A 56629-nucleotide genomic window follows, 5' to 3' on the forward strand; every position below is an offset into this window, starting at 1 on the left:
ACCGCTCACACTTTTATCACGCACATCATACAGGTTGGTGATCTCCAACACCTCTTGAATCATTTTCTTCCGATCACTTTTCCCCGTGATGCCTTTTAGCTGTGCAAAATAGTTCAACAGCTCTTCGGCCGATATATTGGGATACACGCCAAACTCCTGCGGCAGATAGCCCAGCACTTTGCGCAAACTCATTTTATCTTTCAGCACATCGATATCGCGAAAACGGATGGCACCGGCATCCGGCTGTTGCAAGGTCGCAATCGTCCGCATCAGCGACGACTTCCCGGCTCCATTCGGGCCCAATAGACCAAACATGCCCTTCCCTATCTCAAGGTTGATATTATCGAGCGCCTTCACGCCATTCTTATACGTTTTCGTTAATTCGGTTATCTGTAAACTCATCGGCTATAGTTTTATTATTTTCTACATTAGTAGCCCCATCGGCGATTTTGTTACAGGGTTTTCCATATTTTTTCACCGACGTTCTTCGGGCTTTCGCCTAATTTTTACCTCCACTTACCTAAAATAGCTATCAGAAATACCTTACAGCAAGTTACTTTGCAAAAAACAAGCAATAACGATGGGATGGTTTTCAAAATTTAATAAAAAGGAATTACCGGCAGCGCCGGTAGAGCCCATAGCACTGACGCCCGAGAGTACATCGGTACCTAAAGTGGAACACAGCCAACTGAACGGCGCCTCGGTGCACGATAATCAAGGTATATTTTTGATCTATGCCTACCTGCAGCAAGATTTCGAGGGTCGCGGCTTTAACGATGCCTTGATCAGCCCCGACGAAGGCTACAAAAACGATAACCTCCGCCTGATAAAATATGACTTGGAAATCCTGATCCATCAAGTAAAGACCTACCATGAGTCCTTGATGAAAGACATTGAATTTCATATACATTCCCGCGGACGCGCCGGACTGGTAGATCTGGTAGACGAGCTCAAGATCAAGCAGACCGACCTGCAGGCGCATATTGCCAAGGTTGCCGCCTTTGAAAATTCATTGGAAACGGATGCCGGACTATGCGAACGTGCCGTACTGGCTTACAAACGTGGTTTTATGAAAGGGATGGCCTCCATCACGCAAGCCTATCTATTAAACAAAAAATTCTAGCACATGAAAGACTGGTGGTTAAAATTCGGCTGCTTCCTAACGGGATTTAATTACAATCTCGTTAAAAATTCCAGTGAGCAGTCCTCAAAAAACGTCAAAAAATACACCTCGGCCATGCTGCTAATCACTTTGGTCTGGTTTTTCATCGGCTATAGCTTCGCCACGCGCTATCTACACTTCGGCATGATAGGCGGACTCGCTGGTGCCCTGTTGATGTGTTTTGTCATTATACAGATCGAGCGCATCATTATCCTATCGACCAAGGTAAGTGCTTGGTCCAGTGGTTTCCGTATCCTGCTGGCCGTGGTGATGTCTATCCTAGGTGCTTTTATTATGGATCAAATAACCTTTAAGGACGACATCGAACTCCGCAAGGCACAGGTGATGGATCAACGGGTAAAACTGGCCGTGAAGCAATCCGAGGACGATCTGCAAAAACAGATAGCCGGCCTCGACAGCATGATCGCATCGGCTACAAAGAAGTACGACGCCGTAAGTCTGGACCTCAAAAAGAACCCAGTCATTGTGACCACCTACACCAATAAAAGTGTAACGAAGGACAACACCGGGAAGGAACTCAACAGCACGCAGTCTACCAATCGTTCGGTGATGGAGAACCCCAAGAAAATAGAAATGGAGCAGCTCCACAAGCAGATCGAAACGCTACAGACCAAGAAATTTGAGCTAGCAGCCTCCATTACCACCATTAAAGAACGTAAGGAAAAAGAACTGAAGGCCGCCACCGGATTTCTCGACGAACTTACCCTCTTGCACGACGTGGTAACGTCCTCAAAAATTGGTATATTCGTTTATCTGCTGTTTATGTTGTTCTTCTTGGCCATCGAACTGTTCGTATTGGTAATGAAGCTAACGGATCGCGAGTCAGACTACGATAAGCTGCTGCAGCACCAAACAACTATCCGGATGCAGATGTTGGAAAAGCTACAGCTTCCGGAAACAAGGTAACCATCTAATTGTTATATTATTAAACGTATTAAAATAGAATCACTATGTCAATTAAAGAAACATTTTTCGTCAATGGCGAGAACCTCCTAAAAAAGATCAAAGAAATTATTGCCGAAGGGAATGTGACCAAGATCAGCATATCCGACAAATCAGGCAAAGAGTTAATGAGCTTCCCGGTTACCATCGGCGTGGTAGGCGTGGTATTTGCGCCCATCTTCGCGGCCATCGGTGCCTTGGCAGCTTTACTAACCGAGTGCAAGATCACCGTAGAAAAGCAAAAGGATGATACTCCTCCACCTGCCGACAAGCAAGAAGGAACCATCATCGAAGTAAAATAACCCCTAAAGAAACAAGGCCGGAGGAGCTGGACAAGCTCCTCCGGCCTTCTATTGCGCCAACCCATTTAAAACCTTCCTGCCCCTATCGTTGTTCCCTTTGAAAATAAGAAAGGAAAAAATCATGGCAGAAAAAAAAATAGGCATACTTGTCGGATCGTTACGAAAAGAATCATTCAGTAAAAAAACAGCACATTTCCTCATAAAAAATGCACCTGCTGGCTATCAACTCGAGCTTATCGAGATCGGTCAACTGCCGATCTACAACCAAGATTTTGATGAGGAAGGCAGCCCTGCGGAATACAAACCCTTCCGCGATAAAATTAAAACCTTGGATGCCGTCATCTTCATCACCCCAGAGTACAATAGATCGGTACCCGGCGTGCTGAAAAATGCGCTTGATGTCGCTTCGCGCCCTTACGGCGAAAGCAGCTGGGATGGCAAGCCCGCGCTGGTCGTCTCGACTTCCATCAGCAATATCAGCGGCTTTGGCGCAAACCATCATCTTCGCCAATCGCTGGTGTTTCTCAACATGCCCACGCTACAACAGCCTGAGGTTTACATCGCCAATATCCAAAACCTATTTGACGACAACGGTAAGCTGACGAATGCCGAATCTGCCAAATTCTTAAACGATGTACTCGCCGCATTCCTTGCCTTTGCCGATAAATTTTAAGCGGCAACTTTTCTAAGGGCGGTGGCCTTAAATTATAGTGGCGAGGCCTGCAAAAGTCAAGCAGTGCCTCGCCTTTTCCATCCGCCTATTCAAAACTATTTATCGTTTCTCACGTTATCATTACAAACAATAAAACCTTATTGTATGCCGACACTATTGGAATATAATGTACGTAAAGCAGACAACGCCTATTGGGCTTTCGCCATCCATGATGGACATCATATCAGCCCGGCCTTGGAAGGCTACTACCAGCTCAACGAGGAGCAGCGTCTGCGCGAAGAGGATCCCCATACGGGATGTATGGTCGAGCTTCCCTGCAATCAGTTTATTGTCCATACCTCCCGCTTTCAGCTGGATATCAACCGAAAGCTAGAGGAAGCCATTTACCGCAGCCCGGACATGGCTTGGGGGTTGCAGGTCTACAAGGAGCTGCCGCCAGCATCACTACTCCAACAGCTTTCCGATGATTACCATTCGATTTACACACAAATTGATCAATGGATCGAGGAAACCATCGCACAACACGGATATTTTATCGCTTTTGATGTGCATAGCTACAATGCCAAGCGACAAGCTCCCGATGAAATCGTCGACGAAGTAAGCAACCCGCAGATCAACTTGGGTACGCTCTATAACGATGAAAAATGGCGCCCCGTGATTGATCAGTTTATGGCGAGCATAACGGCCAATCAGGTGCTCGACCAAAACATCGACATCCGGGAAAATGTGAAATTCAAAGGCGGACAGCTGGCACAGCACCTGCTGCAAAAATATGGAGATAAGGGTTGCGTGCTATCCGTAGAATTCAGGAAAGATTTTATGGATGAATGGACTGGTGTGCCCTTTATGCCTGTGGTGCAAGCCTACAAGCAATTGCTGATGCATGCGCTCAAGGACCTACAAAACATGCTGCCCTATGGAAGCACCAGATAAAATACTGCCGCAGATATTACGAGCGATCAAAGACAACATCCCTATTCATAAACAAATACCGAATACGGGGAAAATAGTCTTTAACAAGATCGTCCCCTATATCTTCATCTATAGAATGCCTTTCGAGGGTAAAGATCGTCTGTTGGCCGAATTGGCAAAGTCCGAGCTGGCCAGTGTCATCTTTATTCCTGAGAAATCCACCTACGACGTTAGCGGATGGATTCGCAAGGTGGCTAAAGCACTGGCCGACGAGTTTGGCACATGCCTACTGGTGGAGGTGTGGAATGCCGAAGATGAAGAGCAGACCAGTGATGTGGCGGTTCACCTCGCGCAAAAGAATGTGCTCGACCTTGCCGAATACTTGGCCAAGAATATACGCACGGAGGCACCTGAGCTGCTCGTCGATCTAAAGAAGGGCAACAGGCTACCCAGCCCGCCGGATCGGCCGGCCTTGGTTGATGCGCAAGATGCCAAAGATAATTTGGTACTTTCCTTAGGCCTCTCCATCCGAAAGCGCTACGAAGATACGGACGGTAAGCACCTGCCGCTAATGCTGCGCAATATGCGCGAAGGATTGGCAAAAAGCCTATCGCGGTTATTCTTTGAGTTCGTGCGGGTACATACCAATGTGCGCGCAGCGCATTTCAAAATGAAGGTGCACGAGCGCCTCAACGAACAGATCTACGAGATCGATGCCGTATTGGCCAAGGAAAGCCAGAAGTTCGATTTTCTGCTGTTGACCACGCCCATCAATGCTAATGATGCTTGGCTGCAGTTCAAAAAGGAAAAATTTCGGAAGACACCGAAATTCCATTATCGACCCATGCCCATCGATCCAGATATTGTAAAGCGCAGCTTGTACAACCTACGTATCGAAGATATCTACGACCCAACCATTGCCTACCTATTTCGGGATAAACGTCGCGAACTGGATGATATGATGACCATGTTGGCCTCGCGCGGCACGCCCGATTTCAAATATGGCAGCCTGATGGTCTTTGGAAACGTCAGCGATAGCCTCTATGAGCTGGCCAAAGCATTGCTTATTGCCATAGACAGTATCCCGCAAACGGAAAGGTATGATGAAGACGAGCTAGACGCCCGACAATTTGCGCAACTGGCCAAAGAGGAAATATCTTTCCTGCAGCAGCAGGCACCGAGCTTCAGCACCAGTGTGCGGATTAGGGACGACATTTCCGGCGTGATGGTCAACCACGGTGTGCTCAATATCAGCAAGCAATACAGGATCAGCCGTAAACGTGCGCAGGCACTGATCCAACATGAGGTGGGTACACACATCATTACCTACTTCAATGGAAAAGAGCAGACATTCAGCTTATTTCGTCAAGGCGTGCCGGGCTATGAGCAGCTGCAGGAGGGCTTGGCCGTACTGGCCGAATATATGGTAGATGGACTCACCAACGAGCGCCTGCGTATCCTCGCAGGCCGTGTCCTAGCTGTGCGCTATATGTTGATGGGACATACCTTTGTAGAAACTTTCGATATGTTGCACGAAGAGTTTCGATTTGATCAAGAAACGGCCTTTACCATGACTATGCGCGTTTACCGCTCGGGCGGATTGACGAAAGACGCGCTATACCTACAAGGCTTTATGGAGCTGATCGAATACATTCAGGAAGGCAAAGATCTGGATATCCTTACCATCGGCAAGATACGCGAGGACTACCTGCCCATTATTGCCGACCTGATGCAGCGCGGCATCCTGAAACAACCTTTGCTAAAACCCCGTTACTTGCAAGAGCCCTACGTGAACAAGCTAAAGGACGTAAAGCATTTTGCAAGCATCTTTAAAATGATAAATTACTAGCATGTATATATGAACATCGCATTCTTAATCAACCAAACCCATAAAGAGGAGGCCAGCTTCACGACCACCCTATTGGCATTTAAGGCCCACAAACGCGGCCACAAGATTTTTTACATAGGCTTGGCCGACTTCTCCTACCATGGGGAGCATAGCGTTGGTGCGCACTGCCGAATTTTAGAACCCAGTGAGGAGGTCGCCAATGAAGAAGAATTGATGGCCAACCTGCGCGACAAAAAGAAGGAGTTTGTCGATGCCAAGCAAATGGATGTCCTTTGGATACGCTATGATCCCGTGCTCGACATGATCAGCAGACCTTGGGCATCGGCCACGGCTCTGCAGTTTGCCCAGCTGATCAAGCGCCAAGGTACTTGGGTGATCAACGACCCCGATAAGCTGGTGGAAGCCACCAATAAGCTTTATTTGGAGTATTTTCCGAAAAGCATCCGCCCAAAGACGGTCATCACCCGCAGCTACGACGATGTGGTGCAATTCCTAGACCAGCAGGAAGACCAAATTATTCTGAAACCGCTGAAAGGTTCAGGGGGCAAAAATGTGTTTCTCCTGAAAAAAGATGAACGCCATAACCTCAAGCAGACGGTCGAAGTAATTGCCCGAGATGGATATCTCTTGGCGCAAGAATACCTGCCCGCAGCAACAAATGGTGATATCCGCTTTTTCTTGGTCGACGGCAAACCGCTAGTCGTGGATGGCAAGTATGCCAGCGTAAACCGCGTGCAGCAGAAAGGCGATATCCGCAGCAATATCCACCAAGGCGGCAAAGCTCAAGCGGCAGCGATTGACGACAGCATCCTGCACACCGTTAGTCAGGTATCCGACAAATTGAAAGAAGACGGTATGTACTTCGTCGGACTGGATATCGTAGGCGACAAAATTATGGAGATCAATGTGTTTAGCCCCGGTGCGCTACTGCACGCCGGACAGCTCAATGGCGTGGACTATGCCACGGCCCTGCTAGAAGATATCGAGCGAAATTATAAACAACGAAGTCAAAAGTAATATCCATGAAAAAAGGCATCTCAACGGATGCCTTTTTTCCTATATAAAACTTTAATTTCTAATCACTAATCAGCGCTAACTTCCTTTCCTACCGTTGATGGTGGCACCACCTTAACTTCGCGCTCCGTTTCTTTTAATTCGACATGCACAGCAAATTCGGAAGGCTCAATAGGCACCCCTTTGTAGGCCGCATATTCCCGGGTGTAGGTGGCGCCTAAGTACAAGATCGCCGCCGTGTAGTATACCCACAACAAGATAAGCACAATGGAACTGGCGGCACCATAAGTAGATTCTGTGCTGGAGTTTTCGATATACAAGCCAATGCCAAAGCGACCAATAACAAAAAGCAAAGCCGTAAACAAAGCCCCCGATCGCACGGTGCGCCATTGAATATTGACATCCGGCAATACCTTAAAGATAACGCCAAACAAGACGAATATCACGCCAAAGGAGATCAAAAAGTTAATGGAGCTGAACAAAAAGACCGTAATCTCAGGGAAGAAACGCTGCAGCCGATCCGTGAAGGCAAGGATAACACCATTGACAATCAGCGTAACGACCAACAAGAAGCCAAGGCCAATAACCAAGGAAGAGGAAAGCAAGCGATCTTTAATCAACTTGACCCAGCCCTTTTTTACTTTGGGACGAACCTGCCAAATTTTGTTGATAGAGTTCTGTATATCGCCAAATACGGTGGTGGCCCCAAGCAGCAAGGTTACCGCGCTGATGATTAACGCCATGGTCGATTTACCCGACAGCGAAAGGTTAGCAATCACTTCCTGCACCTGCTGCGCGGCACGCGCGCCAACGAAACCACGCAGCTCCTCATACACCTTACCCTGCGTAGCATCTTGTCCGAGAAACACGCCCGCCAAGGAGATGATCAAGACCAACATCGGCCCTAACGAAAACACCGTGTAATAGGCCAGCGATGCACTGAATTTCAAGCCATCCTCGCCCATAAACCCTGTTACGGAATTTTTCAAGATGGTAAAATGCGATTTTACTGTTTCCAATTTTCCCTTTGCCATAAGCTACTTTATTCATTTTGTTCAGCTAAAGAACCCCATTGCGCATAGAAAAGTTTAGAAAAAATCCGTCGCTTAGGATAAAGCCTGTACTTTTGTGTCTTAAATAGCATGATGTACAACTTTAAAAATGACTACGCCGAAGGCGCACATCCCCTTATATTAGACAAACTAGCTAGCAGCAATTTTGAGCAGGAGCTGGGCTATGGGGACGATCGTTTTTCCGAAAAAGCAAAACAAGCCATCCGCGCCAAGATTGGGCAGCCCGATGCCCCCCTATATTTTGTATCGGGCGGCACGCAGGCCAACCTTTTGGTTATTTCGCATCTCTTGCGCCCACATGAGGCCGTGATTAGCGCTAAAACCGGACATATATACGCCAATGAAACCGGAGCCATTGAAGCCACCGGGCACCGCGTGATCACCGTTGAACCGGAAAATGGAAAAGTAACAGCCACAGCCGTAGCAGCGGTCATCGCCGCACATCAGCTGCGCCCACACGTGGTGAAGCCTAAAATGTTGTACATCTCCAATTCTACCGAACTGGGCACAATATATCGTAAGGATGAACTGATCGCGCTGCATGCGGCATGCAGGCAACATGGTCTGCTGCTGTTCATGGATGGCGCCCGCTTGGGACATGCCTTGACCGCAACCGCCAACGACCTCTCCCTAGCCGAAATCGCCTTGCACACCGACGTGTTTTATATAGGCGGAACAAAAAATGGTGCTCTACTTGGGGAAGCCATTGTTTTCCCTACAGCACAACTTGCCACTGACTTTGACTACAGCCTGAAGCAAAAGGGTGCCCTACTGGCCAAAGGCCGCATATTAGGCATACAGTTCCTTGCCCTATTTGAAGACAACCTCTACTTTGACCTAGCAAAGCACGCCAATGATCGCGCCCAACAGATTGCGGACAGCATCAGCGCATGCGGCTTTTCCTTCTTAACGCCCCCACAAACCAATCAGCTATTTCCCATTTTGCCCAAAAAGCTGATTGAGCAACTTCTTGCTAATTATGCCTTTTACGTGTGGACGGAAATCGATCAAGCATATGCCGCTGTGCGTATTATTACTTCATGGGCAACCGATGCCACGCAGGTAGATAATTTCTGTGCGGACATAAAGGAGCTATCAAAAACATTAGCGTAGGAAAATATGGATGCTTCTACCCTATTGATCTTCCATTCCTACTACCGTTGGGTAGTGCTACTCGCGATGTTGTTTCAGTTGGCTTGGCTTTGGTGGAACAGTAAGAGCCAAACGGTCTTTCTCCAGAAACACTTTTATATGGTACTTGGTTTAACCATACTTTACGACATACAGCTGCTTATAGGTTTCTTGCTCTACTTTCACTCTCCGCTGGTCGATGCTTTCCTACAAAATGTGGGGCTAGGCATTAAAAACAGACAACTTCGCTTTTTCGGTTTAGAGCATGCAAGTGTCATGAGCCTAGCGTTGCTGCTTAGTAATATCGTAGCTTTCCGTTGTGTGAAAAAAGTAGGGCAACAGCATGTTTTCAGGTATGTATTACGGTGGTATATCGCTATTTTTCTGCTTATCCTGAGCTCCGTTCCCTGGTCCTTTTCGCCATTAACGAGCCGCCCAAGTTTCCGCTAGGGCTTCAAAAGTATAATGTCCTTAAATTTTTACAATTCGCATCCCCCTATCCCTCGCACTTTTCGCTACTTTAGCGAAAAAAAACATCACTAACACCAATATGCGAAAACTCTGCACCGTTCTACTGGCCAGCATCTACTTTGTTGCGCCAGCCCAAGAGCAAAAAAAGCAGCACGACAAGGCAAATTATGGCCTCGCTGCAAAATTCTCGCCCACAAAACTCCAAAATCTTATTTTTTCTACGGACGTACGCCCCAACTGGATCAACCATTCCGACAGGTTTTGGTACGAATACCGCACATCTACCGGCAAAAAGTGGTATGTGGTGGATCCGCAGGCAAAATCACGTCAAGTTCTTTTTGATAATGCCGACCTCGCCGCTCAGGTGACCAAGATTGTCAAAAACCCCTTCGACGCACAGCATTTGGCCTTGGAAAACCTAGAGTTTACAGATGATGAAAAGCGCATTCGCTTTGAAGTGAAAAGCAGCAAGGATACCGTAAAGAATAAAGAAGAAATTGCCAAACTGAAGAATAAGTCGGATACCCTCAAAAAGAAAGTATTCTACTTGGAATATGATCTGGCGACCAAACAGGTAAAAGAGCTGGACGAAAGCAGCAAAGAGAAAGCCAAACCTTACTGGGCAAGCCTTTCTCCAGACACTAGCCGTGTGTTCTTTGCCAAGAACTACAACCTGTATTGGATGGATAAAGAAAATTTTGCGAAAGCGATCAAGGATGATAAAGATTCGACCATCGTGGAGCATCAGTTTACCACCGACGGGGTGCAGCACTATGCTTGGGGGGGCGATCAATATAGCACCACCACAGGCGGCGATAAGGAGGATGATGAGACGAAGAAAAGACAACCCGTGCGTTTACTTTGGTCGCCAAACGGACAACATTTTGTGTTGACGCGCAAAGACAACAGACACCTCAGTCCGCTATGGGTGATCAACAATGTGGGGCAGCAACGCCCAACCTTGGAAACCTATAAATACTTGATGCCTGGCGAAACCGACTCGACAGAAGTCGATATGTACCTGTTCAACGCACAGGACCTCAGCTCCAAAAAGATCGCTGTCAATGCTTTCAAAAACCAAACGGTAGGCATTTACAACAAAGATGCCGATAAGTCAAGCTACAAAGGCAAATATTACATCAGCTACTGGCTGGGCGATAACGAAGAATTCTACATCAACCGTTCCAGTCGCGATCTAAAACGTATTGACATTGTTTCGGTCAACATCAATGGCCAAACCCGCAGCCTAGTCGAAGAGCGATCGAATGTCTATCTCGACATCAAGAAACCTTACTTCATTAAAAATGGCAGCCAATTTATCCACTGGTCGCAACGCGATGGCTGGGGGCATTTCTACCTGTACAACAAAGATGGTAAGCTTGTGAAGCAACTGACAAAAGGCGAGTTTAACTGCAATGACGTTACCGGTTTTGATGCGGCTACACAGCAATTCACCTTTACCGCCAATGGCAAAGAACGTAATGAAGACCCTTACTACCTGCATCACTATGCTTTGCCGATTGCTGGTGGCGAGCCGAAGCTGTTGAACAAAGGCGATTTTGACAACCAAGTGGAGGTGAGCGAAAGCGGGAAATACTTTATCAACAACTCTTCCCGCGTAAACTCCGTTCCGCAATCCAACTTGTACAGCTCAAGCGGTCAACTGATTATGAAACTGGAAGAAGCTGATCTAGATTTACTATTCGCAGCAGGATACAAATTTCCGGAGCCTTTCAAAGTAAAAGCTGGCGACGGTATTACCGATCTTTATGGTGTAATGTACAAGCCCTTCGATTTTGACTCTACGCAGGTATATCCTATCGTAGAATATGTATACCCAGGGCCGCAGACGGAAGCCGTGAACAAAGCCTTCGGTCGCAGCATGGACCGTATAGATCGCCTTGCGCAGATGGGCTTTATCGTCATCACGGTAGGGAACCGCGGTGGACACCCCGACCGCTCAAAATGGTACCATACCTATGGCTATGGCAACCTGCGCGACTACGGTTTGGAAGATAAGAAAGTTGCTGCCGAGCAACTGGCCAACCGTTACGATTTCATCGATATCAATCGGGTAGGCATCACCGGACATTCCGGCGGCGGATTTATGTCTACCGCAGCGATGTTGGTGTATCCAGACTTTTTCAAAGTTGCCGTATCGGGAGCTGGAAACCATGAGAACAACATCTACAATCGCTGGTGGAGCGAGCGCCACCACGGTGTGGCCGAGAAAGTAAGCGCCAAAGGCGATACCACCTTCTCCTATCAGATCGAAAAGAATACCGAACTGGCTAAAAACCTAAAAGGAAAGCTTCTTATAGCCACAGGCGATATCGATAACAATGTGCACCCAGCAAACTCCATCCGTATGGCCGAGGCGCTAATCAAAGCCAACAAACGTTTTGATTTTGTGCTGCTGCCCGGACAACGCCACGGCTTCGGCAACATGACGGAATATTTCTTCTGGAAAATGGCCGACTACTTCGCCGAGCACCTGCTGGGCGACTCCAACCGTGATCAAGTCGACATCACAGAAATAAACAAAGAGCAACCGCTCCGTAGATAATAGAAAAGGTTAGCAGCAAAACAAGCTGCTAACCTTTTTACTTTTTATCAACGGCTATCTTTCCCTAAGACAAGAAATTAAAGCGCCTATTGGAAATACAATTTTCTGCGCTACATTTGTTATTATCAACAATGTAAACTTAATCGTCATGAAAATTGTCAAATTTATCTTCAGCTTACTTTTCGGTTTGATGTTTATCAACGCCGGGCTCAGCAAGTTTTTCAACTATATGCCTATGCCCGAGCTTACGCCCGAGCAAATGGAAATATTCGCTGCTATGGAAAAACTAAAGTGGATTACACCTTTGGCGGGACTGGTAGAAATTATCGGCGGACTGTTGTTTATTTTCCCACGTACACGTGCGCTAGGTGCTATCGTCATCCTGCCGGTGATGGTGGGTATCGTGGTGCACAACTACACCTTCGAGCCGAGCGGCCTCGCCATCGCCCTTCCGCTATTACTGATAAACATATGGATGATTATCGATAACCGTGCAAAATTTCAGCACCTGCTCGACAAGAACTAGTTATAAAAAATGCCTCGTTTCAGGATTAATCCAAAACGAGGCATTTTTTACAGCTATATCTTAAATCGCTACTGCCATACGCACATAACCCAAGCCATTTCGTTCAAAGGGGATTCCCACTTGTCGCATACCTACGCGCTCGTAATAAGATACCGCCGATAGGCGCGCATGGCACCAAATCGATGCGATTTTCCATTCCTTGGCATACGCAAATACCCTGCGCAACAGCGCAGTTCCCACCCCTTTGCCTTGGTAGTCCGCCCGAACAGCAAACTTCCTAAACTGCAAACCGTCGCCCGCAGCGAATAGCGAAATCACACCAATCAGCTTATTATCGTGGTAGGCACCAAAATGAGTTGCCTCAAAATCCCCATCAATCATCACATCGGCAAGGGTGCCAGCCGGATACAGCACCACTTGGCGCAAACGCCAGGTGACGGCAGCAGTGACCTGCTCAATAACCAAATCTTCCATTACTTCCAATAGCTGCAATTATCGCTTGTAGCTATTAAAAAAGGCCAATACCTTCGACTGGTCGTAGCTTTCCCCGGCCTCCAAGGAACCACTATCGCGCACGGCAAGCACCTCGCCCTGCCCATTGAGCACAATAAAGAATGGATAGCCCAACGAGCCACCTTGCGGCGCGTAGCGTTTAAATACCGCTTCGTTTTTATTCTCTTTAGAATAGTTGAGGTGGTAATACAAAAAGTCGCTTTCCAAAAGGGCGCTGATCTTCGCATCGCTATGGATGTAGTTGTTAAAACGAAGGCACCAAATGCACCAATTACCACCAGCCTGAATGATCAACGTTTTGCCATCTTTCTTGGCAATCTGCAGTAAGCTATCAATATCTGCTTGCGCATTAGCCTCTGGGTGGTAAGGCTTCGCCAACTCCTGCGACTTGGCTACTGCCGCGGTTTGTGCCTCGGCCGCGCTCCATGCACAGGCAAAGAAAAGTATAAACAGACCTGTAATAAGCTTTTTCATATCCTATTTTTTTTAAACTAAGGTAGTAAAATTATCGATTCCTAAGACCTTCCTAGCTATCGCCAAAAGAGGGCATTAATTCTTTCTTGCCTTTTCTAGCTCTTTTACAAAGTCCTTTCCCCAGTAATGTATGTCGTAGTATTTCACTTGGTCGTACAGCCTTTTAATGCGTGCGGCGCGTTCATCCTCCGGCATCAGCAAGGCCTTCAGCAGACTCTCTTTCATACTCTTGGTATCATAAGGATTGGTCAAGATAGCGTAAGGCAGCTCCACGGAAGCTCCGGCAAATTCGGAGAGCACCAAAGCTCCATCGCCGCCGATAATACCTTGTGCCGCTACATATTCCTTGGCTACGAGGTTAAGTCCGTCGCGTAAGGGCGTAATCCAAGCGATGTCGCTACTGGCATACAGGCTTACCACCTCCTCAAAAGGCAAGGCACGATAGAAATACTGTATAGGCACCCAGTCCATCGTCGCAAAGCGGCCGTTAATCTCGCCTACCGCGCGGTTCACTTCATCCCGTATATCGTCGTAGATCTTCATGCCCTGCGAAGGCGGCGTACAGATATTGACCAGTTCCACTTTTCCGCGATACTCTGGATACTCTTCCAGAAACTCGCCAAACGCCTGTATTTTTTCCAACGGGCCTTTCACATAATCCAAGCGTTCTACCGAGAGAATGGTGCTCATTTCCTGCCCCGATTTTTTCACCAAAGCACGCTCTATCTTCTTGCGGATATCGCTCTTCTTCAAGATGCTCTCCACTTTCTCCATATTCACGCCCACGGGCTGCGCCCCCAGTCGTATCTGCCGCCCATCAATCTCGATGATCTTTGTCATCTGATCGACCCCTAGGGCACAGCTATAGGTCAGAAACTGCTTCGCCGCGTTAATTTTCTTGATCACCTTAAACGGTGTGTGGCTACGTAGCACATCGATAAAGTTTTCGACATAGCGCGGAATATGGAAACTGATAAAATCGCAGAGCAGCAAGCTGCCTATAATCTCTTTACGCCAAGGAATAATATTAAAGATATCCGCTGCCGGAAAAGAAGTATGGTGAAAGAAACCGATGCGCAAATCTGGGCGCAAGGCTTTTAGGTAAGCCGGTACCATCCATAGGTTGTATTCGTGTATCCATACCAAGGCATCCTGATCCGCCTCTTTGGCGATACGCTCCGCAAAAATACGGTTGATCTTCAGGTAATGCTCCCAATCGTCATGGTTGAATTTCGCCTTGTCGACAAAGGAAAAAATAGTTGGCCAAAAAGCCTCCTTGGAAAATACCCGGTAAAACTTGTCGATATCTTCTTTGGGAAGACTGATGGTCGAGGCCACCAAGTTGGGATACTTATCCTCATCGATCAACTCGTTAGGCACCTCGGGACGATCTTTATGTTGCACTTCCTCTCCAATCCATATACCCGATCGTCCCTTCTCGAAAAGACCAAGTAGCGAGGGAATAATACCATTCGGACTCTTTGGCGACACCCGAATCGACTTGCCGTTGACCAGCTCCTGCTCGAAGGGCAATCGATGGTAGACTACTACCAATTGGTTGGATCCTTTTTTTTGTTGTAGCATCTTGCGCTTGCGCATTTCCTCCGCATATTTTGTGAACGATGGAAAATGAGCGAAAGACTCCATAATGCCGCCAGCACCGGCTTCCGTCGCCTGATAGACCAATGCGTCGTTGGCCGTCTGCTCGATCAGGCCGGCCTCTGCTTGTCCCACAACCACGCCTTTATAGCCCGTGCGGTAAAGCGAAAGGTCATTTAAGGTATCTCCTGCTACCAGCACATCATCGGCATCCACATGCAAATGCTCCACCAAGGCCTTTAAGGTACTGCCCTTGTTGACGCCCCGTGGCAACAGGTCCAAGTACTTGTCTACCGAGGTAATCACATCACAGTCGAAGCTTTCCGCCACCTTATAAATGGCATCCAAATTGGCCTCTGCATCATAAAAAAAAGAGCAACGTCTTTGCTGGGGTACCTCTTGAAAGGTAACCGAAGCCACTTCCAGCACTTTCTCGCGAATGGCATAGGTGGATGGCCAGCGCGCTTCGATATCCGTTTGTATAGCGGCAACCGGCTCCAGCGTCAACCCATTGACCACCGTGGCGCCCACATCGGCAATAATATAATTGGGACGGGGGATAAGCGGATCGTTCAACAGGGGAATCACCGACTCTACCCCTCTTCCGGTCACAAACACCAGTTGTATATTGGTATGCTGCTTAATGAGTCTATATAAACGAAGCCGATTTTCCATACTTCCACCCAAAAATGTTCCATCTAAATCTGTCGCTAATAGCATCATATCATATTCCTTTCTAGTAATTTAAATTCTGAAGTCACGGCCATATGGTTGTAAAGAACCCGATAAGCCGTATTAATAATGGGCATATTAAGCCCTAAATTTTTCGCTGTTTCATAAAGTCCCTGCGTGGCCGCATAGCCCTCGGCAACCATAGACATCGCATTCTGCGTCTGTTCTACGCTGTAGCCTCGCCCAATGAGCTCCCCGAAGCTTCGGTTTCTGCTGTGTGGCGAGTAAGCGGTTACCAATAGATCGCCCAAATAGCTGGAGCAGGCAATACGCTGATCGTCCACGTGCAGGCCTTTGAGTAAAAGCTCTAGCTCATAAATAGCGTTGGCCACCAAAACAGCCATGAAATTATCACCATACTGAAGACCTTTGGCCATGCCGCACACCAGTCCCACCACATTCTTATAGATGGCCGCATACTCAATACCGGCAATATCATCGTGTAGGTTGATCGCGAGGTAGCGGCTACGGAAACAGGGCTTCAACTGCTCAAGAAATGCATCGTTCGCGGAGCATATCGTCATATACGTTTTCTTGCCCATACCGATTTCTTCGGCATGACATGGACCAGCCAACACCGCTTGGCGTGAGGCGGGAATACCGAAATAATTCGACACAAAGGCCGACGGCAAAACATTGTCCTTGCCTACCGTCCCTTTTATGGAAGTAATAACCTGCTTATCCTGCATTATAGCCGGATCAATCGATGAACAAAGAGCTGGAAAATGGGCGCTGGGAACAACAAATAGTATAGTTGGGGATTGTTGCAAAACATGGTCTAAATCTGCGGATGCCGTTAGATATTGGGTATCTAGTTTTACGAAGCTCAGATAATCGGGATTCATACCCTGATCGTTGATGGCCTCTACCTGTACCTGTCGCCGTAAGTACCAGTGTACATGCACTTTATTTTCTGTCAAAATTTTCACTAAAGCAGTGGCCCAGCTGCCGCCGCCTATCACACTTATTTCTGTCAAATCATTGCTTTTTATTTGGGAGCTTCATAGGTTCTTCGCTCACCTGTTATCTAATACGATACAAATATAGTAAAAATAAACTAATAAGCAAAATAAAATCCAAATTAAAGCGCTTTTAGCTTTCCCACTATGCATGAAAAAACTATATTTGCGCTAAGATATCATGCGCTGAGGCGCCTCGCTTTCTTGATCAGAACATATGCAAAAAGCCCCATCTCCTACATCTGGAAAGTTCGTTATTTTGGGATTCTTCCTCTTGCTTATTTTGTTGCTTCTTGGCCGTGAGTTTCTGGTTGCACAAAACCCAGAACTACCAACACAGCCCCCTGCGCATTTTCCTAGTTATGTGGATACGACGGTAGGCAGCGTGCAAGGCGCCACACTGGGCAGGATGCTCTTTAACGATCCGCTACTATCCCGGCACCAACAAATTTCCTGCGCGTCCTGTCACCAGCAATCATCATCCTACGCCGACGCCAGCAAACAGTTTAGCGAGGGTGATCTGCACCGTAAGACCCTTAGAAATGCACCCGCACTGATCAACCTTCGCTGGAAGCAGTATTTCTTCGCCGACGGCCGGGCCAATAGTTTAGCCGCTACCATACATAATGCCGTGCTGGATACAAACGAACTGAACAGTAACTGGCCACTTATTGTAGAACGCATGGCAGCACATCCGGTGTATACGACCAAATTCCAAAGACTATATGCCGACGGGCAAATAAACGAGGAAAGGATTGTTCAGGTATTAACCCAATATCTTCAAACCCTGAACTCTTGGCGCAGCACCTATGACGAGGTGATGCTGGGAAGGCAACAGTTTAACGCGGCGGAAAAGCTAGGTTGGAACTTGTTTCAGCAGGAATGCCAATCTTGCCATGTGCCTCCACTGTTTCATGGCGCAGCACCAATCACCAGGGTGGAATCAGCGGATCAATCAACGCCTACTCCGTGGCGTAGCGTTCCTACGCTACGAAATATACGCTATACAGCGCCCTACTATTACGATGGATCGGTACAAACACTCGAAGAACTTCTGCAAACGCATGTCTTAAAAACGGGCCATGGGCAAGGCCAACAAAGAAGTGGGCAAGATGTTGCGGCACTTAAAGCTTTCTTACATAGTCTTTCCGATGCTGCTTTCATCAACAGCAACAGCTATTAATCGAACTTTACTTTTTAATCACCAGGCGAACACGATATTTCTCGCTATCCGATTTGGGTTTGTCTTTAATGGGATATGGCGATAAGCTCACTAAACGATAGGTGTATCCATTAAAAACGGCGGACTTCGCATAGTTTTTGTCGATTATATTTTCGGTGGACAGCAGCAGCGCCTGCGGACGCGTATAGGTGCCCATGGCGGTCAGCTCCACAGCCCCCACTCCTGCCCAAAAGCACTGCACGCCCTTCGGGCAACGGCTATCTTCCAATACGCGGACAAAAGATAGATTTACCTGTTCCTTCTCCAGAAACAGGTTTTGCCCTTCCTCCAAAACCAGCTCGGTACTATCTTGATTGCTCGAGATCACAGAAGATTTAAAACGCTGCGACCGACAAGCGGACAGTCCGGCAACGATGATGATAATGACGATGAGTTTGCGCATAACCAATACTACGAAAATAACAGACAACTTGCTACAATACCGTGGTAATAAGAAGATGAAGGCCACAATCGACCGTCGAGCAACATAGGTTCATCAGCATATAGCTATCCTAAAAAATCAAAAAAATTTTTATTACCAATATATATCCCTATACTTGTTGCATATACTTTAGGGGTGTCTGTCATAACAGGCTGAGATTTTACCCTTGGAACCTGATCTAGTTCATACTAGCGTAGGGAAAAGTAGGTGCACTTCTTTTAGGCTCTTCTATGGGTCGCTGTGGGCATACCTAAAGTATTTTTTTATAGAAAATACGTAGGATATGCAGATAAAAATCAACAATCAACATCATCAATTGCAGGAGCCGTTTCCCGCTTCGCTACAAGAAGCGCTAGACCTGCTCGTACCCGATCTAAAACCCAAGGGCATTGCCGTGGCCTTGAACCAACAGGTTATTCCACGCGCATCCTGGGCGCTTACCGCCCTCCCCGATCAAGCAGAATTATTGATAATCACCGCCACACAAGGCGGCTAACCTTTCTATAACCATGGATCAGCAAACACAACAACTTTCCACGGCCCCTTTTCCCAAATCACGCAAAGTGTACGTACAGGGCCAGCAATTTCCCATTCGCGTCGCCATGCGCGAGATCAGTCTCGATAAAACACGATTGAGCAATGGGCAGCTGGAAGAGAACAGCCCCGTGACGGTGTATGACACCTCAGGACCATACAGTGACCCCAGTGTCGAAATCGATATCCGCAAGGGACTGCCGCGCATCCGCGAGCAGTGGATCCTTGATCGCAGCGATGTCGATCAACTCAAAGCCGTAAGCTCTACCTATGGCCACGAACGACTGCATAACAAAAGCCTTGATCACCTGCGTTTCGACTATCAGCATAGCCCCAAACGGGCAAAATCAGGACATAATGTTAGTCAGCTTTACTATGCCAAGCAAGGTATTGTTACTGCAGAAATGGAATATGTGGCGATACGCGAAAATCAACGTATCCAAGAGAGCAGCTTAGCCGAAGATCCGCTGGCGGTGCAGCATCCGGGCCATAGCTTCGGCGCCAACACGCCTAAAAATTATATTACCGCAGAATTTGTACGGCAAGAGATTGCCGCAGGGCGAGCCATCATTCCCAACAACATCAATCACCCGGAAAGCGAGCCCATGATTATCGGTCGCAATTTCCTAGTCAAGATCAATGCCAACATCGGCAATAGCGCCGTTACTTCGAGCATCGAGGAAGAAGTAGAAAAAGCCGTGTGGGCCTGCCGCTGGGGAGCCGATACCATTATGGATCTATCCACTGGAAAGAACATCCATGAAACGCGGGAATGGATACTGCGCAACTCGCCGGTTCCTATCGGCACAGTGCCCATCTACCAGGCGCTGGAAAAAGTCAACGGCATTGCCGAAAACCTTACTTGGGAAATCTTCCGCGATACCCTTATTGAGCAAGCCGAGCAGGGCGTCTCCTACTTCACGATCCATGCCGGCGTACTGCTGCGCTACATACACCTCACCGCCAAACGCGTGACAGGTATTGTGTCGCGCGGAGGATCCATCATGGCCAAATGGTGTCTTTTTCACCACCAAGAAAATTTCCTATACACCCATTTCGAAGAGATATGCGCGATCATGAAACAATATGACGTCGCCTTTTCTTTGGGCGACGGGCTGCGTCCCGGCGCAATAGCCGACGCCAACGATGCGGCACAGTTTGCCGAGCTGGAAACCTTGGGCGAGCTAACCAAGATCGCCTGGAAGCACGATGTGCAGGTGATGATCGAAGGCCCCGGACATGTGCCCATGCACCTCATCAAAGAAAATATGGAGAAGCAGCTGGAAACCTGCGATGAAGCTCCTTTCTACACGCTGGGTCCACTAACCACGGATATCGCCCCCGGCTACGACCACATCACCTCGGCCATTGGCGCTGCCATGATCGGCTGGTATGGCTGTGCCATGCTCTGCTATGTAACGCCAAAAGAGCATTTGGGACTTCCCAATAAGAAAGACGTGAAGGACGGCGTTATTACCTATAAAATAGCGGCCCATGCTGCCGATCTGGCCAAAGGCCATCCCGGCGCACAATACCGCGACAATGCCCTCAGTAAAGCACGATTCGAATTTCGATGGGAAGATCAATTCAACCTATCGTTGGATCCGGACACGGCACGCGAGTTTCACGATGAGACACTACCTGCAGAAGGCGCGAAAATTGCCCACTTCTGCTCCATGTGCGGACCAAAATTCTGCTCGATGAAAATTACCCAAGAGATCCGCGACAGCGTCGCGGAGGGATTGCAAGAAAAATCGGCTGAATTTATCCAAAGCGGCAAAGAAATATACCTGTAGCTATGCACATCATCACGCTGGGAAATACCACAAAGGAAGAAATAGCCCTGTTGAAAAAGTTGATCGCTTGGCCGGGTGTGTATGTGCATGTCCGCAAGCCCGATCTAAGCGAAGCACAGTATGCACAGTATCTAACTGCTTTTTCAATAGACGAACGGCAATCACTCGTTGCCCATCAATACCCCACACTGTCTATGGACCATGGGCTGCCGCGCCTGCATCTTTCTGCTACACGCAGAAACAGCCTATCGGCGCAGGAGCTACGTTTGTATGCAAGCAGCTCGACGCATAGTTGGGGGGAATTCAATGAGCTTCCCTCCTCCTTTGAAATGGCCTTCATCAGCCCGGTATTTCCCAGTATCTCCAAAAAGGGATATGGGATCGAACAGCAGGTATCTCCTTCGGGACGACAAAACCGGATAAGCAAAGCCATTGCCCTCGGCGGACTAAATGCAGCGCGAATAGCCCATATGAGGCAACATGATTTTGACGACTTTGCGCTCTGTGGCGCCCTTTGGGAAGCTGCAGATCCGCTTCTGGAAGCCAAGCTATGCTATCAGCAATGGACAAACAATCACCTTACTTTTTAATATGCATTACAGCCGTTTACAATATATATCATCCGGTAAAACAACCGAAGAACAGCAACAGCACATTGTGTCTGCGCTTGATCAAGGCGTTTCTTGGATACAGATACGAATGAAAAACGCCGACGAGGACAGCCTCCGCAGGCTTATCCATAACATCGTTGCGCTGAAGCAAACATATACCTTTACCTTGATCGTCAACGACTATGCCCACTTGGCATTGGAAGTCGGCGTAGATGGCCTTCACCTCGGGTTAACGGATATGCCCTTGGCCGAGGCTAGAGCGCTTTTAGGCCCTCAAAAAATTATCGGCGGCACAGCGAACAGCGCGAGCGATGTGCAGCAGCGCATACAGGAGGGCTGCGACTACATCGGTCTGGGGCCGCTGCGCCACACCGATAGCAAAGAGAAGCTCAGCCCGATACTGGGTTTGGAGGGCTATCGATCCATCATGACGCATGTCGATGCCTCATCATTGCCGCCGGTCTTCGCCATCGGCGGCATCAAGGACAGCGACATCAAAGCCCTCCGACAGCTTGGCCTCTATGGTGTAGCCCTCTCCAAGCATATGCAGGATCATTTTGAAAACAAACAACATGTTAAACAGCTAAACACCTTATTATATGAACACGAAATTGACCATCGCGGATAGAACTTTCGACTCGAGATTATTTCTGGGTACTGGAAAATTTGGATCAGCGGCGCTGATGGAATCCGCTATTCATGCTTCCAAAACCGAAATGGTGACGGTAGCCTTGAAGCGCATCGACTTAGAGACCAACACCGACGAGCTCTTGGCACACATCCCCCAACAGCGTATACAACTCTTGCCCAATACCTCTGGAGCACGCACAGCAAAAGAGGCGGTATTGGCAGCCGAGCTTGCGCGCGAGGCGATGGAAACCAACTTTATCAAGCTGGAAATACATCCCGATCCGAAATACCTGCTCCCCGACCCCATCGAAACGCTGCATGCCTGCGAAGCCCTAGCCAAAGCAGGATTCGTGGTATTGCCCTATATCCATGCAGACCCCGTGTTATGCAAAAGATTGGAAGATGTCGGCACCGCCGCCGTCATGCCCTTAGGCTCGCCCATAGGGAGTAACCAAGGCTTAAAGACCGTGGACTTCCTCGAAATCATCATCGCACAGAGTGCCGTCCCTGTTATCGTCGATGCCGGTATTGGCGCGCCATCCGACGCCGCCAAGGCTATGGAAATAGGGGCCGACGCCGTACTGGTGAATACCGCCATCGCTACCGCCCATGATCCTGCCATGGTAGCCGAAGCATTTGCGCTCGCCGTCCACGCCGGACGCTTGGCCTATCAAGCCAAGCTACGCCAAGGTAGCGCGCAGGCGTCTGCAAGCAGTCCATTGACCAACTTTCTAAACACATCCTACCCGCATGCCTAATTCATTTAAGGAGGTCTTCGACCAATACCAGTGGGAAGACGTGAAAAGTCGAATAGCGCAAAGCAACAGCAAAGATGTGCAACGTGCGCTAAGCAAGAGTCAACGTGATCTAGACGACTTTATGGCCTTGCTATCGCCAGCGGCCAAGCCTTTCCTCGAGGAAATGGCGCAACAATCGCAACAGCTGACCATGCAACGTTTTGGCAAAAACATACAAATGTATGCGCCGCTTTACCTCAGCAACGAATGCCATAACATATGCACCTATTGTGGCTTCAGTATGGATAACAAGATCAGGCGCCGCACCCTGTCGGATGCCGAGATCAAGCTAGAGGGACTGGCGCTGCGCGATATGGGTTTCCAGCATGTGTTGCTGGTATCTGGCGAAGCCAACCATACGGTAAACACCGCCTATTTCCTCAACGCCATCCAACAGCTGGGCAAGCTCTTTCCGCAAGTATCCATCGAGGTGCAGCCCTTGGAGCGGGAAGACTACCTCGCCCTGCACCGGGCGAATGTAAACGCCGTGCTCGTGTATCAGGAAACCTATCATCAAGAGGTTTACAAAAACTACCATCCGAAAGGTAAGAAATCCAACTTCCACTACCGGCTAGACACCCCCGACCGCATCGGGCAGGCAGGTATGCACAAGATTGGCCTTGGTGTGCTCTTGGGCTTGGAAGACTGGCGGGTAGACAGCTTTTTCAATGCCCTGCATATAGACTACCTACAACGCCGCTATTGGAAGACCAAATATGCCGTATCCTTTCCGCGGCTACGCCCCGCCGAAGGCGTAGAAGGCCCAAATTTCATCATGGATGATGCGGACTTGCTGCAGTTGATCTGTGCCTACCGACTGTGGAACCCTGATCTGGAAATATCGCTATCCACCCGTGAGCATGAGATTTTTCGGAACCACCTTATTCCATTGGGCATTACCTCCATGAGCGCAGGCTCCAAAACCAACCCCGGCGGCTATGTGGTGGAACCAAGCTCGCTAGAACAATTTGAAATAAGCGATGACCGCCCTGTGGAGATGGTGGTCGAACAAATTAGAAAAATGGGCTATCAGCCGGTATGGAAAGACTGGCAGCCCGAATTCACCGGAATATGAATACTATGCAGCTCAGTAAAGAACAAATTATTCGTTATAAAAAACATATCTCCCTGTCGGGAATTGGCTTGGCAGGGCAAGTAAGCATCCGGCAGGCAAAGGTGCTCGTCGTTGGGGCAGGTGGCCTTGGTAGCCCGATATGCCTCTACCTTGCCGGCGCTGGTGTGGGCACCCTAGCCTGCATAGATTTTGATCGCGTGGAGATCCACAACCTGCATCGGCAGATAGCGCATACCGAGAAAACCATCGGCATGCCCAAGGTATACAGCCTGCAGAAGCAGATCCAGCAGCTCAACTCTGACATCACGTTTTTACCATTACAAGAAAAAGTAAATGCGGACAACATCGATAGCTTAGTTCAAGACTACGATATCATTATCGATGGCTGCGACAATTTCGACACCCGTTATATCGTTAACGATGCCTGCCAGCGGCAAGGAAAAACGCTGGTTTACGGCAGTGTGCTCAACTACGAGATACAGCTGGCACTGTTCAACCACCGTGGGTCGAAAGATCTACGCGCCATATTTCCAGATCCGCCGCACCCCGACGACGTGCCAAGCTGCGACCTCAATGGTGTGCTGGCAAGTACGCCCGGCATTCTGGCCCTGATGATGGCACAGGAAACCTTGAAGGTGATACTAGGCCTACCTTGCCTGCACAACCAATGGTTAATTATGGATACGCTCACTTGGGAAATTCAAAAACTACATTATTAAAACATGCAGAATAAAGCCTTAAACCCACGCATCGTCCGTTATTTTGAACTTAAACCCTAGAAATTCGATTTTTTTATCAAAAATGCTTATATTTAAAAGACCTTATTAGCTTCACTATGTTTACGAAACTAATCGCCATCGACAATCAAAAAATTGGAACGGTACATTTCCATGCTTTCGTCGTCAAATTGGATCACGATGAAGTTGGCTTTGCCCTATTCATGGATGATCTTTCTTCACCACTTCTTTACTTCAGCAAAGAAAACGCCAATAGTGTTACGTTTAAGATCGATAATGAACAGTTTTTAGGGATTGTCAAAAACAGTAAATTCCCCCGCGAAGAACGCAAACGTTTGTATGGGGATTTTGAATTTTTCTTACGCGCCATGGAGCAGCGTGCGACAGCTTATATCTTCAAACATTCGACAGTAAAGTACATCAGTAACTCCAGGGATATCATTCGCTATAAAAACTATTATATCACGGCTAGTACCGATATATTGCAACAGGTGTAGCAAAAAAACAATTCTTACAGCAAGCGTTGCTGCGCGCACTAAGCACAGGGACACACTTGTAGTTCCCATTAAAAATCGTTAAATTTGATTGGCTTTAGGGGTATTCTGAAAAGAATTGAGACAGTCCCTTTGAACCTGATACGGTTGATACCGGCGTAGGGAAAAGCAGTTGTGTGCACGCGTTGTACACATTCCATTTCCGCCTCTTTCTCCCTTCTAAAGCCATGAATTTAGCATAATTAAGCTTTACCGTCATGGAACAACAAATTATTCAACGATTACAACAGCTACGCGCGCAGGCTCCGCTCGTTCATAACATTACCAACTTCGTGGTGATGAACAACACCGCTAATGCGCTGTTGGCGCTGGGCGCATCGCCCGTGATGGTGCATAGTCCGCATGAGGTCAAAGAAGTGGTCAATATCAGCAATGCCTTGTTGATCAATATTGGCACATTGAGTGAAGAATGGGCCTTGTCTATGTGTGCTGCGGCCGAGGAAGCAAACCGCATCGGTTGCCCTTGGATATTGGATCCCGTCGGTGCGGGCATTTCTGCATTTCGAAATGAGGTACTCCAGGAATTGCTGCGTTACCGGCCGACCGTCATCCGCGGCAATGCGTCGGAAATTATCGCGTTATCCAATTTTGCTTCTGCCGGTGGCAAAGGGGTAGATAGCACCGCAGATAGTGCAGATGCTGCTACTTTCGGACGCCAACTGCAGGAAGCCTACGGCGCGCAGGTATGCATCTCGGGCGAGGTAGACTACATTATTGGTGAGCAGCAGAGCGCCACCGTACACAACGGATCCGTGATGATGACCAAGGTGACCGGTCTAGGCTGCACCGCCTCGGCCATAATCGCAGCCTTTATTGCCCAGCGCGAAGATCCCTTCCTAGAGGCCTTGGCGGGCGTCAGTATCTGTAGCCTAGCCGGCGAACTGGCTGCCAGACAGTCCAGTGGTCCGGGATCTTTACAGCTCAACCTTTACGATACGCTTTACAACTTAAGCGAAGAGGAGATCAACATCCACCTGAAGGTCAAAGCGTATGCGTATTAACCCCGCCTTCCCTTATCCGCTGTACCTCGTGATTTCGGAAAAGGACTGTGCGGGTCGCCCTTGGCTGTGGGTGGCCGAGCAAGCCATACAAGGCGGAGTAGACATCATACAGTTGCGGGAGAAAGATCTGCTTAAGAAAGATTTATTCCGAAAGGCTTGGGCATTGAAACAGCTGACCGACAAATACGGCATACCACTGATTATCAACGATGCCGTCGATATTGCCATCGATGTGGATGCTTGGGGCGTGCATGTGGGCCAAACAGATGCGCCACCATCACAGATTGTCGATCAATATGGAGACCGACTGCGCATAGGTTGGTCGATCGAGACGCTGACACAGCTTCATAGCGCCGAGATGTCTGCCGTGCAGCATCTGGGCGTGAGCCCGATATTTGCCACAGCAACCAAAATGGATACCATTACCGAATGGGGATATGAAGGCCTTCGCTCCTTGCGCGCGCAGACCGAAAAACCGCTGATTGCCATCGGGCAGATGAATACCGACACCGCGGCCGAAGCAATCGCGGCAGGTGCCGACAGCATTGCGGTGGTATCTGCCATTTGTGCAGCGGCAGATCCGCGACGGGCCAGCGAACGGTTAAAAAGTCAACTCTTATGACAAGCCCTTCAGCATAGAAAAGCAACGACAGACATTCCACAGAACATGATAAACCATCCCATCCCTGCATCAGGGAATTAGCGATTCATAAACGATGAAAGACTCCATAACATATAGGGTACCAACGGTACTCAGCATTGCCGGATTTGACGGAAGCGGCGGCGCCGGCATACAGGCCGACACCAAAACCATATCTGCTTTAGGCTGCTACGCCATGAATGTGCTTACGGCATTACCTGTACAAAACACGCAGGGCGTGCGACAGATTTACGATATCCCGACAGCGGCCGTCCGCGATCAATTAGCCGCCATCTTCGACGATATCTACCCCGATAGCATCAAGATTGGCATGGTGCACAGCGTGGCGTTGGTCCGCGTGATATCGGATTTTCTTCGGGATTACCGCGGCAGCATCATATTTGATCCCGTTATGGTATCTACCTCGGGTCATCAACTGATCCAGCAGGATACCATACAAGCCTGCATTACAGAACTCTTCCCACTAGCCAGCTTAATTACGCCCAACTTGGATGAGGTTTCTGTATTGGTAGATGAAAAGGTAGATACCCCAACAGCGATGGAAGAAGCCGGCAAGAAGCTGCTAGCGATGGGCTGCAAGGCGGTGTTGGTGAAAGGTGGACATCTAGACAGGGATATCCTGACCACGCTATTGCTGCAACAGGAGGCCGATGTACGCAGCTACCAGTCGGCACGAATAGCGAGCAAGAACACGCATGGATCGGGCTGCACGCTATCCTCTGCCCTAGCGAGCTTTCGTGCACAAGGGAAATCCCTCGAAGAGGCCGTTCCCTTAAGCTTAGATTATGTGCATGCCGCCATCTTAGCCAGCAAGGATCTGCAGATTGGTCAAGGAAACGGACCGTTGAATCATTTCCATAACCCTCAAAAATTAATAAGCTATGAAATGAACAGATAAAGCCTGGGAAGCTATCGATTCTCTTGTTGACAGCATCTTTCAGATGCCCTTTGTAGAAGAGTTGCGAGATGGCAGCCTACCGATCGAGAAGTTCCAATTTTACATGTTGCAGGATGCGAAATACCTGGAACATTTCGGTCGTGTGCTCGCCTACATCGGTAGTAAATGTGCGGCAAACGAGCAGGCCCTCGATTTCTTCGACTTTGGTAAAAATGCGTTGATTGTGGAGAAGGCGCTTCACGAAAATTACTTCACGCAATTTGGTATAGCAAAAGATACAGCGATACAGATCGAGCCGATATGTCACCATTACATTCATTTTCTGAAAAGCACCGCGGCCTTCGAACCTTTGGAGGTAGCCATGGCAGCCGTGCTGCCCTGCTTTTGGATCTATCAAGTGGTGGGCGATAAACTGTACGCAACACAGTCGGGATCGGGAAACCCCTATGCTGCTTGGATAGACACCTACAGCGGAGAAGATTTTGCAGCAAGCGTAACATTGGCAAAGGCCTATGTCGACCAAATCGCCGAGCAGAGCAGTGCAGCCGTACAAGATCACATGTTGACCGCCTTTATAACAGCCTCACGATTGGAATTTCTGTTTTGGGAAGCTGCCTATAAGCAGCATACATGGATCGGGTAATTTTGGGAATAAAAAAACCGTCATCCTAGGCATGAATGATCATGCTGTGGATGACGGTTTTTGGTATTGGTTCTGATCTTTTAGTTCAAGATCACAACTTCTACGCGTCTATTTTTTTGGCGCCCTTCAGGCGTCTTATTGTCGGATACTGGCTTTGTTTGTCCAAGCCCTTTGGTTGTGATGCGCGCAGCGCTAACCCCTGCATCTTCTAGAAACTTCTTTACTGAAGCTGCACGCTTTTCAGAAAGCCATTGGTTGTAGTTTGCCTCACCAGTCGAATCGGTATGTCCATCGACACGAATTTTCTTTGTTTTATCTTGATTCAGTAATTTGGAAAGTTTACTTAATTCCACCTTTGCTTTTTCTGTTAGATAAGACGAGTTTGTTGGAAATAATAAATCGGAAGATAAAGTAAACTTGATTCCTTCATCTGTACGAGAAGCATCGTCAAATTCACTTTTTACATTTTTTAATCCGTCGTCTGTCCCATCCTTGGTTACAACAGCTCCTGGATTGACCATGATCGCGCGTTGTTTACAAGAGGTAACGCCTAATGTGATGGCAAGTAGCAGTGCAGCAGTGGTAATATGTTTCATGAAATTCCCTTTAATTGTTCGTAAATATAATAAAATTGCGGGTCTTAGCCTCTACTTCAATTTGTTTTTTAGTTTTGCGCCTTTAATTTCTCCAGCAAGCTTTTTATTTCCGGAATCTCTCCGTAGAGTTTCCAGATCAATCCGGAACGGGCGTTCTCGATGCCGACGGCAACAGCCGCTTGATTGGTGGCGAAATATTCGTCGGATACATCGCTATCGCGCAGGTCTAGCCAAGCGCGGAAGCCATACTCCGTAAAGAAGTTCTCTCCATAATTGTCGTACAGCGCAAGTACCGATTTGCGGCCTTCATTGGGCAGCAAAAACATGGATGCTGGCGCAATGGCCGGATTGATACGGTAGCTGCCCACACTGTCGGCCAGTTGGTAGAAGCCCCAAATATCGGAGTTGGTGGAGCCCACACCGATCTCATTGTCGCGACGCTTGCGCACTTTAATGTAAGCACGGATCGCCTCTTCAAAGTTGATCTCGCGGTCGGGCAACATCGTTGGGTTGATGGTAAAGAAGGGCTTGTAGAAATCCAACAAGCTCCCCTTAGCATTCCCAAAAATAAGATGCTCTCCATACATATTGGTATCCTGCAATACCGATACCCTTTCGGCCACACCTTCAAAATCATTTCCAAAAGGATTGAAAGCCAAGCGGAAGGTCTCCATCACCAACGACAGGGTGTCCTTCGCCAAACTATCCATTTTATTATAGGCCGAAGCATAGCGAATATCTATATTCTTCACGCCGTTCTCATAAGCGGAAAGCGGTATGGCATGGCTGGGTGAGCTCATCGCCAAAAGGTAGGCATTGATGGATTCATTGATACCGCCCAAGGTTGGATATTGCTTGCTCGCATCCAATCCCGACACTTTCTCCAACAACACATCGGCATAGCCATCCGCCAACAGTTGGTCCCATTGGATGGCCTCATACAGTTTGGTTATTTTGGCACGAAGGTCTTTTTCGTTTTCCCCTTCATTCTTGAAATACTGTCGTGCCACCAAAAGCGCTTCGACCATAGACGATGTAGATAGTACATCGTAACTGGGTTCACCATCGCGGTAATCAGGCAAGCCTGTTCTGCCATCGAAGTAAGCGGGAAAGATGCCAAAGCGGTTCTGCCCCTTTTCGAGGAAGTTCAACATGCGGGCTATCCGGCCGACAGCCACCTGCCGATTGATTCGCCCTTTCTCCACACCCACAATTAAACTCAACACGGCATTGCCGCTTTCCTTCACGGATACCAAGGCACGATCTTTCATGCCGAATGGCAAATACAAACCGCTGTTGATATCGAAGTTTTCGGTGAAATAATTCACATGTGCCCCCTGCACGAGATCCAGCAGCTCGCTCTCGCTCAGTCGCTTCGTCTTTACTTCCTTGATCTGCGAAAAAGGTGATTCCACATAGTTATAATCGATCCACGCGATCTTGTAAAAGTAGGTTTTGTTTAGATCAGGTACGTAATCCAAACAACCTTGCATGGATATTGGGCGGATGCCTACCGGCGTAAAGTTCTTTCCATCTTCCGATCGGTAGATCTTGATATAACGAATGGAAGGGGTCAGTGGTAGTTGCCACTGCAGGTGCACCTGCTTATCGTAGGCTACAGCTGTGGAAAGGATGGCGGGTGATGAAAGCTTCACCTGCGACACATTCTTCGGTAGGAATTCTACCTGATCGATAAATAGCTGATGCGTTTCATTGGAGGCAACGCTCTGCATCAAACGCACCGCAGTAATCGGCTCCTTGCCCATCAGATTGTTGAATTTGGACATGGGAATCTTCACGCGCATCCACATATTGTAACCAAAATCTTCGATATAGGGTTTCAGATCCAAAAAGTCCGATTCGTTCTTCCGCTGCCGGATACCGATACGCGGAAGATCCTGCTCTTGGGTATTCTCGGATTTCACAAAGAGCTGGAAGACCAAAAAGTCGGACGAGTTGACATGGTAATTCAACTTCTGCCGGCTATACTGTAGGTCCACATGCCAGTTGCCTTCCTGTGCAGACTTATATTGTAGAGACAGCGCATTGCCCGGTGTAAAGAAAAGTGTATCGGACACCAGCAGATGGCTGTTTAGATTTTCTACCCACGACTGCCCCTGATACTCGACTTTACTTTTTGCATACACCCCTTTCATCAGGCTATTATCAAAGATTACCTCGGGGTATGTATCGGCGTAGCTATGCGTAAAAACGCCTAGCGACAGGGCTATAGAAAAAAAGATCGAATAAAGACACTTCATAACAACTATTGATTTACGGCAAAAATAAGCAAATATTGAACCATTTGAACGAAAAGACAATTATTCCGGCAAATGGTCAAAAAAATATTACGCACATTCCTAGAATGTTAGGCTGGAGGCATCCAAAAAACAAGCAAATAATTTTTAGAATAAAGTTTTCTCTCTATATTTGCATCATCGCAAGCGAAAGTAGCTCAGTTGGTAGAGCACAACCTTGCCAAGGTTGGGGTCGCGAGTTCGAATCTCGTCTTTCGCTCAGTTGCCTAGGTGGTGGAACTGGTAGACACGCAGGACTTAAAATCCTGTTCCTGTTAAAGGAGTGCGGGTTCGATTCCCGCCCTAGGTACGGAAAAAAAGCTCATCGAAAGATGGGCTTTTGTTGTACATATGGGTATCGTTTTCGGAGCGCCGGCGACACAGTTTGTTTTACAGTCTCTCTCGTTTATTTATGAATATAAACTGGATTTTATATTTCTAATCATTTTGATTTCACACCTCTTTATATCACAATAGAAAGTCATCAATGTTTTTCGGTGATATAATTTTAAATTCTGCATGAGGATAATGTGTTGCAAAAGTAGAAGGAAACCTTGCCTTTGCTGTTGGTGACCACTTAAATTCATAAGCATGAAGACTGTCATTGGTTTCTTCAATGAAGTCGATTTCCTGTTGTTGTGTTGTGCGCCAAAAAAATTGTTCCGCGTCGATATTTTGATAGGCTCTATACTTTAACCGTTCTGCGACGACAAAATTTTCCCACAATGCACCAGCATCAGTTCTTACGCCAAGAGCTTTAAAGTCACCGATAATGGCATTCCGAATACCGCAATCATAAAAATAAACCTTTTTGCCTTTTTTTATTTCATTGCGTACGTTTCGGCTAAATGCCGGAAGGCGAAAAACGACAAATGTTTTTTCAAGCAAGTCGATATATTTATCGACCGTTTTATAATCGCTTCCCACGATTTGTGCAATTTCATTGTAATTGACTTCACTGCCTAATTGCAACGCCAATGCTTTGAGCAGTTTGGAGAGAATTAAAGGCTTTTTGATCTGTTCTAACATCAACAAATCTTTATAGAGATAGCTATTCGCTAATAATTTAAGCAGTTCGATTTCTTCGCCGACTTTGGATACGATTTCTGGATAATAGCCGTAGACAAGGCGATGTTCGATTAATCGTCTTTCCTCTATCAAACCATGATGCTGAACCATCTCACCGAAACTAAGTGGGTAAAGCATAAATTCATATTTTCGTCCTGTCAGGGGTTCGTTGATTTGGCTGGATAACTCAAAAGCAGATGACCCCGTTGCAATGACCTGCACCGATTTTATTTGGTCTGTAAATAATTTCAGGGTCAAACCAATATTCGGTATGCGCTGCGCTTCATCAATAAACACAATTTTCTTGGAACCAATCTCTATTTTAAGTTTGGTTGCTGTTGTGTTGGTCAATATCTCGCGTACATCCGAATCATCGCCATTAAGATATAAATGATCTTTATCGTGTAGGATATGTTCAACAAGAGTCGATTTTCCGGATTGTCTGGGGCCGAAAATAATCAGTGCTTTCCCTTTAAAAAGGCGGCTTTGCATTCGTTCCTGTATTGTACGATAGATCATGATTTCGGATTTCATCCCTGTAAAGTTATAATATTTATGGATTACATTCCAATATTATCATAATAATATTGGAATTTAAAGTTATTCTATTCCAAAAGTGGAAACAAATCCCTATGTCTCGTACCAATTCATCGTAAATTGAAGCAATTAAATTCACGTCCCCTCCCAATTATTGCATCTAGTATCGGCTTCTTTTTAAGTTTTCTCTTCCTGTGTCTTCAAAAGTTGTCTTTTTTATCGCTTTCAAAAATCGGTCATTTGCCTTGTTGTTTAAAGTATCAAATCTTACTTCTCCATCATAATGTATATATCCAATCAAGTCTTCATCGTCGTTGATAAAATGATAATACGAAAACGACGCGTCACATCTTGTCAAAATAATGAAATGTTCAAGAAATTCTTTCAAATGTGCAATATCAACAGTTATGCCTCCATTAAATTTCAAGGTAACTTTGTTGTCACGCAGATATTTAACAGCATTAATAAGCTGTTTGTAGTCAGTTCTGTTTTTCGAGTTTTTTGTAATCCAAGTTGAGTTAAAGTCACATAGAAACGTGAGCCTATCAATTCCCAATTCTCTATATAAAGAAACAAGTTCTGCAGCAATTTTCTTTTTCAATTGAATTTCTGTGTCTGCTTGAAGTTTCAACCAATACAACGAATTAATATTTGGGTAATAAAAAACTTCTTCATCTTTCTTTTTGTCGTACTCACGCAATGGAAAAGTTGAAAACTTATCTAAGCATTCTTGTCGGTCTATTTTTTTTAGCATAGTCATAAAAGCATTTCCGCTAACGTTTTGCGGCTTTGCGTTCGGGCGGATTTCGAAGCACAAAGTTTAAATTTATTACTAAAATTCTCTAGAAGCAAAGAGCTTCAAGCTTGCAGGCCTCCCCGGACTGACGCAAACCGCGTGTTATGGGCAGTTATTTTTCATGTCAAGTTTTCTGGCGGCCCAGCTTGCCCAGTAATGTCTCCTCCAAACTTTACCAAGTCAAATAGTCGCATTACACTCCAGCTTAGTTCGTCTTGATTGCAATAATAACCTTCGATTTCTCCATATGTTTTGTAGTCTGAAATATTGAAACCGTCTTCAATATCATTAAACCAAATAACTTTCATTCCACAAATTGCGACAACCCAAAATCCACCACCATCATCACCATATTCTTTTTCTGTCCACTTTGCTGGGGCTATTTTAATTAATTGCCAAAAATTCCAAAGCTCTCCGTTTAAGTCGATTTCTGTCTTTTGGATTTGGTCGTAAAGTTCACTTTCTGAAATAGGTTTCCACGCTGTCATTTTCTGCTGTTATAATTACACATAAGGTTTTGGGTATTGCCGAAGGCGGGTTTTCTAGCGTCACACTTCACTCGGAGCGGATAAGTTCAAATTTAGTAACTAGTTTCATTCGGAGACGTTCAGCCCACCTATCGTCAATACGATTTTATGCGCCGTTTTTATTGTTATTCTAATGGTTTCCAATTTGTTTCTCGTTGTTCGTCTTTTGTTGGTTGTCTTACGTTTTTAATCATCTCTTTTTCACAAGCACCAAATTTAACAAAGTTCTTTTGTCCTTGTCTTAGCGAAACTTGGTTTGCTCCATCTTCATAGTTCGGATCGTCAAGTTGAATTGGGGCGTATTCCCAAAAACAAACTTCGCAAATGTCATATGTTCCATTTGGTTGTTCTCTAAATGTCTTGTAACCACAACAAGGACAAGCAAACTTTTCTGTCACCATACTTTCCACCAAGGTTTTTTGTTCTCAAATGAATAGTAACTTCCTCCTGTCAAAGTTTTTGTGTCAAGGTCATATTTAAACTCAACCCATTCGTCCGAATGGTGCATAGGACTAAATGCAACTCCCGTCACAAAACTATTTTCAACACTAATTTCAGCCAATCCATCCCACGAAATTCTTTCTGTTTCCCAATGTGTTCCGTCTGGTTCAATAATTGTCAAGTCGGTTTGGTCTTGTAAAACAAGTCTGTCCTTACTTGCTTTAAAAATGCCTGAATATCCAACGCCAAAAACTTCAATAGCTGTTGTGTCGTTTGGGTTCATTAAGTAACAAGTTCCACAAGCAACAACTAGCAAGTTTCGAGTATTTTCAAATGCTATGATTTCTTTTAAATCTGTCCAACCCGGTTGAAAATTTGCTATCCATTCCGTACCGTCGGTCTTGTAAAAGCGAACAGGAAACCCTTCCGAATAAAAGGGTTCTCCATTGTCGGTTACAGAAACATACATTGGTCCATAAGTCGGCAAAGCGTTTAATATTTCGTATCGTTTTTCTGTCATCACTTTGATTCTTATAGGGTCGTTTTAATATGGTTGCTAACGTTTTGGGGGCTTTGTGATGGTCGGGCAATCGAAGCACAAAGCTCCAAGCTTGCAGGTCAGCCCCGACTGACGCAAACCGCGTGTTATGGGCTGCTTCTTCTTTTCCTCTCAATTTGTTCTTGTATTTTATCTACAAAAGCCCGTTTGAATTTATTGATTTGTCTCTTGTTTGCGATATACCAAAAGTCCCGATTTATTAAACGATACTCATTTGGATTGTCCAAACTGCTTAAACTGACGAAGGCAAATGTGGTAACGGATGGATTAGAATCGGGTCTTGTCCATGTATGGACAATTTCTTTTGTGTCAGGATAATATAAGTTTACATGAAGCCAGTAATCGTGGTAATAGTTGTTATAATTTTTTTTGGGTAAAGGTGTCAAGGAATCCATCTTCAGTTTTTCTAAATATTCCTCCATTTGATGTGATGTCCAAATGTAACCAGTGTCACGTTTTGAAATAAATTCAACATTTTTTGGAGGCTGAAAGTTCGGATTTAATTTATTTAATTCCGTGATTGCATCAATTACTTCTTTTTCGCTTGCTTGAATGTCCCAATATTCGACGAATGGATAACTTCCTGCAAAACCTCCTATTTTTCGTCTTAAAAATTCATTGGCACCGAAAAGGAATAAAAAAATAAAAAGAAGGATGAAACCACGGTATAACCATGATCTTGATTGCATAATTGTCTTTAGCTTTTTGAAGCCAAAAATCATTATAAATAATGAAAGTGCTAAAAGTGGTAAAGCTACATCCATTTTCTCTGTCTATTATTTGTGTGATGTCGTCATAAAGTGGCATATAACGGTCTCGGAATTTGCGTTCGCACGGTTTTCGGAGCTTAAAAGTTGATGTGCGGTACAATGTTCGATTAACCAGGTCTCCTGCCATTGAGGCAAACGCCTGTTTCCAGTAGTGTTTCCTTCTCCCGTCATACGAACTCTGCTTCTCTTGTTAATTTACTTTTATCTAACCCCAAGTCGTTAATAAACCATTCAGTCAATAATTTTTCAATTTCATTTTTGTTCACCGACTTAGGATTTCGTCTTGATTTCAGATAGCTTTCTCTTGTCATTTTTTCAGCAATTTGTCCAACCGTCTGTAGGTCAAGTTCGTTACCCATTTTATTTGAAAACCAGAGTCCTACAAACGAAATACAGAGTCCCCCCAAACCATATTGCCATTTAAAAAACAGTCCAACGATTGATACGAACAACAAAGTTAAAAGCGTGTTTGTCACCCAATGTGGAGGTCTTAAGATGTCTAGGTCAACGTCTAAATAATTTTCTAAGTCACTTATCATTTCCCTTCTCCTTTGTCGGGGTAAAAAATTGTTAAGCGGAAAATCTGTCGTTATAACTTTATTGTCAATTTTAAATAGCGAGGTAATTGCGACACGCAGTTTGTAAAAAGCTTGTTGTGTAGTACAGTCGTCAAAATTGTCAAGCTGAATTTTGTTTATGATATGATCGCAAAGTTCTCCTAATGTCTTGATGTGCATTAGTTCAGTATCCCCAAACTTGATGTCAAATGATTTCTCAATTTTCACGAGTAAATCATCTGCATCTTCACTGTCTATATTTTCTGCTTTATGATCCGTCATAGCATCATTGGTAAAGTTTCGGGTATTGCCGAAGGCCGGATCTTTAGAACTCAAGCTCAAAGGAAATACCTCAGTTCAAATATAGTAATAAGTTCAAAAGAATTACTTAGGCCCCGCTTTCGGTAAACTCTTGTTAGCAGTAGTTTTTCCTACATTCATTTTAACACATTATAATCTTCAAGTACGTCAAAGCCAAGTCCGCCTTTTCTCACAGTTACTTTTATGCTATCCGCTTTATTAATTTCATCGGTATCGGCATAACTAAACTCCAATTCCTTTTTTATGCTAAAGTAGTCTATTCTCACTAAAGATTCTCGCTCATTGCGATGATATTTTAGACTAGGCATTGAACTTTTTTCCTTTATCAGAAATCGATATTCAGTCATTATTTTGTCTGCAAAATAATAATTGGTCGCCATAAAAATATAGCAACAAATAAAACCCCAAGAAAACACATTCTATATTACTGGAAAAAAGTTTCCCGTCAAAAAATATGTCTTTTTATAGTGGTTTCTATTGAAATAGAATGTCAACAAGCTAACAACCAAAATAATTGAAATTGGAATATAAATGTCCATGATTGTTTTCCTATAAATAGCAATTTCAAATACTAATAATACAATTCCGATAAAAAATGTTCCGGCGTAAAGCCCCTTCCAAAGCTTCTCATTTTTCTCTATTTCTTGCTTTCGCTTTATTGTCTTCATGAAATTACCGTTAACATTTCGAGCCTTGCCGCAGTGGGGAATTTCGGAGCACCAAACTTCAATTTATCACTAAAGTTTATTAGAAGCAAAGAGCTTCCAGTTTGCAGTCAGCCCGCCTGAAGCCCCCGTGTTATGTGGCGTTTTTTATCTTTCTACTTTGCTCATTTTAATTGTGTCAGTCAGATTTCTAAAACCAATCAAGTTGTCATGGTCTATTTTCATTTTTATAGAATCCGTTTTTAAAATCCATTTTCCTTGTTCATTCTCACAAATTCCGTCCAAGAAACCCCAGGAAGAACCTGGATCCAAGCTGTAGGTCATACTAAACTCGTTTGTTTCTTTCCATCTTATCAGCGAAAAAGTAGTGTCCGCTTTCTGAAATGTCCATCCTTCCAGTCTTCTTTCTTGGTATCTGTCTATTCCGTCCCCGAATAAGTAAAACATTACAAATGATGCTATTACAGAGTTTATAAGAAATACTCTTGAATACTCTTTCTTTTTCGCCAAAAAAAATATCCCGGCAATTATAAGATTGAGTATAAAAACAAATGGTACTAAAAGAATAATTGCTATTGACCCACTTGGGTCTGGATCCATTTGATACACCCATAGCCAAATCAGGCCAAAATCAATAATAGCAAGTCCTAATAGCTTGTATAGCGTTTTCATTCGTGATGTCGATTTTTAAAATGTCATACAACCGGTCGCGTATCGGCAATAAGCGGAATTTGATACTGAATTTGACACGAAACTTTTCGACCCGCACATAGCCAATACAATCTTACCTGCTGGCATTCTCGTCAATTGTTGTTTTCATTTTCAAATTTACGTTTTTGTCTAACGCTATAAATTGTTCCTGCAATTACTCCTGTTAGCCCGCCCAAATAACTGAAGTTGTGCATGGAACCAACAGCGATAAAATTCTTTGTGTCTATCAAGTTATCAGGCAACCACCAACTTACTCCTGTGTTAGCAAGATATAGTTTACCGTATGCAAGTCCGAGAAGTCCTGTTACAAAAGCAACAATAACCGTCACGATAATTGAACCGATTGCTGCACGAAACATTTGTTTGCTGCTTTTATGAACTAAACCAACAAGACCTAGGATTAGCCCGATCGGAATCCCCATCCACCAGGTCGCCATAAAACCAACAGCAGATACTCCAATTCTCGGATTCGGAATGATTGCTGCATTTCCTACGTCGTCCATTAGTCCAAATTGATAGAACTTAAATTTCGTGTAATACTCTGGCGAAATCGTGTAAGTTAGTTGGTCGTGAAGAATACCATAAAGACCACCAATAATAGGTGCAATAGTTAGAATTAAAAGTAATATGAGAAATTTTTTCAAATCAATTTTCCTTTACTGTTGTCAGAAGTTCACTTTCAAAAACTGCCTTTGGTGAAATCACAATTTCATCCATTGGTATTTTATCATCATAACGCTCTTTTAATTTTTGTTTAACAACATCGTTTGTCAAGTCAAAATCGCTAAGTTTTTCAAGTTTACCAATTTCAAGTCCTGTTGCACGTTTGTATATTTTCCAAATCAATTCAGAGCAATAAATTTTGTCATCACTCCACTCAAAAGTCAAATCATAATTTTTGCCTTTAAACTTTTCGCCTTCTTGTTTCATTTTTTGAATTGTTTCAGGTGTCAAAATTTGAGTAGCGTTTTTTAGTCGCTTAATTACATAGTGTCCGTCTTTGCCACGTGCGATCCATTGGTCAAGTGTTGTTGTCTTAACCGGTTGAACTGCTTCAAAAACGTAATATTGTCCGTTTTCGCTGTATATTATTCCGCAATGCGAATATTTTGACTTTGTCGCAAGTTGAATTGCTTTGCTTTGCTTTGCTCTGAAAGTGAAGTTTGAAAAATTAGGTCTCCATCTTTTATTTCGTTTGTGTCAGCAAGTTTTCTGATTTCTGTTTTTGCGTTATCAAGTCGGTGTTTCGGGTCGTAAAACTTCCGTTTAGCGTAAAGTCCACCGACAACAATCAGTCCTAAAAGTCCAAGTAAAATTAATCCCTTTTTCATTGTCGTTTGTCGTTGTCGTACCGTTAGCTATACTCACAGGTAACGTTTTGGCGTTTGCGCCGAGGCGGTTTTGGAGTACAAATCAACGCAACACAAAAGTTGGTGTGTGGTACAATGTTCAATTAACCAGATCAGGCGCCATTGAGCCAAACCGATTTTGTCAATAGTTTTTTATTGCTGTTTGAATGGTATGATTTTTTTTCTCACCAATTCGTTTCTTAAGTTGTCTGCGTATTTATGCGCAAATTTTTCCTTTTCTGATTTTGGTATTTCAAAGTACTTGTCTCGCCTTGCTTCCCACAGTTCAAAATCTTCGTCCTGTGTTGATGGTCGATCTACAAAATCTAAATATTGAACGTAGTGTCCGAATTCGTGTGGTAACGTCCTATAAAGTTGAGTATTTCTAACATTTTCAAGTTCGTACCCAGCGATAAAATGTCTACCATCATTCACAATTTTATGTCCATCTTCAATTAGTCTTTCGAGTTCTTTTTGGTCGTCAATAGAAAGATTATTCTTCCATTTGAATTTCCTCTTAAAATCGACAGCGTCTAAGATTATTGCAGGATAATAGCTTTTTTCAAATTCATAGGAGTAAATTAGTCTTCCCAGGTTGGTGATAAAATTTCTTCTTTTCTTTTTGGTTGTCGCAATACTATAAGTTTCAATTCACCATAATCCTCTTTTGGAATTTGTTCAATAATTGTTTCAATGTCAATAACTGAACAAGGATGTTGAGAGTCTGCTCTTGTTTGTTCTATTACGAATAAAAAATCGTGTCCATTTATAACGGATTTTATTTTATAGTAGTCAGTAAGCCTTTCATAAAAACTTTGCAAAACTCCACAAGGTTCTGGAATAGTCAATTTATTGTTCTGTCCAAACCCTCGCTTAACAGTCCCTATGTTTCTATTTCGTCTAGCAGGATTGTTCATTATTGCTATCTCTGTAAAATTAATGTCAACGGTTTCGGACTTTGCGTTGGTGGGCTTTTGAAACCGAAAACTGTCTACCTGCACCAAGGTTTTTAATTGTACAAATGTTTCCATTCGCAATGTCTCCCCACTAACGCACATCCCGTGTTACCAACCCAGCTTTTTGTTTTCACTACTTTTCAGTCTTTATAAACTGCAAGTCGAATTTGTCTGAAACCGCTGTTGTCGTTCCCAAACATAAATAAATAAGCATTCATTTCGTCCGCTCTCTTAAATCTTAAGTCATCCCTAAATGTTTCGTCCTTGACTTTACTTTGTTTAATATTCGTTGAAACAGGCTCTCCAAATTCTGAAGTCAATTGGGTAACTAGTTCGTCAAACTTAGCTTGGAATACTTTGAACTTTTTAGTATATTTTTTTTCTGCTATAAAATCAGATTTCTCTTTTTCCAAGTAGTCCCATTGGTAAAGAATTACTTTTACCATACTGTTAGTGGCAACATAAAAATATTGCGTTTCAAGTCTGAAATTTGGTGTCTCGTTGATTACATAAGTTTTAGGTGTGGCTAAAACATATTTGTTTATGTTTGGATAAATTCCTTCTCCAATTCCAATCAAACGTTCAGGCGTGATGTCTTTCGAGTGTTTTTGTCTTTCTAATTTAACGACCGTTTGTATGTCAAGTTTGTCAAATTCACTCGCCTGCTTCTCATGGAAAATTAGTCTGTTTGTCACGCAAGATATCAAAGTAAACAGGGTCAGTATGACTATGTATTTTGTAAACTTCATTCTTTTCGGTGTCGATTTAGCATTAGTGCTAACGGTTTGTGGCTTGGCGAAGGGCGGGATTTTTGGCACTACACTTCACTCGGAGCCGATAAGTTCAAATTTAGTAGTTAGTTTCATTCAGAGACGGTCAGCCCGCCTTTTGCCAAACCACTGTTAGGCGTTCGTTTTTATACCTGCTCTTCTTATAAAGTCAATTTCATAGTCGTCTGCTAAACATTCAAAAGTTTCGTCTTTGAAGAAAAAAATGAAATGTCTTTTATTCGAATTTTCCATTGTTAGATTAACTATTGGTTCGGGAAACTCTCTATCTAAGCCACTCTTAATTTCATAGAAACCTCCCCAAGGTAATTCACTCGGATTGGTTCTATATTGTCCATAATAGTAGCCTTCATCATTGCAAGTGTTAAGAGAATATTTTGAGCAACTTTTAAATAAAATACTTGCTTTATCTCCTTCGTCAAAACCTTCGAAAACATAGTCATTTACAATGATGGTCATTATGAGGTTTGAATTGATTACTTGTAATTCGATTTCTGGTGAAACTGAATGAGCGTTCCAATCTTTTGTTATTTGAACGTAGTCAACCTTTGTCAGTTGGTTTTGGTCGTTAACTTTGTTTTTGTCCCCAAAAAATCTTTGTAGCCAATTCATATTATTTTCTTCTGTTGATTTGCTGTCGTAAAATGACGCCTAACAATTGTATTTGCGAAATCAATATACAAACTATTTCGCAAATCCACATCTATATACTTAATACGTCTAAAATTTTGTAATAAACCATACATACCTGATTACGAAACATGTATATCTATTCCTGTCACAAATAACGAAACAAAATTCCCTACAATATTTTTCACCGCTATGGTGAATTACTCGACCTCAAAATAAACGATATTCGATCATCTGATAAGATTATACGTATCAACCAAAGCACAGGAAATAAAGACTGATAAGTTGCTAGAACTACTGTTTTTTGAACGAAATATGGTGAAAATAAAAAAGCCGCTGATAAACAACGGCTTTTTGTCGGGATGGCCGGATTTGAACCGACGACCTCCAGCACCCCATGCTGGCGCGATACCGGGCTACGCTACATCCCGAAAGATTCTTTTGTTAAGCTGTATTTCATTATTAAAAACAGCTTTGAGCCGCATGTAGAGCCAAGGGAATTTGACTAGCGGAGTGCAAATATGTATAAAATTATCAAAAATCCAAAATATTAAATCTCGATAAAATCATAAAAAATAAGGACTTTTACATTCGTGTAGTCACAAGCCGTATGCAGCAAATGAAAACCGCGGTGTTCATCACTTTTTTAGGCTCTTTCGTCACATTTTTCACATCGGTCTTTTCATTTCTACTAACATTGCATTATCAAACCCACGACGTATGAAACTAAAGGATTTAAAACGAATTGAATTTTGGATTGCCAGTGTGCTGCTGCTTATCGTTGCACTCGTACTGGTCTTTGACACCAATAAAAGAAGTGATAATGGCGAACATTACGAATTTATTGTTTCTAAAATAACCTACTCCTACTTCTTCAACTTCTTTCTGCCGAGGCTCTTCAACATCAGCACGATCTACCTCTGCTTCTTGTGTCTTAATTTTTGGCTAATCCCTTCCATCATCAATAAGAAAAACGAGCTGCTATCGTATTTTCTCATTATCATGCTGATGGTGGTTGCCGGGATTGTATTCGGCGTGAGCCGAACCCACAGCCACACCTACGAACTGCGGGAGTATAACACCTTGACACAGGGCTACAACCGCTTTTTCTTTGATGCCTTTACAAAAGCCTTTCTACTGGTTCTAGCCTTATCTGCCTACACCTGCTTGAAACAACTTATTATCTACATTGTCGATAGTATGGAAGGCGAAAGCGCGATGCAGAAACAACTGAAGATGGACCTCGCCTTAGGACTTGGATTTTGGTTTGCCGGTGTACTTTTCTGGATCGGGACCGGCTCCAGCTATCAACTGACCGTGCTATGGACCTTAGTGATGTTGGCTGCCATAGGCTTGGTTATCTATTCGCTGTATTACCTGCTGCCTGAGTTATATAGCAAACAGAAAAAATTTAGCACATTCTTTTGGACGGTTTTCCTCGTCAGCATCATCCTGACCCTACCCTTGAGCGTCCTAGCGGTATTCTTTTTCCAGCGGAATATCGATGCTGCTTTTATTTTATTGGCTTTCCATATGCCTACGCAGATGCTTATCAGCGTACCGCTTTCGTGGTTTCTTTACAAAAAGCGATTGGAGAGCCGTGCCGAGATCACTACGCTTCGTACGGAGTTGGGAAAATCCGATGCCAACCTGCACTTCTTAAAGTCGCAGATCAATCCGCATTTTTTGTTCAATGCGTTAAATACGCTCTACGGTACGGCGCTACAGGAGCAAGCGGAACGGACAGGCGAAGGCATACAAAAGCTGGGCGATATGATGCGCTTTATGCTGCATGAAAACCTGCAGGATACTATCCCACTCATTCGTGAAGTCGACTACTTAAACAATTATATTGCGCTGCAAAAGCTACGCACCTCCCCTTCTGCTGACATCAAAATCGAAACCTTAATCGAGGCAGAATTTAGAGGCCTGCACATTGCGCCCATGCTGCTGATTCCATTTGTCGAAAATGCCTTCAAGCATGGCATCAGCCTGCAACGACCATCGTATATCAAGATCAGCCTGCAGATTCAGGAGAACGTGCTGTACTTTGATGTATGCAACAGCATCAACCCGAAAAATGAACAAGATCCCGAGGCCGATCGAAGCGGTGTAGGCTTGGCTAATGTAAAACAACGGATGTCGCTCCTCTACAAGGATAGGCACGACCTCATCATTCGTGAAAATGTGCATGAATATTTTGTACACCTCACGCTAACGCTTTAAGAGATGATCAGACTTATAGGTTTTGTCGTGCTACTTTGCTATTGCCTTGCGCCCATGATACAATGTCGGCGCACGGCAGATGGCATCTGTGCCACATTTGGCAAGATCTTGCGCATCGATCTGTCGTTTACCGTGCAGCTGGATGAAGCCCTAGAAGAAAGCCATGCTGCTTCTACGACCAAATCCGCGCAAGACATCCAAACGGAAGCAAAGCATAACTGGAAGACAAAGGATAGTACTATGGACAGCTTGTTTAGAAAAAGTAGCAGAGATCATATCTGGGGATGGCAGCGACAGCCATATCTAACGAGTGGGATTGGTTACAACACAGCTTTGGAGCGGTATCCCAGTTCTAAAATCCTAGGGAAACAATAGACCCTTGATGAAAGGCTAAAGTATTATATTTGTTGTAGATAAAAGAGACTTATAGATATCCCCTTTCCTAGCATCAAGACATTTTACAATAGCAGAGCGAAAAAATAAAATTGGGTATGATAGCAATTGCAATAGATGATGAGCCGATGGCGCTGGAGGTAATCGAACACCACACGTCCAAAGTACCATTCGTAGATCTTAAGGAAACTTTTACCGATGCGTTCATGGCGCTCGACTATCTACAAGCCCAGCCGGTAGATCTGATCTTTTTGGATATCAAAATGCCTGATATTTCCGGTATGGAGCTGTTAAAGAGCCTACAAACGGTGCCCATGGTTATTTTTACCACCGCCTATTCCGAACATGCCCTGCAGAGCTTTGAGCTCGACGCCATAGACTATTTATTGAAGCCCTTTTCTATGCCGCGATTTCTGAAAGCATGCAACAAGGCCAATGAGCTCTACCTGCTGCGCAGCGCTAAAACAAATTCCGAAAAAGACTACTTCTTTGTGAAAGACGGCTATGAGCATGTCAAGATCGCTTTTGACGATATCCTTTACGTCGAAGCCTCTGGAAATTACACGCAGATACAATTGCAGGAGCAGCTGATCAGCTCCCGGATTACGCTAAACGAGCTGGCCGAGCTCTTGCCAAAGACAGCTTTCGTGCGCTGCCACCGTGCATTTATCGTGGCGCGAAGCAAGGTGACGAAGTTCGATAAAGGGCAGATTTGGGTTAGGGATAAGATTATCCCGATTGGCAGTACCTACACCGACCTGAAGCTGCATTAAGGCCTCTTTTGCAAGGCGCCAAAGAAATTGCCAAGCAACAAAAAAGCAGAACGTTCGTTCTGCTTTTTTGTTGCTTAATAGTCGACTTCGATAATCGATCTAAGCGGGATAAGCACACCGCTTTTAATCTGTATATAACGCTCGGTCAGCGACCAAACTGTTGTTTCGATACGCTTCGGACCATCTTCCGTTTGAAAAACAATGGTCGTCTTCGACTTGAATTCATTACCCAATCGTTGCGCCGCCAGCAATTTGTCTTGCAAACTATGTGTTTTATCCACTTCAGCAGGAACGATCTTGTAATCTATAACGTGCTCCTTTTCAATAATCTGTCCAATCATATTGCAAAATTTGTTAATAATATAACACAACCATAACACTCTCTGTTCAATAAATATAAAAAATCATCATTATATTTTAAAGATAACCACAAATTATTTACATTATTACAAACATTATGACATTTATCTTATGCAGACAGCAATTTATTCAAACACGTACCGCTTGAATTTCACGCAGTGCTATGCCAATGGCCGCTTAAAGTACAGTGAGCTAAGCAATCTGCTGCAATTAACCGCCTCCGACCATGCAGAAGCCTTAGGCTTTGGGTACCAAGAAATGGCCGCCAATTCCCAGTCGTGGGTATTGAGCCGAGTGCGTATCGAAATTGATCGTTTGCCTCGATTTTTGGAGGAAATTACCGTGAAGACCTGGGTACAGGACTTTCTGGGCAATAGATCGGTCAGAAACTTCGAGGTTTATCGCAACGAAAAGAAGATTATCGGTGTTAGCAGCTTTTGGGCAGTGTTCAATACCAAAGCCCGGAAGTCCGAAAATTTGGCGACAAAGATAGATCCGGCGATTATCCGTCCGGAGGCATTATCGACACGGGAGCCGCTGAAGCGCGTGGAGGCAGAAGAGACTTACAACGAACAGCATAGCTATGTTCCCAAGCTATCCGATTTGGATATTGTAAACCATGTGAACAACGTCAAATACACCGATTGGTGTTTGGACAGCCTCCCAGCCGACTGGGTGCTAAGCCATCCACTACGAACGATTGATATCAATTACCTAAAAGAATTAAAGTTGGGCGAGCCTGTAGAGATTCATCAACGGCTAGACGATACGGCCTTGCATTTTGCCATCAAACGAGGCGATCAAACCGTCTTTTTGATGGAAGCAGGTATCTAGATATCGTACAGGATATACGATCAGGCCTAGCAGCAGCATTGTCCATATACATAAAAGGTCAGGAACTATAAAGATTATAATTCCTGACCTTTTTATTCGTGCAACCTGCGCGACTAAGGTTATCTACTTAAAAAGCGAATGCCTTATCCCCTTTTTTGTAAGGGAAATTACCGTCAAAACGACCCGGGATTTTCACATAGCGCTGTGCCTGTGTCATGCCCACTTCCGAGGTAAAAAAGCCCGTTAGTGTCAATTGCTTCAACATATGGAAGAAATTGTTAGGCTCATCCTCTTTCTTGTTTTTCTGGTATTCAGCGGCTTCCTTATCGTATTTATTTACGAACTGTAGCTGTTCCTCTTTCGATAGTTCTTTGAAAGATTTGCTAAACTCTTTCTTGGCACGGTTATCCACATCAGCCAAGCCTTCCAAGAATGCTTTTTGATCGGCCTCTTCATAACAATCACGAATCATGACTGGAATAAATTCGCCTACTCCTGCTTCTTTGGCTCCCGGCGTAGATGTCTTCGGCAGAATAGCTTCTGCAAGGTCGCCCAAGAAATCCGTTTTCTCCTTTTCGAATAATGTTGCTACGTCTTTAGACGCTGGTCGGGTACATCCTTCTAGGAACAGATTTGCTCCGATTACCGAACCACCAATCAACATGGCTACACGTTGAAGTGCCTCTCTTCTATTCATTGTTTCTTAGTTTAAAGATTGTAATTTACTTCCCAACCTTGACGATATTGGCGTTTCACAAATTGATTCACAATATCAAAGTTGGTTACCTTCATTTGGTTGTTGTCCCAAAGCAATTTCAGGTTTCTTCCTGGGTAGTTGCCGTCGATACGTAGATCGGCACCGCGAATAGCCAAATTAGCCATCAGCAAGGCTTCCGTCAGTGGACCCGAAATTTCAAATGGAGCACTCACTTCCATCTTGCCATATCCGGCGATAGCCGCTTCCACCCATTGTCCATAGTGTCCATTGGCTTTGCCTTCTACGCGCGCATATTTCTGTGCCACCTGCTCTTTTCTTGTAGTAGGCAATAGACGTGCATTTTCACCATAGGTATCCGCCAAAATTTTACCTTTGGTACCGATCAACAAGATACCGTTACCGCCATCGCCAAAGATTTCATTTGGTCCTAGCTCATCGGGACGCGTTGGCTGAATACCGCCGTCCATCCAGTGCAAGGTAACTGGTCCACTAGTTTTCGGAGTTTTTGGGAAAGTCATCGTCACGTGACTTGACGGAGGACAGCTTTCTGGGTAATACGCACGTTTGAACTCATCAGCATATACCGTACCGACCGTAGCCTGTACATCTTGGATATATTTCAAGCCCAATGTGCTGAAAGGAACCTCTAACAAGTGGCATCCCATATCGCCTAGTGCACCGGTACCATAATCCCACCAACCTCTCCAGTTGAAAGGAACCAACTTCTCGATGTAGTCCTTTTTAGGCGCTGTACCGAGCCATAGCTCCCAATCCAACTCTTTCGGCACCTGTGCCGTTTGGTTAGGCCAAGGAATACCAGAAGGCCATACCGGACGGTCTGTCCAGCAATATACCGTGTGTACATCACCGATCAAGCCTGCTTCATACCATTCTTTGATCTCCCGCGGTCCGTCGTTTGACGCACCTTGGTTTCCCATTTGGGTGACCACCTTGTATTTCTTAGCCGCATCAGTCAATACCCTCGCTTCCCACACATCGTGCGTAAGCGGTTTCTGCACATACACGTGCTTGCCGAGTTGCATAGCAGCCAAGGCCTGAATGGCGTGGTTGTGGTCGGGGGATGATACCGAGACTGCATCGATATGCTTGTGCTCTTTATCCAACATCTCCCGGTAATCTCTATAATACTTCGCTTTTGGGAACGCCTTAACCGAATTGGCTGCACGGCGATCGTCTACGTCACATAAGAATGCAATTTCTGCCTTTCCACTTTTGTAGAAAGAAGCAATATCACTTTGCCCTTTGCCACCGACACCGATACCGGCTACCATCAATTTGTCACTTGGTGCCAAGAATCCCTTGCCCCCAAGCACATGGCGAGGGACAATCATAAAACCAGCCGCTGCTAGGGCCGCATTTTTGATAAAATCTCTACGAGAATTGTTCGTTTCCTTCATTTCAGCTATTATAAGTTTACGTTGTTATTCATTAAAGATTTCCCTTCTTCAGCTCACTAACGGCAAAGTCTACCGCGCGTGCTGTCAAAGCCATATAGGTTAAAGAAGGATTCACACAAGCTGCAGACGCCATTGCTGCACCGTCCGTAACGAATACATTTTTCGCATCCCACACTTGGTTGTGCTTATTCAATACCGAGTTTTTCGGATCCGTACCCATACGTGCCGTACCCATCTCGTGGATACCCATACCGAAGTTATACTCGTTATCGTAGGTATAGACATCTTTCACGCCAATTCGCTCCAACATCTCCTTCATATCTTCCTGCATGTCAGGGCGCATTTTACGCTCGTTGTCCTTGATCTCCATGTCCATAGACAATACCGGTAATCCCCATTTATCTTTCTTCTCTTTATCCAAGAAGATTCTGTTTTCATGGTAAGGAAGAATCTCGCCAAAGGCGGTGAAACCTACCGACCAAGATCCGGGTTCCAACATGGCATCTTTCCAGTCGCCACCTACGCTCATCTCAGCAATCTCGCCCGACCAACGGCCGCGACTTGCTGCGCCTTGGTAACCGAAACCGCGTACATAATCGCGTTTTTTATCGTCGCCCGGTACATTTTGGAAACGAGGCACGTACAAGCCCGTCGGACGCCGACCGAATACATACTTATCCTCATAGCCCTCGATGCGGCCACCCGCACCACACCGGAAATGGTGGTCCATCGCATTGTGCCCTAATTCACCCGAGCTACTTCCCAATCCGCCTTCCCAAACATCCGTTGCCGAATTCATCAACACCCAAGTGGAGTTGAAAGCCGAGGCACATACAAAGATTACTTTGGCAAAGAACTCGTAGGTTTTACCTGTTTCCGCATCCACGATCTCTACCCCTTTTGCTTTTTGAGAGTCTTTATCGTAGATGATTTTGGTAACGATAGAAAATGGACGCAACGTTAAGTTGCCGGTAGCCATTGCTGGTGGCAAGGTAGACGATTGCGTACTGAAGTAAGCACCGAAGTTACAGCCCAACCAGCATTGGTTTTGGTATTGACAGTTGATACGTCCGTGATGCGGCTTGGTGATGTTCGCCGTACGTCCCATGATGAAGTGACGTTTGTTACCATATTCTTTTTTCAAACGATCGGCCAAATCTTTCTCGACAATGGTAAAGTCCATCGGAGGAAGAAAATCGCCATCAGGCAATACATCTAAACCATCGCGGTTTCCGGAAATACCTGCCCACTTCTCGGCATAGCTATACCAAGGAGCGATGTCCGCATAGCGGATTGGCCAATCCGTTCCGTGTCCGTCTTTCGCATTTGCCTCGAAATCGAGATCCGAAAAGCGGTAGCTCTGGCGTCCCCACATTAAGGAACGTCCACCAACGTGATACCCACGAAACCAGTCGAAACGCTTCACCTCCGTGTAGGGGCTTTCTTTCTCATTCACCCAAAAATCGAGGTTCTTCTCGTTTAGGGGATAGTCACGTTTCAATACGGGGTAATCAGCCTCCATCTGCTTGGTGCGTCCTCCTCTATGCGGATACTCCCAAGTATTTTTGTTGGCATGATAGTCTTTTACGTGCTCCACGTTTCTACCACGCTCCAACATAATGGTTTTTAACCCTTTCTCTGTTAACTCTTTTGCCGCCCAGCCTCCACTAATTCCGGAACCAATGACAATCGCGTCATAAACATTATCTGCCATATCTCTTCTATTTAGTTTTATGTTATACTGTTTTACTCTCTACTTTTTCGTCTTTAAATAACACCATGAAAATAATCAACACCACGAATGCTATTCCTGCCGGAACGATCCAGGTCTGTTGCCAAAACTGTGCTACATCGGTAGCCTTAATAGCTTGGTATTTTTCGCCAATAAAGCCAGCTACCCAAAACCCAATCAGCTGCCCTACACCGTAGGTCGCCAATGTGATTAAACCTTGCGCTGCGCTCTTATATTTCACACCTGCTTTGCTATCTGTGTAGATCTGTCCGGATACGAAAAAGAAATCGTAGCAGATACCGTGTAAGGCAATACCAAGAATCAACATAAAAGATAAATCGCCAGCGTTGCCATACGCAAATAGTAAATAGCGCACGGCCCAAGCCAACATACCTACTAAAATGGTTTTCTTGAAGCCAAATTTGCTAAAGAACACGGGCAATAACAGCAGGAATCCAACCTCGGAAATTTGTCCGATCGTCATCTTTCCAGTTGGATTTGCCAAACCAATTTCCGCTAAAAATGGATTTGCATTTTGGTAATAAAATGCCAATGGGATACAGATCAAGATCGAGGAAATAAAGAATATCAAGAAGTTCTTGTCTTTCAATAATTTGATCGCATCAAGGCCAATAATAGAAGCAAATGAAGGCTTCTCATCGGAGCTGATCTTTACTGGAGGTGTTTTTGGCAAGATAAACGAAAAGAGGCCTAGCACTACCGACGCAACGCCAGCCATCAGGAATGTATTGCGCAAAGCACCTTCTGTGGAATCCCATTTGAAAATATAGGATATTGACAAGCCTGCAATGATCCACCCAATAGTACCAAAAATTCGAATGCTGGAAAATTGCTTTTCAGGATTCGTCAGTTGGCGGAACGAAACAGAATTCACCAACGATAACGTCGGCATATACAGGATCATGTACGACAATACATAAGGATAAAATACGGTCACATCAGCTGCATTATACATTTGATACATCAAAAATGCGCCGATGAGGTGTAAGATACCCAAAATACGCTCCGCATTAAAATAGCGGTCAGCGATCATACCGATCACAAAAGGAGCGATGATAGCGCCTAGCGATTGTGTAGAAAATACATTAGCGATTTCGAATTGCGATGCTTTTAAGTTCTGAATTAAAAAAGTGCCCAATGTAACGAACCATGCTCCCCAAATAAAAAATTCGAGAAACATCATAAAAGAGAGTTTAAATCTTATTGATGTTGACATCTGATGATAGGTTTATAGTATAAATATATTACTTCTTCGTAAATAACAAAAATATTTTGCTGCTAAAATCATTTAGTTTGAAAGCTATCGACTTCCCGGTAAGCTGCCAAAAGTGCTTTTTCGCCTTCCACACCTGATTTTGACATGCCATGTTCCATGCCAACGATGCCGGTATATCCTTTTTCTTTCAACCATTTGAACACATTCTTATAGTTTATTTCGCCCGTTGTAGGCTCGCGACGGCCCGGGTTATCGCCCACCTGGATGTAAGCAATCTCGCTCCAGCAGGTATTCATGAAGTTGATCAAATTGCCTTCATTCTTCTGTTGATGGTAGGCATCATATAAAATTTTGCAGGAAGGGCTCCCTACGGCCTTGCAGATTTCGTAGGTTTGATCGGTGAAACGCAAGAAAAGATCAGGCGTATCACTCAAAGGCTCCAATACCATGGTGATGCCATGTGGCTCAAAAATCTCCGCGCCTCTTTTTAGCGCCTCTACCACATTGGCCGTTTGTACACCGATCGGCAGATTGCGCTGATAATCGCCTGGAACCACCGTTACCCACTTGGCATTGACATGCTTTGCCGTCTCTACAGACGCTCGGCATCCCTTTAGGAAGATATCGATAAATTCCTGTTTGCCAGCCGCCAATGTATTGGCTCCGTTTCCACCTTTCGGCACCACAAAAACGCCCATGCGCATGCCCAACTTCGCCAAGGTTTCGCCAATTTTCTTCTGCTCATCCAAGGGACGTTCTGGCAATCCATTATCCTCGATACTGCGGAAACCTAGATCGTGCATGTATTTAATTTCATCGACAAAGTTCTTCCCCGCCGTTGCGGCAAACATACCTTGGTGGGGCGCATAGTCTAGTTTGAACGTTGCCCCGTTTGCCATTTGCTTTTCTTCGGCCATACTTTCATTGCTTAAAAGAACCGAACTACTAAGTAGTGCAGCTCCACTTTTTATAAAATCTGATCTTTTCATTGGATGCGCATTAATTCTTTATATAACGGGAGAAGCCCTTCGAAAAAGCTTCTTTATAGTCGTTATCCTGTTTGTAAATAATATAAACCTCTATTTCTTTCAACTTGTCGGCTAATGCAACCCCTTCTTTCGGCGATAAAGCCATAAAAACATTATCGTAGGCATCGGCATCCATCGCTGTTGTTGCCACCACAGTTACGCTAGCTACATTATTCTGCAGTGGATAGCCATCCTTTGGATTGATATGGTGATGAATCTTTTTACCTTGATAGTCAAACACCTTACGGTAGTTTCCGGATGTGGTGACCGATTTATCGACCAACTGCAACACAAAGCGCGAGGACTGTGCACCTTCCGGTCTTTCGATCGCTATTTCGAAAGGTTGTTGTGCAGCTTTAAGGCCTTTGCTCCTAATTTCGCCGCCCAATTCCACCAAATAGTTTTCGATACCATAATCGTCCAACAACTCCGCCAATACGTCCACCGTGTAGCCCTGCGCAATACCATTAAGATCTATAGCCGTGCGGCTATCGGTCTTCCGAAGTTTATGCTTCCGTAGCCTTAGTTTGTCCATCCCCACAAATTGCATTACGCTATCGATATCCGACTGTGTAGGCAGCTTCGCGATACGCTCGGCACCAAATCCCCACAAACTAACTAGCGACTTCACCGTTATGTCAAATGCCCCTTTGGATCGACGATGCACCTGCATCGCGCGGCGAACTACGCGCTCCATATGCGGGTCCAAGACAAGCCCTTCCCGATCGGCAGCATTAAAGCGGCTGATCAACGATTGCGGAAGATACAAAGACATGGAACGATCAATCACTGCAAGCACACTATCGACCAACTCCTTTGTGATGAAGGCACTAGCCGCATAGTACTGCAGGCTATACGTGGTTCCTTGTCCACGACCTTCAATAACGAATTTAGGTTGTTGTGCATAAACACGACAACCTAAAAGGACGACAATCAGTATGGTAAACAAGCGCGACAACCTCTAGATGTATAGCTCTGTGTTTATCCCCGGAATAGCCACCGCATACTCACCCTGTACGTTAGGTGTAATTTTCGGTTTGGCATCCCAGGCATACACTGCCGGAGAAAGATCTATCTCCGATGTCAAAGCTTTATCCCATTTGATTACCTTTCCAGTGTAGCAGGCCAAACGACCTATGATTCCCGTGAGCGTGCTATAAGCACCATACTCCGTATTGTCGAATTTATATTCATTCTTGGCGATAGCCTCGAAAAGCTCCTTATGTTCCTGTTGGTAAGCGTTTGGATTGCCTTTGGGGTCATGTCGGTAAATCTCGTTGCCTTTGGCATCCCAAAGCACCGCTTGGTTACCGGCCGATAGATAAACCCGACCTTTTGAAGCTTGGAAGGTTTCATCCACACGATTCGAGATGCCTTCAAAATGGCGACACTGGCTATATACCACGGTACCGTCATCATAGGTCAGTTCTACCGCAAAGTTATCGTAGATTTCGCCATATTCTTTGCCCGTGCGGTGCGCTCGGCTTCCTGTTCCTTGGATGGATACCGGATATTTACCTTTCACCCAGTTCGCGACATCGATATTGTGCACATGTTGCTCTACGATGTGGTCTCCACATAGCCAGTTGAAGTAGTACCAGTTGCGCATTTGGTATTCCATTTCGGTCTGCGCCGCTTGGCGAGGCCTTACCCATACGCCACCGCTGTTCCAGTACACCTGCCCAGCATATACATCGCCAATGGCACCATCCTGAATGCGTTTGATCGCTTCTCTATAGTTTGTTTGGTAGCGGCGTTGTAGGCCGACAACAACATTTAATTTCTTCTTTTTAGCTTCTTCTGCCGCGGCTAACACCTTGCGAATTCCCGGTATATCTACCGCCACAGGCTTCTCCATAAACACATGTTTGCCCGCTTTCACGGCTTCTTCAAAGTGCAGAGGCCGAAAGCCGGGAGGTGTAGTCAGCAACACCACATCAGCATCTTTAATGGCCGCTTTATAGCCATCAAAGCCCACATATTTGCGGCTATCCGGCACATCCACCTTATCGCCAAACTTTTCCTTCAGCGTATTGTAGGTAGACTGTAAATTATCTTGAAAAGCATCGGCCATAGCCACCAGTTTAATATTTTGTCCGGAGGCAAATGCGTCGAATGCTGCGCCAGTTCCCCGACCGCCGCAACCAATAAGCGCAATTTTGATCTCATCAGATCCGGCAGCAAAAACACTGCCTACAGGAGTCGAGGCTAAAACCGTAGCGCCGGCCAATGCCGAGCCCGTCTTAATAAAATCTCGTCTTTTAAAAGTATCCATAGTTATTTAGCGTTTATAATATTCTCGTTAGAAGTCTTTTATCGGAGCTTTGTCATAGTAAGCCATGATCTCCGCATGCGTAGGTTTTACCGCTGGTCGCACCAGTCTTAAGCCCACGAATGGAGCCTCCGGAAACCACCAGTTGGACTTTGGTATCTGCGGGTCCAGTTGTTTCCAAAAAGGATCCGATGCCATGCGCGCCGCCGCACGCAAGTCTGGCGCCTGGCTCTCGAAGGAACCACCACGCACACTGTGTGGATAAAGTGTTGTCGGAACCGCCACTGGATTTTCACTTACTTTTCCGGCAAACTGCTGATAGAAATCGGCGTGGTATTGGTCGTAAGTCCATTCCGCAACATTTCCCAACATATCAAAGAGCCCCCAAGCGTTGGGCTTTTTCTTACCGACGGCAGCCGTTTGCCCATCGCTGTTGCTAGCAAACCAAGCATAATCAGGTAGCTGGGCGGCATCGTCGCCAAAGTAATAGGCTGTTTTCGATCCTGCGCGGCAGGCATATTCCCATTCGGCCTCTGTAGGCAAACGGTAAAATTCACCCGTACGCACATAAAGCCATTTGCAAAACTGAATGGCATTGTAATGCGTCATAGCCAAAGCAGGATGTCCCTCTTTGCCCATACCAAATGTCATGTCTAAATAAGGTTTTGTGGGGCGCGTTACGGCATCGACCTCGCTATCGACTTTTCCGTTTACGGTTCTTGTAGCTTCTAGGTCTTTGTAAACAAAAGGCTCATACAGGTCCCAAGTTACCTCAAAGGTGCTCATCCAAAAAGGCGAAAGCTTCACGTTGTGGGCCGGCTTTTCATCTTCCTTGCCGCCTTTTTCACTGCCCATCATAAATTCACCACCTGGGATTGCTTCCATAGAAAACTGAAGACTCGTTCCTTCCAGCTTTTGCACATAACGCTCGTGTTTGGTTTGTGCATTTACGATGAGGCCAACCGTTAGGAGACTGAAAACGATTGCGCTTTTCTTTACCATATTAGTTATCATTAACCTAGATTTTTATAAATCGGAACTAAATATAGAAATTATATTGTAAAAAATACACTAAGCACGCTTTACAACAATCAAGTTACAAAAGAAAAACAAGTACCTGATAGAACAGCCAGGTGCTGCCCAGACCAGCTAAAATACTGAGGCCGATGACCGTATGCCCGAGCTTAGCATTGAGATTAAACTGTTGCAGCAGCAAACTTGTGGCCACCAAATTGGGCATCGCCATTTCAAAAATAGCTACTTGTGCTATCTGCCCCTTCATGCCGAAGCCATAGCATAGCAAGAGCAAAAATGCTGGCCCCAGCAGCAGTTTATAGGTTAATGATAATCCTACAGCGAAAATCTCCGACCGATAGAACGAGAAGGAAAGCTGCATACCTATGGAAAACAAAGCCAAGGGAGAAACAGTTCCGGCAAGCTGTGCAAAAAAAGGCTGTAGTGGATCGAGATCTATAAAGCGAGGAAGCAATAAGGCCGCCATACATCCCCACAAAGGAGGAAATGATAACACCCGCCTACACAGGTCGGCT

Annotated in this window: 62 protein-coding genes, 3 tRNA genes and 2 riboswitches (2 of these 67 running past the window's edge); of the genes, 30 read left to right on the forward strand and 35 right to left on the reverse strand. The window is 45.2% G+C overall.

Going from position 1 to position 56629, the window contains the following annotated elements:
* On the reverse strand, positions 1-402 hold the 5' end (the start) of the coding sequence (locus tag SCB77_RS02190) for an ABC transporter ATP-binding protein (RefSeq protein WP_320184792.1). The gene continues 483 nt to the left of window position 1, outside the view; 402 of the gene's 885 nt are visible here — the first part of the coding sequence; its start codon is at positions 400-402; the stop codon falls past the left edge of the window.
* Positions 403-580: 178 nt separating this feature from the next.
* Here SCB77_RS02190 and SCB77_RS02195 point away from each other — a divergent pair, with 178 nt between their 5' ends.
* The 7 genes from SCB77_RS02195 to SCB77_RS02225 all read left to right on the forward strand — a co-directional run bounded on the left by SCB77_RS02195 (position 581) and on the right by SCB77_RS02225 (position 6878).
* Positions 581-1123, forward strand: coding sequence for a hypothetical protein (locus SCB77_RS02195; protein WP_320184793.1), 543 nt, complete (start codon positions 581-583; stop codon positions 1121-1123).
* Between the two features lie 3 nt (positions 1124-1126).
* Positions 1127-2089: a DUF4407 domain-containing protein gene (locus SCB77_RS02200; RefSeq protein ID WP_320184794.1), complete on the forward strand. Its 963-nt coding sequence runs from the start codon at positions 1127-1129 to the stop codon at positions 2087-2089.
* A 44-nt stretch (positions 2090-2133) separates the two neighbouring features.
* The gene (locus tag SCB77_RS02205; protein WP_320184795.1) at positions 2134-2427 is read left to right on the forward strand and encodes a DUF4342 domain-containing protein; all 294 of its coding nucleotides are present in this window, start codon (positions 2134-2136) and stop codon (positions 2425-2427) included.
* A gap of 121 nt (positions 2428-2548) precedes the next feature.
* On the forward strand, positions 2549-3100 hold the full coding sequence (locus SCB77_RS02210; protein ID WP_320184796.1) for an NADPH-dependent FMN reductase: 552 nt from the start codon (positions 2549-2551) through the stop codon (positions 3098-3100).
* 144 nt (positions 3101-3244) lie between these two features.
* On the forward strand, positions 3245-4033 hold the full coding sequence (locus SCB77_RS02215; protein WP_320184797.1) for an N-formylglutamate amidohydrolase: 789 nt from the start codon (positions 3245-3247) through the stop codon (positions 4031-4033).
* On the forward strand, positions 4017-5861 hold the full coding sequence (locus tag SCB77_RS02220; protein WP_320184798.1) for a flavohemoglobin expression-modulating QEGLA motif protein: 1845 nt from the start codon (positions 4017-4019) through the stop codon (positions 5859-5861). The genes SCB77_RS02215 and SCB77_RS02220 overlap by 17 nt, the downstream gene beginning before the upstream one ends.
* Positions 5862-5870: 9 nt before the next feature.
* Positions 5871-6878, forward strand: coding sequence for an ATP-grasp domain-containing protein (locus tag SCB77_RS02225; protein ID WP_320184799.1), 1008 nt, complete (start codon positions 5871-5873; stop codon positions 6876-6878).
* 65 nt (positions 6879-6943) lie between these two features.
* Here SCB77_RS02225 and SCB77_RS02230 read toward each other — a convergent pair whose 3' ends face one another.
* Positions 6944-7909 carry a YihY/virulence factor BrkB family protein gene (locus tag SCB77_RS02230; protein ID WP_320184800.1) on the reverse strand — a complete coding sequence of 322 codons (966 nt, stop codon included), beginning with the start codon at positions 7907-7909 and terminating at the stop codon, positions 6944-6946.
* 108 nt (positions 7910-8017) lie between these two features.
* Between SCB77_RS02230 and SCB77_RS02235 the strand changes: the two genes are divergently transcribed.
* From SCB77_RS02235 to SCB77_RS02250, 4 genes are all read left to right on the forward strand, one after another.
* A complete protein-coding gene (locus SCB77_RS02235; RefSeq protein WP_320184801.1) occupies positions 8018-9061 on the forward strand; it encodes a threonine aldolase family protein in 1044 nt (347 codons plus the stop codon).
* A 6-nt stretch (positions 9062-9067) separates the two neighbouring features.
* Complete coding sequence (locus SCB77_RS02240; protein WP_320184802.1) at positions 9068-9529, forward strand: hypothetical protein; 462 nt, start codon at positions 9068-9070, stop codon at positions 9527-9529.
* A 100-nt stretch (positions 9530-9629) separates the two neighbouring features.
* Positions 9630-12116 carry a S9 family peptidase gene (locus SCB77_RS02245; RefSeq protein ID WP_320184803.1) on the forward strand — a complete coding sequence of 829 codons (2487 nt, stop codon included), beginning with the start codon at positions 9630-9632 and terminating at the stop codon, positions 12114-12116.
* A gap of 148 nt (positions 12117-12264) precedes the next feature.
* The gene (locus tag SCB77_RS02250; RefSeq protein ID WP_320184804.1) at positions 12265-12642 is read left to right on the forward strand and encodes a DoxX family protein; all 378 of its coding nucleotides are present in this window, start codon (positions 12265-12267) and stop codon (positions 12640-12642) included.
* A 60-nt stretch (positions 12643-12702) separates the two neighbouring features.
* On the opposite strand, the gene SCB77_RS02255 is transcribed toward SCB77_RS02250, so the two are convergent.
* From SCB77_RS02255 to SCB77_RS02270, 4 genes are all read right to left on the reverse strand, one after another.
* On the reverse strand, positions 12703-13116 hold the full coding sequence (locus SCB77_RS02255) for a GNAT family N-acetyltransferase (RefSeq protein WP_320184805.1): 414 nt from the start codon (positions 13114-13116) through the stop codon (positions 12703-12705).
* A gap of 18 nt (positions 13117-13134) precedes the next feature.
* Complete coding sequence (locus tag SCB77_RS02260) at positions 13135-13629, reverse strand: thioredoxin family protein (RefSeq protein WP_320184806.1); 495 nt, start codon at positions 13627-13629, stop codon at positions 13135-13137.
* A 75-nt stretch (positions 13630-13704) separates the two neighbouring features.
* The gene (gene ggpS / locus SCB77_RS02265) at positions 13705-15951 is read right to left on the reverse strand and encodes a glucosylglycerol-phosphate synthase (protein WP_320184807.1); all 2247 of its coding nucleotides are present in this window, start codon (positions 15949-15951) and stop codon (positions 13705-13707) included.
* A complete protein-coding gene (locus tag SCB77_RS02270) occupies positions 15948-16937 on the reverse strand; it encodes an NAD(P)H-dependent glycerol-3-phosphate dehydrogenase (protein WP_320184808.1) in 990 nt (329 codons plus the stop codon). The genes ggpS and SCB77_RS02270 overlap by 4 nt, the downstream gene beginning before the upstream one ends.
* A 199-nt stretch (positions 16938-17136) precedes the next feature.
* Between SCB77_RS02270 and SCB77_RS02275 the strand changes: the two genes are divergently transcribed.
* On the forward strand, positions 17137-18102 hold the full coding sequence (locus SCB77_RS02275; protein ID WP_320184809.1) for a cytochrome-c peroxidase: 966 nt from the start codon (positions 17137-17139) through the stop codon (positions 18100-18102).
* Between the two features lie 7 nt (positions 18103-18109).
* Here the strand turns inward: SCB77_RS02275 and SCB77_RS02280 are convergent, their stop codons facing one another.
* Positions 18110-18544, reverse strand: coding sequence for a hypothetical protein (locus SCB77_RS02280; RefSeq protein WP_320184810.1), 435 nt, complete (start codon positions 18542-18544; stop codon positions 18110-18112).
* Positions 18545-18704: 160 nt separating this feature from the next.
* Positions 18705-18800, forward strand: a riboswitch (TPP riboswitch).
* Positions 18801-18866: 66 nt separating this feature from the next.
* On the opposite strand from SCB77_RS02280, the gene thiS reads away from it, so the two are divergent.
* The 12 genes from thiS to tenA all read left to right on the forward strand — a co-directional run bounded on the left by thiS (position 18867) and on the right by tenA (position 28520).
* On the forward strand, positions 18867-19079 hold the full coding sequence (gene thiS, locus SCB77_RS02285) for a sulfur carrier protein ThiS (protein WP_320184811.1): 213 nt from the start codon (positions 18867-18869) through the stop codon (positions 19077-19079).
* A gap of 13 nt (positions 19080-19092) precedes the next feature.
* Complete coding sequence (gene thiC / locus SCB77_RS02290; protein ID WP_320184812.1) at positions 19093-20913, forward strand: phosphomethylpyrimidine synthase ThiC; 1821 nt, start codon at positions 19093-19095, stop codon at positions 20911-20913.
* Positions 20914-20915: 2 nt separating this feature from the next.
* Positions 20916-21503 carry a thiamine phosphate synthase gene (locus tag SCB77_RS02295; RefSeq protein WP_320184813.1) on the forward strand — a complete coding sequence of 196 codons (588 nt, stop codon included), beginning with the start codon at positions 20916-20918 and terminating at the stop codon, positions 21501-21503.
* Complete coding sequence (gene thiE, locus SCB77_RS02300) at positions 21394-22152, forward strand: thiamine phosphate synthase (RefSeq protein WP_320184814.1); 759 nt, start codon at positions 21394-21396, stop codon at positions 22150-22152. The genes SCB77_RS02295 and thiE (SCB77_RS02300) overlap by 110 nt, the downstream gene beginning before the upstream one ends.
* Entirely contained in the window at positions 22124-22912 is a 789-nt protein-coding gene (locus SCB77_RS02305) for a thiazole synthase (protein WP_320184815.1), read from the forward strand. Before thiE (SCB77_RS02300) ends, SCB77_RS02305 begins: the two co-directional genes overlap by 29 nt.
* Positions 22905-24026 (forward strand): 2-iminoacetate synthase ThiH, encoded by a 1122-nt coding sequence (gene thiH / locus SCB77_RS02310; RefSeq protein WP_320184816.1) that lies wholly within the window; start codon positions 22905-22907, stop codon positions 24024-24026. The genes SCB77_RS02305 and thiH overlap by 8 nt, the downstream gene beginning before the upstream one ends.
* A complete protein-coding gene (locus SCB77_RS02315; RefSeq protein WP_320184817.1) occupies positions 24023-24745 on the forward strand; it encodes a HesA/MoeB/ThiF family protein in 723 nt (240 codons plus the stop codon). The genes thiH and SCB77_RS02315 overlap by 4 nt, the downstream gene beginning before the upstream one ends.
* Before the next feature lie 116 nt (positions 24746-24861).
* Positions 24862-25260, forward strand: a complete 399-nt coding sequence (locus SCB77_RS02320; RefSeq protein ID WP_320184818.1) for a hypothetical protein — start codon at positions 24862-24864, stop codon at positions 25258-25260.
* An 86-nt stretch (positions 25261-25346) separates the two neighbouring features.
* Positions 25347-25439: riboswitch (TPP riboswitch) on the forward strand.
* 75 nt (positions 25440-25514) lie between these two features.
* On the forward strand, positions 25515-26318 hold the full coding sequence (thiM, locus tag SCB77_RS02325; protein ID WP_320184819.1) for a hydroxyethylthiazole kinase: 804 nt from the start codon (positions 25515-25517) through the stop codon (positions 26316-26318).
* Complete coding sequence (gene thiE / locus SCB77_RS02330) at positions 26308-26940, forward strand: thiamine phosphate synthase (protein WP_320184820.1); 633 nt, start codon at positions 26308-26310, stop codon at positions 26938-26940. Before thiM ends, thiE (SCB77_RS02330) begins: the two co-directional genes overlap by 11 nt.
* 94 nt (positions 26941-27034) lie before the next feature.
* On the forward strand, positions 27035-27877 hold the full coding sequence (gene thiD / locus SCB77_RS02335) for a bifunctional hydroxymethylpyrimidine kinase/phosphomethylpyrimidine kinase (protein WP_320184821.1): 843 nt from the start codon (positions 27035-27037) through the stop codon (positions 27875-27877).
* A 13-nt stretch (positions 27878-27890) separates the two neighbouring features.
* Positions 27891-28520, forward strand: a complete 630-nt coding sequence (gene tenA, locus SCB77_RS02340; RefSeq protein ID WP_320186603.1) for a thiaminase II — start codon at positions 27891-27893, stop codon at positions 28518-28520.
* An 80-nt stretch (positions 28521-28600) separates the two neighbouring features.
* Here the strand turns inward: tenA and SCB77_RS02345 are convergent, their stop codons facing one another.
* The gene (locus tag SCB77_RS02345) at positions 28601-29116 is read right to left on the reverse strand and encodes an OmpA family protein (protein ID WP_320184822.1); all 516 of its coding nucleotides are present in this window, start codon (positions 29114-29116) and stop codon (positions 28601-28603) included.
* A 68-nt stretch (positions 29117-29184) separates the two neighbouring features.
* The gene (locus SCB77_RS02350; protein ID WP_320184823.1) at positions 29185-31377 is read right to left on the reverse strand and encodes a glucoamylase family protein; all 2193 of its coding nucleotides are present in this window, start codon (positions 31375-31377) and stop codon (positions 29185-29187) included.
* Between the two features lie 183 nt (positions 31378-31560).
* Between SCB77_RS02350 and SCB77_RS02355 the strand changes: the two genes are divergently transcribed.
* Positions 31561-31633 (forward strand) — tRNA-Gly (locus SCB77_RS02355).
* A 5-nt stretch (positions 31634-31638) separates the two neighbouring features.
* Positions 31639-31723, forward strand: a tRNA-Leu gene (locus SCB77_RS02360).
* A 158-nt stretch (positions 31724-31881) separates the two neighbouring features.
* On the opposite strand, the gene SCB77_RS02365 is transcribed toward SCB77_RS02360, so the two are convergent.
* The 16 genes from SCB77_RS02365 to SCB77_RS02440 form a co-directional block, all read right to left on the reverse strand.
* A complete protein-coding gene (locus SCB77_RS02365) occupies positions 31882-33015 on the reverse strand; it encodes an ATP-binding protein (protein ID WP_320184824.1) in 1134 nt (377 codons plus the stop codon).
* Between the two features lie 163 nt (positions 33016-33178).
* Positions 33179-33778, reverse strand: coding sequence for a hypothetical protein (locus tag SCB77_RS02370; RefSeq protein ID WP_320184825.1), 600 nt, complete (start codon positions 33776-33778; stop codon positions 33179-33181).
* Positions 33779-33933: 155 nt separating this feature from the next.
* The gene (locus tag SCB77_RS02375; RefSeq protein WP_320184826.1) at positions 33934-34302 is read right to left on the reverse strand and encodes a hypothetical protein; all 369 of its coding nucleotides are present in this window, start codon (positions 34300-34302) and stop codon (positions 33934-33936) included.
* Positions 34303-34466: 164 nt separating this feature from the next.
* A complete protein-coding gene (locus tag SCB77_RS02380) occupies positions 34467-34742 on the reverse strand; it encodes a CPCC family cysteine-rich protein (RefSeq protein WP_320184827.1) in 276 nt (91 codons plus the stop codon).
* Positions 34736-35302 carry a hypothetical protein gene (locus SCB77_RS02385; RefSeq protein WP_320184828.1) on the reverse strand — a complete coding sequence of 189 codons (567 nt, stop codon included), beginning with the start codon at positions 35300-35302 and terminating at the stop codon, positions 34736-34738. The genes SCB77_RS02380 and SCB77_RS02385 overlap by 7 nt, the downstream gene beginning before the upstream one ends.
* Positions 35303-35427: 125 nt before the next feature.
* Complete coding sequence (locus tag SCB77_RS02390; protein ID WP_320184829.1) at positions 35428-36105, reverse strand: hypothetical protein; 678 nt, start codon at positions 36103-36105, stop codon at positions 35428-35430.
* Between the two features lie 173 nt (positions 36106-36278).
* Positions 36279-36950: an acyl carrier protein gene (locus SCB77_RS02395; protein ID WP_320184830.1), complete on the reverse strand. Its 672-nt coding sequence runs from the start codon at positions 36948-36950 to the stop codon at positions 36279-36281.
* Between the two features lie 155 nt (positions 36951-37105).
* Positions 37106-37369 carry a hypothetical protein gene (locus SCB77_RS02400; protein WP_320184831.1) on the reverse strand — a complete coding sequence of 88 codons (264 nt, stop codon included), beginning with the start codon at positions 37367-37369 and terminating at the stop codon, positions 37106-37108.
* A 432-nt stretch (positions 37370-37801) separates the two neighbouring features.
* Positions 37802-38326: a hypothetical protein gene (locus SCB77_RS02405; RefSeq protein ID WP_320184832.1), complete on the reverse strand. Its 525-nt coding sequence runs from the start codon at positions 38324-38326 to the stop codon at positions 37802-37804.
* A 131-nt stretch (positions 38327-38457) separates the two neighbouring features.
* Entirely contained in the window at positions 38458-39009 is a 552-nt protein-coding gene (locus tag SCB77_RS02410; protein WP_320184833.1) for a hypothetical protein, read from the reverse strand.
* A 1-nt stretch (position 39010) separates the two neighbouring features.
* Entirely contained in the window at positions 39011-39496 is a 486-nt protein-coding gene (locus tag SCB77_RS02415) for a YiiX family permuted papain-like enzyme (RefSeq protein ID WP_320186604.1), read from the reverse strand.
* Entirely contained in the window at positions 39454-39696 is a 243-nt protein-coding gene (locus SCB77_RS02420; protein ID WP_320184834.1) for a hypothetical protein, read from the reverse strand. The genes SCB77_RS02415 and SCB77_RS02420 overlap by 43 nt, the downstream gene beginning before the upstream one ends.
* Before the next feature lie 599 nt (positions 39697-40295).
* On the reverse strand, positions 40296-40745 hold the full coding sequence (locus tag SCB77_RS02425) for a hypothetical protein (RefSeq protein WP_320184835.1): 450 nt from the start codon (positions 40743-40745) through the stop codon (positions 40296-40298).
* A 65-nt stretch (positions 40746-40810) separates the two neighbouring features.
* On the reverse strand, positions 40811-41419 hold the full coding sequence (locus tag SCB77_RS02430; protein WP_320184836.1) for a hypothetical protein: 609 nt from the start codon (positions 41417-41419) through the stop codon (positions 40811-40813).
* Between the two features lie 153 nt (positions 41420-41572).
* On the reverse strand, positions 41573-42070 hold the full coding sequence (locus SCB77_RS02435) for a hypothetical protein (RefSeq protein ID WP_320184837.1): 498 nt from the start codon (positions 42068-42070) through the stop codon (positions 41573-41575).
* A 375-nt stretch (positions 42071-42445) separates the two neighbouring features.
* Positions 42446-42519, reverse strand: a tRNA-Pro gene (locus SCB77_RS02440).
* Positions 42520-42808: 289 nt separating this feature from the next.
* Here SCB77_RS02440 and SCB77_RS02445 point away from each other — a divergent pair.
* From SCB77_RS02445 to SCB77_RS02455, 3 genes are all read left to right on the forward strand, one after another.
* The gene (locus SCB77_RS02445) at positions 42809-44314 is read left to right on the forward strand and encodes a sensor histidine kinase (protein WP_320184838.1); all 1506 of its coding nucleotides are present in this window, start codon (positions 42809-42811) and stop codon (positions 44312-44314) included.
* Between the two features lie 3 nt (positions 44315-44317).
* The gene (locus SCB77_RS02450) at positions 44318-44689 is read left to right on the forward strand and encodes a hypothetical protein (RefSeq protein WP_320184839.1); all 372 of its coding nucleotides are present in this window, start codon (positions 44318-44320) and stop codon (positions 44687-44689) included.
* Positions 44690-44805: 116 nt separating this feature from the next.
* Positions 44806-45480: a LytR/AlgR family response regulator transcription factor gene (locus SCB77_RS02455; protein WP_320184840.1), complete on the forward strand. Its 675-nt coding sequence runs from the start codon at positions 44806-44808 to the stop codon at positions 45478-45480.
* A gap of 74 nt (positions 45481-45554) precedes the next feature.
* On the opposite strand, the gene SCB77_RS02460 is transcribed toward SCB77_RS02455, so the two are convergent.
* The gene (locus SCB77_RS02460; RefSeq protein ID WP_320184841.1) at positions 45555-45821 is read right to left on the reverse strand and encodes a hypothetical protein; all 267 of its coding nucleotides are present in this window, start codon (positions 45819-45821) and stop codon (positions 45555-45557) included.
* A gap of 130 nt (positions 45822-45951) precedes the next feature.
* On the opposite strand from SCB77_RS02460, the gene SCB77_RS02465 reads away from it, so the two are divergent.
* Positions 45952-46674: an acyl-[acyl-carrier-protein] thioesterase gene (locus SCB77_RS02465; RefSeq protein WP_320184842.1), complete on the forward strand. Its 723-nt coding sequence runs from the start codon at positions 45952-45954 to the stop codon at positions 46672-46674.
* A gap of 127 nt (positions 46675-46801) precedes the next feature.
* Here SCB77_RS02465 and SCB77_RS02470 read toward each other — a convergent pair whose 3' ends face one another.
* From SCB77_RS02470 to SCB77_RS02510, 9 genes are all read right to left on the reverse strand, one after another.
* Positions 46802-47371, reverse strand: a complete 570-nt coding sequence (locus SCB77_RS02470) for a gluconate 2-dehydrogenase subunit 3 family protein (RefSeq protein ID WP_320184843.1) — start codon at positions 47369-47371, stop codon at positions 46802-46804.
* Positions 47372-47382: 11 nt separating this feature from the next.
* The gene (locus tag SCB77_RS02475) at positions 47383-48810 is read right to left on the reverse strand and encodes a Gfo/Idh/MocA family protein (protein WP_320184844.1); all 1428 of its coding nucleotides are present in this window, start codon (positions 48808-48810) and stop codon (positions 47383-47385) included.
* Positions 48811-48841: 31 nt separating this feature from the next.
* Positions 48842-50524, reverse strand: a complete 1683-nt coding sequence (locus SCB77_RS02480) for a GMC family oxidoreductase (protein ID WP_320184845.1) — start codon at positions 50522-50524, stop codon at positions 48842-48844.
* 22 nt (positions 50525-50546) lie between these two features.
* On the reverse strand, positions 50547-51779 hold the full coding sequence (locus SCB77_RS02485) for a nucleoside permease (protein WP_320184846.1): 1233 nt from the start codon (positions 51777-51779) through the stop codon (positions 50547-50549).
* A gap of 68 nt (positions 51780-51847) precedes the next feature.
* Entirely contained in the window at positions 51848-52768 is a 921-nt protein-coding gene (locus SCB77_RS02490) for a hydroxypyruvate isomerase family protein (protein WP_320184847.1), read from the reverse strand.
* Positions 52769-52778: 10 nt separating this feature from the next.
* The gene (locus tag SCB77_RS02495; RefSeq protein ID WP_320184848.1) at positions 52779-53765 is read right to left on the reverse strand and encodes an FAD:protein FMN transferase; all 987 of its coding nucleotides are present in this window, start codon (positions 53763-53765) and stop codon (positions 52779-52781) included.
* A 3-nt stretch (positions 53766-53768) separates the two neighbouring features.
* Positions 53769-55082: a Gfo/Idh/MocA family protein gene (locus SCB77_RS02500; protein WP_320184849.1), complete on the reverse strand. Its 1314-nt coding sequence runs from the start codon at positions 55080-55082 to the stop codon at positions 53769-53771.
* A 27-nt stretch (positions 55083-55109) separates the two neighbouring features.
* The gene (locus SCB77_RS02505) at positions 55110-56093 is read right to left on the reverse strand and encodes a formylglycine-generating enzyme family protein (RefSeq protein ID WP_320184850.1); all 984 of its coding nucleotides are present in this window, start codon (positions 56091-56093) and stop codon (positions 55110-55112) included.
* 82 nt (positions 56094-56175) lie between these two features.
* A protein-coding gene (locus SCB77_RS02510) for an AEC family transporter (RefSeq protein ID WP_320184851.1) crosses the window boundary here: on the reverse strand, positions 56176-56629 show its end. It continues 458 nt past the right edge of the window; the window shows 454 of its 912 coding nt (coding positions 459-912); its start codon lies off the right edge, out of view; it ends in the stop codon at positions 56176-56178.

This window comes from Sphingobacterium bambusae (assembly GCF_033955345.1).
GTDB lineage: Bacteria > Bacteroidota > Bacteroidia > Sphingobacteriales > Sphingobacteriaceae > Sphingobacterium > Sphingobacterium bambusae.

What these genes read in the sequence shown, in the direction of transcription:
- SCB77_RS02195 (WP_320184793.1), top strand. Translation starts at nt 581, where the DNA reads ATGGGATGGTTTTCAAAATTTAATAAAAAGGAATTACCGGCAGCGCCG.
- SCB77_RS02200 (WP_320184794.1), top strand. Translation starts at nt 1,127, where the DNA reads ATGAAAGACTGGTGGTTAAAATTCGGCTGCTTCCTAACGGGATTTAAT.
- SCB77_RS02205 (WP_320184795.1), top strand. Translation starts at nt 2,134, where the DNA reads ATGTCAATTAAAGAAACATTTTTCGTCAATGGCGAGAACCTCCTAAAA.
- SCB77_RS02210 (WP_320184796.1), top strand. Translation starts at nt 2,549, where the DNA reads ATGGCAGAAAAAAAAATAGGCATACTTGTCGGATCGTTACGAAAAGAA.
- SCB77_RS02215 (WP_320184797.1), top strand. Translation starts at nt 3,245, where the DNA reads ATGCCGACACTATTGGAATATAATGTACGTAAAGCAGACAACGCCTAT.
- SCB77_RS02220 (WP_320184798.1), top strand. Translation starts at nt 4,017, where the DNA reads ATGGAAGCACCAGATAAAATACTGCCGCAGATATTACGAGCGATCAAA.
- SCB77_RS02225 (WP_320184799.1), top strand. Translation starts at nt 5,871, where the DNA reads ATGAACATCGCATTCTTAATCAACCAAACCCATAAAGAGGAGGCCAGC.
- SCB77_RS02230 (WP_320184800.1), bottom strand. Translation starts at nt 7,909, where the DNA reads ATGGCAAAGGGAAAATTGGAAACAGTAAAATCGCATTTTACCATCTTG.
- SCB77_RS02235 (WP_320184801.1), top strand. Translation starts at nt 8,018, where the DNA reads ATGATGTACAACTTTAAAAATGACTACGCCGAAGGCGCACATCCCCTT.
- SCB77_RS02240 (WP_320184802.1), top strand. Translation starts at nt 9,068, where the DNA reads ATGGATGCTTCTACCCTATTGATCTTCCATTCCTACTACCGTTGGGTA.
- SCB77_RS02245 (WP_320184803.1), top strand. Translation starts at nt 9,630, where the DNA reads ATGCGAAAACTCTGCACCGTTCTACTGGCCAGCATCTACTTTGTTGCG.
- SCB77_RS02250 (WP_320184804.1), top strand. Translation starts at nt 12,265, where the DNA reads ATGAAAATTGTCAAATTTATCTTCAGCTTACTTTTCGGTTTGATGTTT.
- SCB77_RS02255 (WP_320184805.1), bottom strand. Translation starts at nt 13,116, where the DNA reads ATGGAAGATTTGGTTATTGAGCAGGTCACTGCTGCCGTCACCTGGCGT.
- SCB77_RS02260 (WP_320184806.1), bottom strand. Translation starts at nt 13,629, where the DNA reads ATGAAAAAGCTTATTACAGGTCTGTTTATACTTTTCTTTGCCTGTGCA.
- ggpS (WP_320184807.1), bottom strand. Translation starts at nt 15,951, where the DNA reads ATGATGCTATTAGCGACAGATTTAGATGGAACATTTTTGGGTGGAAGT.
- SCB77_RS02275 (WP_320184809.1), top strand. Translation starts at nt 17,137, where the DNA reads ATGCAAAAAGCCCCATCTCCTACATCTGGAAAGTTCGTTATTTTGGGA.
- SCB77_RS02280 (WP_320184810.1), bottom strand. Translation starts at nt 18,544, where the DNA reads ATGCGCAAACTCATCGTCATTATCATCATCGTTGCCGGACTGTCCGCT.
- thiS (WP_320184811.1), top strand. Translation starts at nt 18,867, where the DNA reads ATGCAGATAAAAATCAACAATCAACATCATCAATTGCAGGAGCCGTTT.
- thiC (WP_320184812.1), top strand. Translation starts at nt 19,093, where the DNA reads ATGGATCAGCAAACACAACAACTTTCCACGGCCCCTTTTCCCAAATCA.
- SCB77_RS02295 (WP_320184813.1), top strand. Translation starts at nt 20,916, where the DNA reads ATGCACATCATCACGCTGGGAAATACCACAAAGGAAGAAATAGCCCTG.
- thiE (WP_320184814.1), top strand. Translation starts at nt 21,394, where the DNA reads ATGATTTTGACGACTTTGCGCTCTGTGGCGCCCTTTGGGAAGCTGCAG.
- SCB77_RS02305 (WP_320184815.1), top strand. Translation starts at nt 22,124, where the DNA reads ATGAACACGAAATTGACCATCGCGGATAGAACTTTCGACTCGAGATTA.
- thiH (WP_320184816.1), top strand. Translation starts at nt 22,905, where the DNA reads ATGCCTAATTCATTTAAGGAGGTCTTCGACCAATACCAGTGGGAAGAC.
- SCB77_RS02315 (WP_320184817.1), top strand. Translation starts at nt 24,023, where the DNA reads ATGAATACTATGCAGCTCAGTAAAGAACAAATTATTCGTTATAAAAAA.
- SCB77_RS02320 (WP_320184818.1), top strand. Translation starts at nt 24,862, where the DNA reads ATGTTTACGAAACTAATCGCCATCGACAATCAAAAAATTGGAACGGTA.
- thiM (WP_320184819.1), top strand. Translation starts at nt 25,515, where the DNA reads ATGGAACAACAAATTATTCAACGATTACAACAGCTACGCGCGCAGGCT.
- thiE (WP_320184820.1), top strand. Translation starts at nt 26,308, where the DNA reads ATGCGTATTAACCCCGCCTTCCCTTATCCGCTGTACCTCGTGATTTCG.
- thiD (WP_320184821.1), top strand. Translation starts at nt 27,035, where the DNA reads ATGAAAGACTCCATAACATATAGGGTACCAACGGTACTCAGCATTGCC.
- SCB77_RS02345 (WP_320184822.1), bottom strand. Translation starts at nt 29,116, where the DNA reads ATGAAACATATTACCACTGCTGCACTGCTACTTGCCATCACATTAGGC.
- SCB77_RS02350 (WP_320184823.1), bottom strand. Translation starts at nt 31,377, where the DNA reads ATGAAGTGTCTTTATTCGATCTTTTTTTCTATAGCCCTGTCGCTAGGC.
- SCB77_RS02365 (WP_320184824.1), bottom strand. Translation starts at nt 33,015, where the DNA reads ATGAAATCCGAAATCATGATCTATCGTACAATACAGGAACGAATGCAA.
- SCB77_RS02370 (WP_320184825.1), bottom strand. Translation starts at nt 33,778, where the DNA reads ATGACTATGCTAAAAAAAATAGACCGACAAGAATGCTTAGATAAGTTT.
- SCB77_RS02375 (WP_320184826.1), bottom strand. Translation starts at nt 34,302, where the DNA reads ATGACAGCGTGGAAACCTATTTCAGAAAGTGAACTTTACGACCAAATC.
- SCB77_RS02380 (WP_320184827.1), bottom strand. Translation starts at nt 34,742, where the DNA reads ATGGTGACAGAAAAGTTTGCTTGTCCTTGTTGTGGTTACAAGACATTT.
- SCB77_RS02385 (WP_320184828.1), bottom strand. Translation starts at nt 35,302, where the DNA reads ATGACAGAAAAACGATACGAAATATTAAACGCTTTGCCGACTTATGGA.
- SCB77_RS02390 (WP_320184829.1), bottom strand. Translation starts at nt 36,105, where the DNA reads ATGGATGTAGCTTTACCACTTTTAGCACTTTCATTATTTATAATGATT.
- SCB77_RS02395 (WP_320184830.1), bottom strand. Translation starts at nt 36,950, where the DNA reads ATGACGGATCATAAAGCAGAAAATATAGACAGTGAAGATGCAGATGAT.
- SCB77_RS02400 (WP_320184831.1), bottom strand. Translation starts at nt 37,369, where the DNA reads ATGGCGACCAATTATTATTTTGCAGACAAAATAATGACTGAATATCGA.
- SCB77_RS02405 (WP_320184832.1), bottom strand. Translation starts at nt 38,326, where the DNA reads ATGAAAACGCTATACAAGCTATTAGGACTTGCTATTATTGATTTTGGC.
- SCB77_RS02420 (WP_320184834.1), bottom strand. Translation starts at nt 39,696, where the DNA reads ATGAAAAAGGGATTAATTTTACTTGGACTTTTAGGACTGATTGTTGTC.
- SCB77_RS02425 (WP_320184835.1), bottom strand. Translation starts at nt 40,745, where the DNA reads ATGGAAACATTTGTACAATTAAAAACCTTGGTGCAGGTAGACAGTTTT.
- SCB77_RS02430 (WP_320184836.1), bottom strand. Translation starts at nt 41,419, where the DNA reads ATGAAGTTTACAAAATACATAGTCATACTGACCCTGTTTACTTTGATA.
- SCB77_RS02435 (WP_320184837.1), bottom strand. Translation starts at nt 42,070, where the DNA reads ATGAATTGGCTACAAAGATTTTTTGGGGACAAAAACAAAGTTAACGAC.
- SCB77_RS02445 (WP_320184838.1), top strand. Translation starts at nt 42,809, where the DNA reads ATGAAACTAAAGGATTTAAAACGAATTGAATTTTGGATTGCCAGTGTG.
- SCB77_RS02450 (WP_320184839.1), top strand. Translation starts at nt 44,318, where the DNA reads ATGATCAGACTTATAGGTTTTGTCGTGCTACTTTGCTATTGCCTTGCG.
- SCB77_RS02455 (WP_320184840.1), top strand. Translation starts at nt 44,806, where the DNA reads ATGATAGCAATTGCAATAGATGATGAGCCGATGGCGCTGGAGGTAATC.
- SCB77_RS02460 (WP_320184841.1), bottom strand. Translation starts at nt 45,821, where the DNA reads ATGATTGGACAGATTATTGAAAAGGAGCACGTTATAGATTACAAGATC.
- SCB77_RS02465 (WP_320184842.1), top strand. Translation starts at nt 45,952, where the DNA reads ATGCAGACAGCAATTTATTCAAACACGTACCGCTTGAATTTCACGCAG.
- SCB77_RS02470 (WP_320184843.1), bottom strand. Translation starts at nt 47,371, where the DNA reads ATGAATAGAAGAGAGGCACTTCAACGTGTAGCCATGTTGATTGGTGGT.
- SCB77_RS02475 (WP_320184844.1), bottom strand. Translation starts at nt 48,810, where the DNA reads ATGAAGGAAACGAACAATTCTCGTAGAGATTTTATCAAAAATGCGGCC.
- SCB77_RS02480 (WP_320184845.1), bottom strand. Translation starts at nt 50,524, where the DNA reads ATGGCAGATAATGTTTATGACGCGATTGTCATTGGTTCCGGAATTAGT.
- SCB77_RS02485 (WP_320184846.1), bottom strand. Translation starts at nt 51,779, where the DNA reads ATGTCAACATCAATAAGATTTAAACTCTCTTTTATGATGTTTCTCGAA.
- SCB77_RS02490 (WP_320184847.1), bottom strand. Translation starts at nt 52,768, where the DNA reads ATGAAAAGATCAGATTTTATAAAAAGTGGAGCTGCACTACTTAGTAGT.
- SCB77_RS02500 (WP_320184849.1), bottom strand. Translation starts at nt 55,082, where the DNA reads ATGGATACTTTTAAAAGACGAGATTTTATTAAGACGGGCTCGGCATTG.
- SCB77_RS02505 (WP_320184850.1), bottom strand. Translation starts at nt 56,093, where the DNA reads ATGATAACTAATATGGTAAAGAAAAGCGCAATCGTTTTCAGTCTCCTA.